Source organism: Bradyrhizobium sp. 40 (genome assembly GCF_023100925.1).
Classification (GTDB): domain Bacteria; phylum Pseudomonadota; class Alphaproteobacteria; order Rhizobiales; family Xanthobacteraceae; genus Bradyrhizobium.
Genome location: NZ_CP064688.1, coordinates 4,119,892 through 4,175,622 on the forward strand (window position 1 = coordinate 4,119,892; position 55,731 = coordinate 4,175,622).

57 protein-coding genes and 2 pseudogenes (2 of these 59 cut by a window edge) are annotated in these 55,731 nt (G+C 64.2%); 28 read left to right on the top strand and 31 right to left on the bottom strand.

Going from position 1 to position 55,731, the window contains the following annotated elements; all coding sequences use genetic code 11:
- Positions 1-166, bottom strand: partial view of a GrlR family regulatory protein gene (locus IVB40_RS20095; protein WP_247816092.1) — the beginning only. 539 nt of this gene lie to the left of the window's left edge; only the first 166 of its 705 coding nucleotides appear in the window; the start codon lies at positions 164-166; its stop codon lies off the left edge, out of view.
- 338 nt (positions 167-504) lie between these two features.
- Between IVB40_RS20095 and IVB40_RS20100 the strand changes: the two genes are divergently transcribed.
- Entirely contained in the window at positions 505-954 is a 450-nt protein-coding gene (locus IVB40_RS20100) for a hypothetical protein (RefSeq protein WP_247816093.1), read from the top strand.
- A gap of 105 nt (positions 955-1,059) precedes the next feature.
- On the opposite strand, the gene IVB40_RS20105 is transcribed toward IVB40_RS20100, so the two are convergent.
- From IVB40_RS20105 to IVB40_RS20120, 4 genes are all read right to left on the bottom strand, one after another.
- Positions 1,060-1,881 carry a tetratricopeptide repeat protein gene (locus IVB40_RS20105; RefSeq protein WP_027569734.1) on the bottom strand — a complete coding sequence of 274 codons (822 nt, stop codon included), beginning with the start codon at positions 1,879-1,881 and terminating at the stop codon, positions 1,060-1,062.
- Positions 1,882-1,913: 32 nt separating this feature from the next.
- Positions 1,914-2,597, bottom strand: a complete 684-nt coding sequence (locus IVB40_RS20110; protein ID WP_247816094.1) for a substrate-binding domain-containing protein — start codon at positions 2,595-2,597, stop codon at positions 1,914-1,916.
- An 18-nt stretch (positions 2,598-2,615) separates the two neighbouring features.
- Positions 2,616-3,317, bottom strand: coding sequence for a GrlR family regulatory protein (locus tag IVB40_RS20115; protein WP_027569732.1), 702 nt, complete (start codon positions 3,315-3,317; stop codon positions 2,616-2,618).
- A 194-nt stretch (positions 3,318-3,511) separates the two neighbouring features.
- Complete coding sequence (locus tag IVB40_RS20120; RefSeq protein WP_007591833.1) at positions 3,512-4,546, bottom strand: glutamine synthetase beta-grasp domain-containing protein; 1,035 nt, start codon at positions 4,544-4,546, stop codon at positions 3,512-3,514.
- Positions 4,547-5,083: 537 nt separating this feature from the next.
- On the opposite strand from IVB40_RS20120, the gene IVB40_RS20125 reads away from it, so the two are divergent.
- From IVB40_RS20125 to IVB40_RS20155, 7 genes and pseudogenes are all read left to right on the top strand, one after another.
- Positions 5,084-5,287, top strand: coding sequence for a DUF2735 domain-containing protein (locus IVB40_RS20125; RefSeq protein WP_007591835.1), 204 nt, complete (start codon positions 5,084-5,086; stop codon positions 5,285-5,287).
- A 167-nt stretch (positions 5,288-5,454) separates the two neighbouring features.
- A complete protein-coding gene (locus tag IVB40_RS20130; protein ID WP_247816095.1) occupies positions 5,455-6,198 on the top strand; it encodes a tyrosine-protein phosphatase in 744 nt (247 codons plus the stop codon).
- A gap of 40 nt (positions 6,199-6,238) precedes the next feature.
- Positions 6,239-6,919, top strand: a complete 681-nt coding sequence (locus IVB40_RS20135) for an SDR family oxidoreductase (RefSeq protein WP_247819565.1) — start codon at positions 6,239-6,241, stop codon at positions 6,917-6,919.
- Between the two features lie 53 nt (positions 6,920-6,972).
- Positions 6,973-7,170, top strand: a complete 198-nt coding sequence (locus IVB40_RS20140; RefSeq protein WP_027569729.1) for a hypothetical protein — start codon at positions 6,973-6,975, stop codon at positions 7,168-7,170.
- A pseudogene (locus IVB40_RS20145) lies at positions 7,167-7,415 on the top strand (hypothetical protein); the annotation flags it as partial. The gene IVB40_RS20140 and the pseudogene IVB40_RS20145, both read left to right, overlap by 4 nt.
- A gap of 196 nt (positions 7,416-7,611) precedes the next feature.
- Complete coding sequence (locus IVB40_RS20150; RefSeq protein WP_247816096.1) at positions 7,612-8,364, top strand: DUF2161 family putative PD-(D/E)XK-type phosphodiesterase; 753 nt, start codon at positions 7,612-7,614, stop codon at positions 8,362-8,364.
- Positions 8,365-8,391: 27 nt separating this feature from the next.
- On the top strand, positions 8,392-8,697 hold the full coding sequence (locus tag IVB40_RS20155; RefSeq protein ID WP_007591844.1) for a hypothetical protein: 306 nt from the start codon (positions 8,392-8,394) through the stop codon (positions 8,695-8,697).
- 73 nt (positions 8,698-8,770) lie between these two features.
- On the opposite strand, the gene IVB40_RS20160 is transcribed toward IVB40_RS20155, so the two are convergent.
- The 7 genes from IVB40_RS20160 to IVB40_RS20190 form a co-directional block, all read right to left on the bottom strand.
- Entirely contained in the window at positions 8,771-9,400 is a 630-nt protein-coding gene (locus tag IVB40_RS20160; protein WP_247816097.1) for a GNAT family N-acetyltransferase, read from the bottom strand.
- Positions 9,401-9,550: 150 nt separating this feature from the next.
- Positions 9,551-9,952, bottom strand: coding sequence for a PaaI family thioesterase (locus IVB40_RS20165; protein ID WP_027569725.1), 402 nt, complete (start codon positions 9,950-9,952; stop codon positions 9,551-9,553).
- Positions 9,953-10,073: 121 nt separating this feature from the next.
- Positions 10,074-11,276, bottom strand: a complete 1,203-nt coding sequence (gene kynU / locus IVB40_RS20170) for a kynureninase (protein ID WP_247816098.1) — start codon at positions 11,274-11,276, stop codon at positions 10,074-10,076.
- Positions 11,277-11,284: 8 nt separating this feature from the next.
- Complete coding sequence (gene kynA, locus IVB40_RS20175; RefSeq protein ID WP_247816099.1) at positions 11,285-12,124, bottom strand: tryptophan 2,3-dioxygenase; 840 nt, start codon at positions 12,122-12,124, stop codon at positions 11,285-11,287.
- A gap of 33 nt (positions 12,125-12,157) precedes the next feature.
- Positions 12,158-12,967, bottom strand: a complete 810-nt coding sequence (locus IVB40_RS20180; protein ID WP_247816100.1) for an alpha/beta hydrolase — start codon at positions 12,965-12,967, stop codon at positions 12,158-12,160.
- Positions 12,968-13,221: 254 nt separating this feature from the next.
- Positions 13,222-14,499 (bottom strand): ArgE/DapE family deacylase, encoded by a 1,278-nt coding sequence (locus tag IVB40_RS20185; protein ID WP_247816101.1) that lies wholly within the window; start codon positions 14,497-14,499, stop codon positions 13,222-13,224.
- A gap of 54 nt (positions 14,500-14,553) precedes the next feature.
- On the bottom strand, positions 14,554-15,279 hold the full coding sequence (locus tag IVB40_RS20190; protein ID WP_247816102.1) for a pyridoxamine 5'-phosphate oxidase family protein: 726 nt from the start codon (positions 15,277-15,279) through the stop codon (positions 14,554-14,556).
- A gap of 74 nt (positions 15,280-15,353) precedes the next feature.
- Between IVB40_RS20190 and IVB40_RS20195 the strand changes: the two genes are divergently transcribed.
- Entirely contained in the window at positions 15,354-16,826 is a 1,473-nt protein-coding gene (locus IVB40_RS20195; protein WP_247816103.1) for a PLP-dependent aminotransferase family protein, read from the top strand.
- 67 nt (positions 16,827-16,893) lie between these two features.
- Positions 16,894-17,142 carry a DUF6719 family protein gene (locus IVB40_RS20200; protein ID WP_027517580.1) on the top strand — a complete coding sequence of 83 codons (249 nt, stop codon included), beginning with the start codon at positions 16,894-16,896 and terminating at the stop codon, positions 17,140-17,142.
- 3 nt (positions 17,143-17,145) lie between these two features.
- Here the strand turns inward: IVB40_RS20200 and IVB40_RS20205 are convergent, their stop codons facing one another.
- A complete protein-coding gene (locus IVB40_RS20205) occupies positions 17,146-17,508 on the bottom strand; it encodes a hypothetical protein (RefSeq protein WP_027569717.1) in 363 nt (120 codons plus the stop codon).
- A gap of 35 nt (positions 17,509-17,543) precedes the next feature.
- Entirely contained in the window at positions 17,544-17,708 is a 165-nt protein-coding gene (locus IVB40_RS20210; RefSeq protein ID WP_247816104.1) for a hypothetical protein, read from the bottom strand.
- 416 nt (positions 17,709-18,124) lie between these two features.
- On the opposite strand from IVB40_RS20210, the gene IVB40_RS20215 reads away from it, so the two are divergent.
- Positions 18,125-18,319, top strand: a complete 195-nt coding sequence (locus IVB40_RS20215) for a hypothetical protein (protein WP_247816105.1) — start codon at positions 18,125-18,127, stop codon at positions 18,317-18,319.
- Positions 18,320-18,365: 46 nt separating this feature from the next.
- Here the strand turns inward: IVB40_RS20215 and IVB40_RS20220 are convergent, their stop codons facing one another.
- Positions 18,366-18,914, bottom strand: a complete 549-nt coding sequence (locus tag IVB40_RS20220) for a CreA family protein (RefSeq protein WP_247360644.1) — start codon at positions 18,912-18,914, stop codon at positions 18,366-18,368.
- A gap of 208 nt (positions 18,915-19,122) precedes the next feature.
- On the opposite strand from IVB40_RS20220, the gene IVB40_RS20225 reads away from it, so the two are divergent.
- The 4 genes from IVB40_RS20225 (at position 19,123) to IVB40_RS20240 (ending at position 23,124) form a co-directional block, all read left to right on the top strand.
- On the top strand, positions 19,123-20,709 hold the full coding sequence (locus IVB40_RS20225) for a L,D-transpeptidase family protein (RefSeq protein ID WP_247819566.1): 1,587 nt from the start codon (positions 19,123-19,125) through the stop codon (positions 20,707-20,709).
- A 92-nt stretch (positions 20,710-20,801) separates the two neighbouring features.
- The gene (locus IVB40_RS20230) at positions 20,802-21,371 is read left to right on the top strand and encodes a glutathione peroxidase (RefSeq protein WP_247286354.1); all 570 of its coding nucleotides are present in this window, start codon (positions 20,802-20,804) and stop codon (positions 21,369-21,371) included.
- 168 nt (positions 21,372-21,539) lie between these two features.
- Positions 21,540-22,565: a polysaccharide deacetylase family protein gene (locus tag IVB40_RS20235; protein WP_027569712.1), complete on the top strand. Its 1,026-nt coding sequence runs from the start codon at positions 21,540-21,542 to the stop codon at positions 22,563-22,565.
- Positions 22,566-22,572: 7 nt separating this feature from the next.
- The gene (locus IVB40_RS20240) at positions 22,573-23,124 is read left to right on the top strand and encodes a dihydrofolate reductase (protein WP_247816106.1); all 552 of its coding nucleotides are present in this window, start codon (positions 22,573-22,575) and stop codon (positions 23,122-23,124) included.
- Positions 23,125-23,135: 11 nt separating this feature from the next.
- On the opposite strand, the gene IVB40_RS20245 is transcribed toward IVB40_RS20240, so the two are convergent.
- Together IVB40_RS20245 and IVB40_RS20250 are read right to left on the bottom strand one after the other, a co-directional pair.
- Positions 23,136-23,588 carry a DoxX family membrane protein gene (locus IVB40_RS20245; protein WP_027569710.1) on the bottom strand — a complete coding sequence of 151 codons (453 nt, stop codon included), beginning with the start codon at positions 23,586-23,588 and terminating at the stop codon, positions 23,136-23,138.
- Positions 23,589-23,891: 303 nt separating this feature from the next.
- Positions 23,892-26,201 carry an NADP-dependent malic enzyme gene (locus tag IVB40_RS20250; protein ID WP_027569709.1) on the bottom strand — a complete coding sequence of 770 codons (2,310 nt, stop codon included), beginning with the start codon at positions 26,199-26,201 and terminating at the stop codon, positions 23,892-23,894.
- Positions 26,202-26,446: 245 nt separating this feature from the next.
- Here IVB40_RS20250 and IVB40_RS20255 point away from each other — a divergent pair.
- Positions 26,447-28,412 (top strand): annotated as a pseudogene (locus tag IVB40_RS20255) (hypothetical protein).
- A gap of 143 nt (positions 28,413-28,555) precedes the next feature.
- Here IVB40_RS20255 and aspS read toward each other — a convergent pair.
- The gene (gene aspS / locus IVB40_RS20260; RefSeq protein WP_247816107.1) at positions 28,556-30,328 is read right to left on the bottom strand and encodes an aspartate--tRNA ligase; all 1,773 of its coding nucleotides are present in this window, start codon (positions 30,326-30,328) and stop codon (positions 28,556-28,558) included.
- Between the two features lie 194 nt (positions 30,329-30,522).
- On the opposite strand from aspS, the gene IVB40_RS20265 reads away from it, so the two are divergent.
- On the top strand, positions 30,523-31,998 hold the full coding sequence (locus IVB40_RS20265; RefSeq protein WP_247816108.1) for a protein adenylyltransferase SelO: 1,476 nt from the start codon (positions 30,523-30,525) through the stop codon (positions 31,996-31,998).
- Between the two features lie 86 nt (positions 31,999-32,084).
- On the opposite strand, the gene IVB40_RS20270 is transcribed toward IVB40_RS20265, so the two are convergent.
- The gene (locus tag IVB40_RS20270) at positions 32,085-33,074 is read right to left on the bottom strand and encodes a zinc-dependent alcohol dehydrogenase family protein (protein ID WP_247816109.1); all 990 of its coding nucleotides are present in this window, start codon (positions 33,072-33,074) and stop codon (positions 32,085-32,087) included.
- Between the two features lie 103 nt (positions 33,075-33,177).
- Here IVB40_RS20270 and IVB40_RS20275 point away from each other — a divergent pair, with 103 nt between their 5' ends.
- Both IVB40_RS20275 and rnd read left to right on the top strand, forming a co-directional pair.
- The gene (locus IVB40_RS20275; protein WP_247816110.1) at positions 33,178-34,077 is read left to right on the top strand and encodes a LysR family transcriptional regulator; all 900 of its coding nucleotides are present in this window, start codon (positions 33,178-33,180) and stop codon (positions 34,075-34,077) included.
- Between the two features lie 373 nt (positions 34,078-34,450).
- The gene (gene rnd, locus IVB40_RS20280; protein WP_007591909.1) at positions 34,451-35,602 is read left to right on the top strand and encodes a ribonuclease D; all 1,152 of its coding nucleotides are present in this window, start codon (positions 34,451-34,453) and stop codon (positions 35,600-35,602) included.
- A gap of 174 nt (positions 35,603-35,776) precedes the next feature.
- Here rnd and IVB40_RS20285 read toward each other — a convergent pair whose 3' ends face one another.
- From IVB40_RS20285 to IVB40_RS20305, 5 genes are all read right to left on the bottom strand, one after another.
- The gene (locus tag IVB40_RS20285; protein WP_247816111.1) at positions 35,777-37,159 is read right to left on the bottom strand and encodes an aspartate aminotransferase family protein; all 1,383 of its coding nucleotides are present in this window, start codon (positions 37,157-37,159) and stop codon (positions 35,777-35,779) included.
- A gap of 158 nt (positions 37,160-37,317) precedes the next feature.
- Positions 37,318-37,488, bottom strand: coding sequence for a hypothetical protein (locus tag IVB40_RS20290; protein ID WP_007609402.1), 171 nt, complete (start codon positions 37,486-37,488; stop codon positions 37,318-37,320).
- Between the two features lie 30 nt (positions 37,489-37,518).
- Positions 37,519-38,082: an isochorismatase family protein gene (locus tag IVB40_RS20295; RefSeq protein ID WP_247816112.1), complete on the bottom strand. Its 564-nt coding sequence runs from the start codon at positions 38,080-38,082 to the stop codon at positions 37,519-37,521.
- 25 nt (positions 38,083-38,107) lie between these two features.
- On the bottom strand, positions 38,108-38,728 hold the full coding sequence (locus IVB40_RS20300; RefSeq protein WP_007591919.1) for a GNAT family N-acetyltransferase: 621 nt from the start codon (positions 38,726-38,728) through the stop codon (positions 38,108-38,110).
- Positions 38,715-39,332 carry a hypothetical protein gene (locus IVB40_RS20305; protein ID WP_247286369.1) on the bottom strand — a complete coding sequence of 206 codons (618 nt, stop codon included), beginning with the start codon at positions 39,330-39,332 and terminating at the stop codon, positions 38,715-38,717. The genes IVB40_RS20300 and IVB40_RS20305 overlap by 14 nt, the downstream gene beginning before the upstream one ends.
- A 71-nt stretch (positions 39,333-39,403) precedes the next feature.
- Between IVB40_RS20305 and IVB40_RS20310 the strand changes: the two genes are divergently transcribed.
- Complete coding sequence (locus IVB40_RS20310; RefSeq protein WP_247434155.1) at positions 39,404-40,444, top strand: LysR family transcriptional regulator; 1,041 nt, start codon at positions 39,404-39,406, stop codon at positions 40,442-40,444.
- A 79-nt stretch (positions 40,445-40,523) separates the two neighbouring features.
- Here IVB40_RS20310 and IVB40_RS20315 read toward each other — a convergent pair whose 3' ends face one another.
- Positions 40,524-41,663 (bottom strand): autotransporter outer membrane beta-barrel domain-containing protein, encoded by a 1,140-nt coding sequence (locus IVB40_RS20315; RefSeq protein WP_247816113.1) that lies wholly within the window; start codon positions 41,661-41,663, stop codon positions 40,524-40,526.
- 379 nt (positions 41,664-42,042) lie between these two features.
- On the opposite strand from IVB40_RS20315, the gene IVB40_RS20320 reads away from it, so the two are divergent.
- Positions 42,043-42,249 (top strand): cold-shock protein, encoded by a 207-nt coding sequence (locus IVB40_RS20320; protein ID WP_007591938.1) that lies wholly within the window; start codon positions 42,043-42,045, stop codon positions 42,247-42,249.
- A 96-nt stretch (positions 42,250-42,345) separates the two neighbouring features.
- Here IVB40_RS20320 and purN read toward each other — a convergent pair whose 3' ends face one another.
- Positions 42,346-42,999 (bottom strand): phosphoribosylglycinamide formyltransferase, encoded by a 654-nt coding sequence (gene purN, locus IVB40_RS20325; RefSeq protein ID WP_247816114.1) that lies wholly within the window; start codon positions 42,997-42,999, stop codon positions 42,346-42,348.
- A complete protein-coding gene (purM, locus tag IVB40_RS20330; RefSeq protein WP_247816115.1) occupies positions 42,999-44,072 on the bottom strand; it encodes a phosphoribosylformylglycinamidine cyclo-ligase in 1,074 nt (357 codons plus the stop codon). The genes purN and purM overlap by 1 nt, the downstream gene beginning before the upstream one ends.
- A 155-nt stretch (positions 44,073-44,227) precedes the next feature.
- On the opposite strand from purM, the gene IVB40_RS20335 reads away from it, so the two are divergent.
- The 4 genes from IVB40_RS20335 to ppx all read left to right on the top strand — a co-directional run bounded on the left by IVB40_RS20335 (position 44,228) and on the right by ppx (position 49,380).
- Positions 44,228-44,770, top strand: coding sequence for a CDP-alcohol phosphatidyltransferase family protein (locus tag IVB40_RS20335; protein ID WP_027569696.1), 543 nt, complete (start codon positions 44,228-44,230; stop codon positions 44,768-44,770).
- Between the two features lie 93 nt (positions 44,771-44,863).
- The gene (locus tag IVB40_RS20340) at positions 44,864-45,541 is read left to right on the top strand and encodes a DnaA/Hda family protein (protein ID WP_247286374.1); all 678 of its coding nucleotides are present in this window, start codon (positions 44,864-44,866) and stop codon (positions 45,539-45,541) included.
- Positions 45,542-45,669: 128 nt separating this feature from the next.
- Positions 45,670-47,862, top strand: a complete 2,193-nt coding sequence (locus tag IVB40_RS20345) for an RNA degradosome polyphosphate kinase (RefSeq protein WP_247819567.1) — start codon at positions 45,670-45,672, stop codon at positions 47,860-47,862.
- 15 nt (positions 47,863-47,877) lie between these two features.
- The gene (gene ppx / locus IVB40_RS20350; protein WP_247816116.1) at positions 47,878-49,380 is read left to right on the top strand and encodes an exopolyphosphatase; all 1,503 of its coding nucleotides are present in this window, start codon (positions 47,878-47,880) and stop codon (positions 49,378-49,380) included.
- Between the two features lie 58 nt (positions 49,381-49,438).
- On the opposite strand, the gene IVB40_RS20355 is transcribed toward ppx, so the two are convergent.
- Together IVB40_RS20355 and ndk are read right to left on the bottom strand one after the other, a co-directional pair.
- Positions 49,439-50,299, bottom strand: a complete 861-nt coding sequence (locus tag IVB40_RS20355) for a TerC family protein (RefSeq protein WP_027569692.1) — start codon at positions 50,297-50,299, stop codon at positions 49,439-49,441.
- Positions 50,300-50,343: 44 nt separating this feature from the next.
- Complete coding sequence (gene ndk / locus IVB40_RS20360; protein WP_007591953.1) at positions 50,344-50,766, bottom strand: nucleoside-diphosphate kinase; 423 nt, start codon at positions 50,764-50,766, stop codon at positions 50,344-50,346.
- 310 nt (positions 50,767-51,076) lie between these two features.
- Between ndk and IVB40_RS20365 the strand changes: the two genes are divergently transcribed.
- From IVB40_RS20365 to IVB40_RS20375, 3 genes are all read left to right on the top strand, one after another.
- Positions 51,077-51,328 carry a sulfur globule protein precursor gene (locus tag IVB40_RS20365; RefSeq protein ID WP_247360624.1) on the top strand — a complete coding sequence of 84 codons (252 nt, stop codon included), beginning with the start codon at positions 51,077-51,079 and terminating at the stop codon, positions 51,326-51,328.
- 217 nt (positions 51,329-51,545) lie between these two features.
- Positions 51,546-51,719 carry a hypothetical protein gene (locus IVB40_RS20370; RefSeq protein ID WP_247434138.1) on the top strand — a complete coding sequence of 58 codons (174 nt, stop codon included), beginning with the start codon at positions 51,546-51,548 and terminating at the stop codon, positions 51,717-51,719.
- Positions 51,720-51,790: 71 nt separating this feature from the next.
- Positions 51,791-53,653 (top strand): ABC-F family ATP-binding cassette domain-containing protein, encoded by a 1,863-nt coding sequence (locus tag IVB40_RS20375; RefSeq protein ID WP_247816117.1) that lies wholly within the window; start codon positions 51,791-51,793, stop codon positions 53,651-53,653.
- Between the two features lie 160 nt (positions 53,654-53,813).
- Here IVB40_RS20375 and IVB40_RS20380 read toward each other — a convergent pair whose 3' ends face one another.
- Complete coding sequence (locus tag IVB40_RS20380) at positions 53,814-54,779, bottom strand: tripartite tricarboxylate transporter substrate-binding protein (protein ID WP_247286385.1); 966 nt, start codon at positions 54,777-54,779, stop codon at positions 53,814-53,816.
- 167 nt (positions 54,780-54,946) lie between these two features.
- Positions 54,947-55,731, bottom strand: partial view of an HlyD family type I secretion periplasmic adaptor subunit gene (locus IVB40_RS20385; RefSeq protein ID WP_247816118.1) — the 3' portion only. It continues 670 nt past the right edge of the window; the window shows 785 of its 1,455 coding nt (coding positions 671-1,455); the start codon falls outside the window, past its right edge; the stop codon is at positions 54,947-54,949.

Here is a 55,731-nt window from a genome sequence, read left to right on the forward strand (position 1 = left end):
GTTCGGTGATGACTTCGGCGATGATCTCGCCGTCGCGCTCGAAATAGCTTCCGAGATGCGCGAAGGCCGAATTGCCGCCCAGCAGCTTGCCGTCATGCATGCACATGATGCTGCGGCCGAAGGCATCGTTGACCCCGTATTCAACCTTGTAGAGTCCGTCCAGCAACGCAATTGACCCGGAATATCAGAAGGAAAGCACGCGCTACCTAGCACCGCCATCGCACCAAGACCATCGGGCTTTTTCGCGCAGGGGCATTCGCGAAGCCACACCCTGCCATGATGCCATCATGCGCCTGTTTTGCCCGACGGCGCAATAGATTTCGGCAATTCCGCAGGAGGCGATTTCACACCATCTGCGGGCCTGTGATTTCAAACACTTGGCTACTGTGCATGGGGTTGTTTTTCGAGTTTTTTGTTTGGCCGGTCGCGAGCCGCCCTTACGCACTCCCCCAAGCCGGCTTCGAACCCGCCGGTTGAGGCGCGCGACAAACCGGCATGGATCACATGGAGCCATCAGCCGAGGCGCAGATCGCAACCTTCATCGCAAGCGCGGCGAAGCAGCCGCTGCTCGATGCCGCGTTCGAGCTTTGGCGCCGACGCACCCAGCTGGATTCGGTCGAGGGGCGCCCGACCGCCGAAGAGGTCCGCGTCAACCGCACTCTCACGCCGGAGCAGATCAGCGCGAAATACCGCTGGGATCGCGACCACGCCCATGAAGGACCGATGTTCGATTATCTGAAGCGCGCTCATCCGCGTGCCGATGACGACGCGATCAGGCAGGCCATCATCACCGCCGTCAGGTTCGAGGACGCGACCTTCACGTATTTCAGCTGGGATGGCGATTTCTGGGACTGCGTCGTCCGCGCGGTGGCGAAGGCCTCCGCGCACTATCCCGATTTCCTCGAGACGACCTATCGCGACGCCCGCAACAACGTCGCCTACTACTACAAATGAGCTACAGCATGATCCGGACCCGCAGGGCCGCGTTGGCGCAAAGTGCACAGCGGTTTTCCGAAGAGATCATGCTCCCAAATAAATCCAAAGCGCGTTCAACGCGCTTTAGAAGCACAGCGTGGTGACGAGCTTGCCCTGCTTGTCCTTGATCGCATAGGGACAGCGCAGCCGCTCCAGCGCCTGCTTGGCATCCGCATCGCCGAGCGCTGCGGCGCGCTCGTAATAGGATTTCGCGGCGTCCTTGTCCTTTGGCCCGCCGCGGCCTTCTTGTGCGAAGGCACCCATCCGCTCCAGCGCGCCGGGATGGTTTTGCGCGGCCGCCTTCTCGAACAGCGCGCGCGCCGCGGCGTCGTCCTTCGCCCCGCCGGTACCTTCGGAGAGCATCACGCCGAGCTGGTACTGTGCCTCGGCATTGGTCTCGGCGGCCCTGCCGAGCAATGCGCGCGCCTGTGCGGGATCGGCCGGCGCGGCACCGCCGGTACCACTGAGCGCGGCGAGATTGCTGATGCCGCGGGGATTGCCGGCCTGCGCCGCCTTCTCGAACAATTTGCGCGCCTGCGCTTCATCCCTGGCGACGCCGGAGCCGGTACCGTAGGCCACACCGAGCTCGACCATCGCCGCACTCGATCCCTTGTCGGCGGCCTTGCGCCAGGCTGCCATCGCTTCCGCCGTCTGCCGGTTGGCCGCATAGGCGCGGCCGAGCGCGAACATCGCGCGTCGCGATGACGGCGCGGCCTGCTTGCAGAACTTGATGGCGGTCGCAACGTCGGAGGCCGCAATCTCCGTCACGCCCCTCATGTCGGCCGGCTTGTCGGGATCGCTGGGGTCGGCGGCGACCCGGTCGCACAGGACGAGATCGGCCGATTGCGCATGCGCCGACAACGGCGCCGCAAGCGTGAGGAGGATGGCAACGAGGAAAGTCCGCATGGACGCCAGGTTGCGTCGTGGCCCCGGCAAATTCAAGGCTCCAGCCCCGATTGGCGCAGCACGGGAATGACCTCGGGCGATGCCAGATAGCGCAGCAGCCGGTCAGCGGCTTCGGCATGTTTGGCGTTGGCCATCCGGCCGGCGGAGAACACGGCCGGCGTTTGCAGATCGTGCGGGACCGGGCCGACCACCTCGATGCCTTCGACCTGCTTCAGCTCGCTGATCTGCTGCACGGCGAGGTCAGCTTCGCCGGTCACGAGCCGCTCTGCGGTAAAGCCCTGCTCGACGATGGTGGCCTTGGCATTGATCTGGGCCGCGATCCCCATCCGGACGACCAGCTGGGCGAAGTACACGCCGCTCGCGCCCAGCCGCGAATAGGCCACGGACCGCGCCGCCAGCAGCGTGTCGCGCAGCGCGCATGCGGTGGCGATGTCGGGATGTGCTTGCCCTGCCCGCACCGCGATGCCGACGAAGGAGCGCGCGAGATCGGCTGCGTTCCCTGAGACGACGCGGCCCTCGCCGATCATCTCGTCGAGCCCTTCGCGGGTGAGGATCACGAGATCGGCGGCCTCGCCGTCCCGCAACCGTTTGAGCAGCGCCAGGGTCGGCGCAAAGTCGGCGTCGATGCGGACGCCGGTCGCGGCCTCGTGCGCGGAGGACAGGCTGCGCATCGCGCCCATCAGGCCGAGCGTCGAAAGCATGCGAATTGTTTCCATCAGCGATTCCCGTGGCGATCAGGCGCGGTGCATCAGCTTGAGCGCGGCGGTCAGGCGCAGGCTGCGCTTGCCGGCGAGCGCCGTTGCCTCCAGGACCGCCTCCTCGGCATCATAAGTGCCGGAGAAGCCGATGCCGACCTCGTGGCCGCCGAAGATCGGGTCGTCCTTGGCCGGCGTGTGCTCCTGATTGAGGATCTGGCCCTTCCAGCGCCCGTTGGCGGCGGTGTAGCTGCCGAGATAGTAGAATGATGCGTCGCCGCCGAGGATGCGACCCTTGTTGAGCAGCATCACGCCGGTGAGACCGCCGTCGACGCCGTCGAGCATGCGCAGATGCACCGAGTAAAGCCCGTCGGCGATGCCGGCCTCGCCGACGCCGCCGGCGATCGGCATCTCGTCTTCGGTGATCGGCGTCATCAACGACTGAAAGGGTACGCCGGGCAGTTCCTTGAGCTCGCCCTTGAAGCGATAGAGATCGCCGTCGGCCCAGCCCTTGGCCAGCAGGGTCGCATCGTCCGTGCCCGCCATGGCGCGATAGGTCGGATCGGGGTTGTGGCGGACGGTGTTGATCACGATGTCGACGCCGGCTTCGGTCTTGGCGTAGGTGCCGATATGGGCGAAGGCCGAATTGCCGCCGAGCATCTTGCCGTTGCCAGCATGCATCACGCTCCGGCCGACCCCGTCGCCGAGCTGAAATCTCACCTTGTAGAAGCCTTCAAACACCAGCCGTCCCCGGCCCTGCACGCATCCAGGCGCACTCTATCCCGCTTTCGGCGGCGATGGACAAATTTCCCGCCATGACGTCCGAGGGGTCTCCGCAACGGCTGTCATCAGAATGAAAAATCCGCCGAAGCCTTTCGGCTTCGGCGGATCGAAGTCCAACCCGGGCCAGCCCCCCAGCCCGGGCCGGGAGGATCTTAGGCGGCGGCCTTCTTGTCGGCCGGCACGGAGGCGATCGTCTTCAGGATCTGCGAAGCGATCTGGTATGGGTCGCCCTGCGAATTCGGACGACGGTCTTCCAGATAGCCCTTGTAACCGTTGTTGACGAAGGAGTGCGGCACGCGGATGGAAGCACCGCGATCGGCAATGCCGTAGCTGAACTTGTTCCAGGGCGCGGTCTCGTGCTTGCCGGTCAGACGCTTGTCGTTGTCCGGGCCGTAGACGGCGATGTGGTCCATCAGGTTCTTGTCGAAGGCCGCCATCAGCGCCTCGAAGTACTCCTTGCCGCCGACCGTACGCATATACTCGGTCGAGAAGTTGGCGTGCATGCCGGAGCCGTTCCAGTCGGTGTCGCCGAGCGGCTTGCAGTGGAACTCGATGTCGATGCCGTACTTCTCGGTCAGGCGCAGCATCAGGTAGCGGGCCATCCACATTTCGTCAGCGGCCTTCTTGGAGCCTTTGCCGAAGATCTGGAATTCCCACTGGCCCTTCGCGACTTCCGCGTTGATGCCTTCATGGTTGATGCCGGCAGCCAGGCAGAGGTCGAGATGCTCTTCGACGATCTTGCGGGCGACGTCGCCGACGTTCGAGAAGCCAACGCCGGTGTAGTACGGACCCTGCGGGGCCGGATAGCCGGAGGCCGGGAAGCCGAGCGGACGGCCGTCCTTGTAGAAGAAGTATTCCTGCTCGAAACCGAACCAGGCGCCGGAATCGTCGAGAATGGTGGCGCGCTTGTTGGTCGAGTGCGGCGTCTTGCCGTCGGGCATCATGACTTCGCACATCACGAGCACGCCGTTGGTGCGGGCGCCATCCGGGAACACCGCGACCGGCTTCAGCACGCAATCGGAGCTGTGGCCTTCAGCCTGCTGGGTGGAGGAGCCGTCGAAGCCCCAGAGCGGAAGCTGCTCGAGCGTCGGGAACGACGCGAATTCCTTGATCTGAGTTTTGCCGCGCAAGTTCGGAGTCGGCGTATATCCGTCGAGCCAGATGTACTCGAGCTTATACTTGGTCATTGAGCCTCTCTGTAGATGATGCGAAAGGTGGGGGCCGCAGGCCCCCGCACGATTGTTTACCCGGCCAACATCGGCCGACCCTTTCCAAGCATTTAACGTGCCAAAAGGCCGCAGCGCGGGAGGTTTTCCACCGCGGCCGGCCCCCTCTCCCTCCCGGCGGATCGGCCAGTGCGCCGTGCGTCATAGCGGCGCACCTTTGCGTGAAGCTGCACCGCAAAAATCCCGCGGAAATCGCCCGATTCTGGAGCAGGCAGGCCCGGGTCTAGGTTGCCGGCTAAACGCGCATCAACGTCCGGCAATATTCGCCAAGTCTGCGCCCGTCGCCCGCAACCTTCGCAACGGCCCACGCGTTAGCCACCCGAGCGCTGCCTTAGAGGAAGCAGAATGCAGTCTGCCTACAAAATAGGCCAAGGCTGATTTCCTTTTCAGCACTTTGCATTTCGGAATGCACGGCCGATATGGGGATTCCAGTAACCACAAGCCAACGAGTCGGGCGCACCATGGAGGCCCAGCGCTGCGATCTCGGGAGATACCGCAATGATGAACAATGGACTGAGTCACGGATCTGCACAGATCTACCAATTCCCTGTCGGGGGCCGCTCGGCTCTCGGGGGGCGCCGCAACGGTGAGACCCGCCTTCCCGCCAACCACGCCTCGCTCCCCGTGAACGAGACGATTTGCAGCGGCAGCTGGTACCATCAGGAAGCAGTCGATGAAGCCAAGCCGAAATGGGATCGCTGATGCCTGCGTTCGGTTCAATACCGCCGCGGTCTCTCAATGCCCGGCGTCAGTCGAAAAAGGGTCGAAACAACGGTGTTTCGGCCCTTTTTGATTCCGGACTTGATTGCGGGATCATATGGTCGCACAGGCGGTCACCGACCGCTTCAGATGCGTGACAAGACACCTCCATGAAAGACTCCCCTACCCGCCATCTCGCCCTGCAAGGCGCCAGCAATTTTCGCGACCTCGGCGGCTATCCGACCGCAGATGGCCGCACCACGCGCTGGCGGCACATCTTCCGCTCCAACCATCTCGGCCAGCTCACTGCCGCCGATGTCGAGATCGTCCGCGCGCTGGGCGTGCGCAGCGCCTTCGATTTTCGCGGCGTCGAGGAGCGCGCGGCGGGTGTCTGCGTGGTCAGCGAGATCGCCGTGCACTCACTGCCGATCGAGCCGACGGTCGTGGCCGCGCTGCGCGCCGAGCTCGCCAGGGGCAGGCTGACCGCGCCGGTCGCGCTCGAACTCATGCGCGAATCCTATCGCAACTACGTCCGCCACAACACGGCCAGTTTCCGCAACCTGTTCGGTCATCTCCTGGAGGACCGCGCGCCACTGGTCATTCATTGCACCGCCGGCAAGGACCGCACCGGCTTTGCCAGCGCGCTGATCCTGCATGCGCTCGGCGTCGCCGACGAAATCATTGCCGAGGACTACCTGTTGACCAACCGGCACTACAAGCGCGACGCATCAAATGTCTCCGATCTTCCCGCCGATGTTCTCGACGCGATCGGCACCGTCGAGGCCTCGTATCTTGCCGCTGCTTTCGAGGCCGTCGGTAGCGAGTATGGCGATCTCGAAACCTACTTGCGCGACGGTCTCAAGCTCGGCACAGCGGAACGGACTGCACTGAAGGCGCGCTATCTGCAATCGTAAGCGGGCATAAATCTTAAGCGGCCGTGCCGGGAGAACAATGATGCAAGGCAAGGTTCTGATCGTGACCGGAGCACTCGGCGCACTTGGAAAAGTCGTAGCCGAGACCGCGCAGTCGCGCGGCGCGCGCGTGGCCGGAATCGACCATGCGCCATCGCAAATCTCCGCGACGCCTGAGCGCATCGAGATCGGCGGCGTCGATCTGTCCGAGGCGGCACAAGCAAAGACGGCGGTCGAGGCGGCGGCAAGACACTTTGGCAAGGTCGACGTGTTGGTCAACATCGCCGGTGGCTTCGCCTTCGAGACCGTGGGCGACGGCGACGTCAAGACGTGGCAGCACATGCATGCGCTCAACCTGCTGACGGCGCTCAACGCCTCACACGCGGCGCTGCCCCATCTGGCCGCGTCCACAGCCGGCCGCATCGTCAATATCGGCGCCATGGGAGCGCTTCAGGCCGGCTCCGGCATGGGGCCCTATGCGGCTTCGAAAGCCGGCGTCCACCGGCTCACCGAGGCGCTGGCGAGCGAGTGGAAAGGCAAGGTGACCGTGAACGCGGTGCTGCCCTCGATCATCGACACCGAGGCGAACCGCGCCGACATGCCGAAAGCCGACTTCGCCAAATGGGTGACACCGCAGGAGCTCACCGAAGTCATCCTGTTCCTCGCCAGCGATGCCGCCAGCGGCGTCACCGGCGCGCTGATCCCGGTCGGCGGGCGGGTGTAGGTTCAACTGCCGCCCACCTTTTCTAGACCTTCCTGCATTGCTATATTCGAACCATGACAACGGAAGATATCGAGCAAGCGGTCGAGCGACTTACGCCTGACGAATTGGCCCGGTTTCGTGCATGGTTCGAGCAGTTCGACGCTGAACGCTTCGATCAGGTCCTGGAGCAGGATATCAAGGCGGGTAAGCTCGATCAATTTGCCGAGGAAGCGCTGAGCGATTATCGCGCCGCCCAAACGCGCGACTTGTGAAGCACACAGCTTCCACGAGATTCTGGAAGGCTTATGAGGCATTGCCCGTCAATGTTCGGCGGCTCGCCGATGCCAATTTCAAGCTGCTGAAGAACGACCCAACGCATCCCTCGCTTCAATTCAAACGGGTCGGACGATTTTGGTCCGCCAGAGTCGGCCTACGTTATCGCGCCCTGGCTATCAAGTCTGATGGAGCCTGCGTCTGGTTCTGGATCGGCTCGCACGCAGACTACGACCGTCTCATAGGCGAAAGGCGTCAATCCGGCACCCAAGAGCCGGAGATTGCCTTTGAAACGGATGCTCTGCTCGCCGGTGAGTGCGATTTTCTCGCCAACAGCCGGATCATCTGTTCCCGATCAAATGGCGCAGAGCCCCAAGCCCGTTCCGGGCTAAACTGCCGCAACTGATTCTCCGATCGGACGTGACACCCGGAAGCTTTCTTTGGAAACCACGCTCTACCTGCCTGTCAAACGCTTCCTCGAAGAGCTCGGCTTCACGGTCAAGGGCGAGATCGGCGGCTGCGATCTCGTGGGCCTCAGCGCCGGCGATCCGCCGGTAGTCGTGATCGGCGAGCTCAAGCTGAGCTTCAATCTCGAACTAATCCTTCAGGCGGTCGATCGTGCACCGGCCGGCGACGAGGTCTGGATTGCCGCGAAGATGTCGGTGCGCGGCAAGGGTCGTGAGACCGACGCGCGCTATCGCAATCTCTGTCGCCGCCTCGGCTTCGGCATGCTCGGGGTGACCGACCGCGGTCAGGTCGAGGTGCTGGTGAAGCCGCCGACGGCAGCGCCACGCCGCGAGCCGAAGGTCCGTTCGCGCCTCGTCGCAGAGCATCAGCGCCGCCAGGGCGATCCGGTGCTGGGTGGCAGCACGCGCGCGCCGATCATGACGGCCTATCGGCAGCAGGCGCTGGCCTGCGCCTCGGAGCTTGCGGTAGGCCCGCGGAGGGTGAGCGAATTGCGCCAACGCTGTCCCGATGCCGGCAAGATCATGCTTAACAATGTGTATGGCTGGTTCGAACGCACCGAGCGGGGGATCTACGGGCTGACGGAAGCTGGCCACGCGGCGCTGAAGCGCTGGCCACAACAGCGGGTCCAGTTGTTGCCGGTGAAGCGTCACCACCTGACGCCCGACCGGTGCATAGCTGAGATGCCGCACCGATTTCATATTGCAATGCAACATAGACAGCACTAGGTATCCCGGCATCGAAACGAGGCCGTTATGAACGCAGACTGGAATACGAAATATGGCACGCGGCGCGTGCGCCACGATCCGCCGACCCTGGACGAGGCGATCTTCGCCGCCGTCGGCATCACCGATGATCAGGAGCAGCAGGCCGAGATCGCCGCAGCCCTGATGGGCATGCCGCTCGATGTCGTCCAGGCCGAGGTCAAGAAACAGGTTCGCACCAACAGCCGCATCACCTCGACGCGCGTGATCGCCGGCGAACAGGGCGCGCAGCGCTCCGTGGTGGTCGAACGCCGTGTCGTGCGCCGCTTCGGCAACGACAAGCGCACCGGCACTTGAGCTCGCTATTCTGAATACAAAAGCGGACCGGTTTTGCCGGTCCGCTTTTTTGATTCCAGTCGGCTTTTTCAGGTCAGGCGGCGCGATTGCCATAGATGCTGGAAATGATCTTCCAGCAGGTCGAGTTGAAGCTGATAAGAGCGCGGCCGGCCGCGAATGGCGAGGCCGCGAGATCAGCGAGCTCGTCCTCAGGCGCCTTGGCGAGATCGATCGTACCCGTCGATTCGCCATGACGGAATTGCAGATGCGCCCCGAACTTCCTGGCGAGCGCGCGCATCGCGTGATTCTCGGCGCCGGTGGTAATACGCAGGCGCTTGTAGCCTTTCCAGCGCGCTTCCGCGATCAAACGGCTGAACAGCACGGTGCCGACGTTCTGGCGCCGCGCCGAGGCTTCCACGCTGAAGGCGACCTCGGGTAGCGAATCGCCCTCGGGCGGATGCAGCTCGGCCGCACCGCGGACCACGCCATCTATGATATAGGCGACGATCACGGTGCCGTCCTCGGCACAGCGGGCGGCGTAACGCTCGATAAAACTGTCGTCGAGAAAACCGTTGAAGCGGTCGTGCCGGCTTTCGGCATCGAGCCTCAGCAGGTGATCGCGCAAGAGCGGCAATTCTTCCTGCTGGCTCAACGTGCGCACGTAGCCCTGAACGGACTTCGGGCGGCTGGTTACTTCAAGTCCAAAATCTGCTGCGAGTGACAAGTCAAAACTCCTCTTGGTGTCCCTCGAGGAGGCGTTCGAATCCCTAGGCCTCCAATATTGTGCATCGCAACAAATTTTTCAAGATGGGAACCTGCCAATGTTTCGGGCATGGGAGGCGACTAATTCGTTAACAAAATCAAGCCCCCGTATTCATACGAGGACTAACTGGGTCTGCGTCACCACGGCGACCAGCTTGCCGTCCTCGGTCTCCAGCCGGGTGGTCCAGACCTGGGTTCGCCGGCCTCTGTGGACTGGGGTGGCGGTCGCGATCACCGTGGTTCCCTCCTTGGCCCCGCCGATAAAGTTGGTCTTGCTCTCAAGCGTGGTCGTGCCCTTGGCGTCCTCCGGCAGATTGATCACGGTGGCCGCCGCGCCGACGGAATCGGCCAACGCCATCACCGCGCCGCCGTGGATGGTGTGATGGAGCGTGCAGAGATCGGGCCTGACCGTCATCCGCGCCACCACGCGATCTTTTCCGGCCTCGACGAACTCGACGCCCTTGAGTTCGGCAAACGGCATCTTCATCGCTTTAAGTTTCTCGAGCGGCGTCATCGGATCTCCTCCCAAGTCATTCTGCTCACAGGGTGAATTGCTCCGCGCGGCAAAGCAATGACGTCCGAGGTCGTCATTGCTTCGCTGCGCTCGCAAGGACGGGGGAGACAGCCTTCGTACCTCACGTCACCGCATTCACCACCTGATACTCCGGCCGCCGCCAAATCTCGCCCGCGATCACCTCCTCGATGAACTCGGCCGCACGAACGATCTCGCTCTCGCCGGTATACAGCGGCGTGATGCCAAACCTCATAATGTCAGGCGCACGGAAATCGCCGATGACGCCACGGGCGATGAGGGCCTGCATTGCGGCGTAGCCGCCGTCGAAAGCGAAGGAGACCTGAGAGCCGCGGCGCTCATGCGTGCGCGGTGTAACAAGCTTCAAGGAGGGACAGCGGCGTTCGACCTCGGCAATCAGGACATCGCCGAGCGCCAGCGAACGCGCGCGGACTTCCCCGATATCGACGCGGTCCCAGATGTCGAGCGAAGCCTCCAGCGCCGCCATTGCCAGCACCGGCGGCGTGCCGACGCGCATGCGCTCGACGCCGCACGCGGCCGCATAGGCAAGCTCGAACGCGAACGGCTTTGCGTGCCCCATCCACCCCGACAAAGCGGCGCGCACGCTGTCGGCGTGGCGCGGCGCGACGTAGAGGAAGGCTGGTGCGCCGGGGCCGGCGTTGATGTATTTGTAGGTGCATCCGGCGGCGAAATCAGCGCCGGTGCCTGCAAGGTCAACCGGCAGCGCCCCGGCCGAATGCGCGAGGTCCCAGACCGTGACGATGCCGAGCGCATGCGCTCTTGCAGTCAGCTTCGCCATGTCATGGCGCCGTCCGGTGCGGTAATCGACCTCGGTGATGTAGAGCACCGCGATCTCCTCCGACAACGACGCCTCGATCTCCTCCGGCGCGACCAGGCGCAATTGATGGCCACGGCCGAGCGTCGCGATCAGGCCTTCTGCCATGTAGAGATCAGTCGGGAAATTGCCGGTGTCCGACAGGACGACCTTGCGCGATGCGTTCATATCGAGCGCGGCGGCGAGCGCCTGATAGATCTTGAGCGACAGCGTATCTCCGACCATGACGGAGCCAGCTTCCGCACCGATCAGACGCGCGATGCGATCGCCGACATGACGCGGCTGGGCGTACCAGCCCGCCGTGTTCCAGGCTCGGATCAGCTCGTCGCCCCATTCGGCGGTGATGACGCGGCTGACGCGCTCGGCAACGCCAAGCGGCAACGCGCCGAGCGAATTGCCGTCGAGATAGATCACACCATCCGGCATATGGAACAGCGCTTTGGTGTCGTCGTAAACGCGAAGCTTGGTCATGAAAATCTCTACAGGATCGTGCGCACGCGCCAGAGTTCGGGAAACAGCTCGACCTCCAGCATGCGCTTGAGATAGCTGACGCCGCCGGTGCCGCCGGTACCGCGCTTGAAGCCGATGACGCGCTCGACCGTCGTCACATGGTTGAAGCGCCAGCGCCGGAAATAATCCTCGAAATCGACCAGCTTCTCGGCCAGTTCGTAGAGCATCCAGTGCGTTTCCGGCGCCTCGTAGACGATACGCCAGGCCTGCAGCACAGCTTCATTGAAGCTATGAGTTTCGCGAACATCGCGCGCCAGCACGGCCGCGGGCATCTCGAGGCCGTTGCGGTCGGCGAGCCGCAGCACCTCGTCATAGAGGCTTGGCGTCGCGAGCTCGGCTTCGAGCAGCTGCGTGGTTTCCAGATCGTGCGCGTGCGGTTTGAGCATGGCATGGTTGCGGTTGCCGAGCAGGAATTCGATCAACCGGTATTGCCGCGACTGGAAGCCCGAGGACTGGCCAAGCTGCGAACGGAAGCGCGTATACTCGCTGGGCGTCATGGTGCGCAGCACGTCCCAGGCGCCGTTGAGCTGCTCGAAGATACGCGACATCCGTGCCAGCATCTTCATCGCAGGCTGCACTTCATCCTTCGCGATCGAACGACGTGCGGCGCTGAGCTCGTGGATGGCGAGCCGCATCCAGAGTTCGGTGGTCTGATGCTGGATGATGAACAGCATCTCGTCATGCGCTTCCGACAGCGGATGCTGCGCACCGAGGATCGCGTCCAGCGCCAGATAGTTGCCGTAGGACATGCGCCGGGCGAAATCGGTCTCGGCGCCTTCGCTTGCGGGATCGTATTCGCTGGACGTCATGGCATGCCCTTTCGATCGATCTTTAAGGCCTCGTCAGTCGAGGCCGATCAGGCGCGCGGTGATTGGCGACGACGGCTCCTTGAGGGCGTCGATCACGGTGAAATGGTTCAGCCCGGGATCGACGACAAGACGCGTCGGCACGTCGAATCCAGTCCAGACATTGGCCACCAGATCGGACTGGCGGATGAATTCGGGCCGCTCGTTGCCACCGACCCAGGCGGTCACGGGTGAAGGCCCGCGCGGCAGATGCAGCGCCGCGCTTTCCAGCGTCGCCTCCTCCATCGTCATGCGCAGGGTGTCGTTCATCCTGGTCTTGAGCAGCGGACGCAGATCATGCAGGCCGCTGATGGACAGCGTCCCGGCGATGCGGTTGAAGACGGCGGGCTCCAGCCGGCTGTCGTCGCACAGCATGCGCGTAACGAGATGCCCGCCCGCGGAATGGCCGGCGAGCCGGATCGGTCCCGCGACGAGCGCGGCCGCCTTGGCGATCGCTACGGTGATTTCCGCCGTAATGTCGGAGATGCGCGCGGCCGGCGTCAGCGTGTAGCTTGGCAGTGCCACCGTCCAGCCGTGATGCCGCGCGCCTTCGGCGAGATCAGTCCACGCCGATTTGTCGAAGCGCATCCAATAGCCGCCGTGGACGAAGACGACGAGGCCCTTGCTGTCGCCGTCGGGCAAGATCAGGTCGAGGCGCTGGCGCTCGCCGGGGCCATAGGCGATGTCGGAGCGAAATTCCTTCAGTCCGGCGCGATAGGCCGCCGCGCGCTCCGCCCACAGCGCCGGTATCTTGTCCGAGCCCGGGATATGGGCCGAATTGGCGTAAGCGTCATCCCAATCGCGCATCGTGACTTCCTCGACGGACTCAAGCCCTTGTGGACCCGGCGCCAGTCTGCCACCGGCGCGGGCGGCATCCTAGTCTTTAGTTTAAGCTTAAAGGATTTTGGAACGCCGGTGGATTGGGCAGCTCCCGTCATTGCGAGGGCAGCGACTTGTCCGCCGAAGCTTTAGCGAAGGCGGAAGCAATCCAGTCTGCCTCCGCGGTGGCAGTCCGGATTGCTTCGTCGCAATGGCTCCTCGCAATGACGGCTGGAAGGCCCCTACCCCTTCTCCACCCCGCACCAATCCGCGATGAACAGCGCCATGGCCTTGGTCGTCTTCTTCAGCGATTGCAGATCGACATATTCATTGAAGCCGTGCATCTCGCCGCCACTCGCGCCGAAGCACAGGCTCGGGATACCGTGATTGAGGCCGTAGAAGCGCGTGTCGGTGAGCGCGGTGAAGACGAGGTCTTCGATTTGGCCGCCATAGACGGCGCTGAAGGCCTTGCCGAACGCGGCTTCCGGCGCGGCGGCGTCGGTCAGCTCATAGCCTTCCGACAAGAAGCCCGACCATTCGACCTCCGGGGGATTATTGGCGAGGAAACGATGGTTGCGCGCGGCAGCCGCAACGCAAGCCATGATCTCCTTCTGGTGATCGGCGATCGACCAGCCCGGCAACACGGCAATCCGGCAATCGACGTCGCACCAGGCCGGCACGCTGGAGGCCCAGTCGCCGCCCTTGATGATGCCGGGGTTGAAATTGATGGGATGGTTCAGCGTCTTGAAGTGACGATCGGCTTTCGCGCGCTCGTTCCACTCGATCTCGAGTTTTTGCAGCGCCTGGATCAAATGATAGGCCGCCATGATTGCGTTCGCGCCGGAGCCGGCGAAGGCGACGTGTGTCGGATGGCCCTTCACGCGCAGGCGAAACCAGATCACGCCGACCTGCGAGCGCACCATCTTGCCGCCGGTCGGCTCAGGAATGAAGCAGGCATCCGCGCGATAGCCACGTTGAAGCGTCGAGAGCGCGCCGACCCCGGTGCTCTCCTCCTCTATCACGGACTGGAAGTGAATCCGCGCCGTCGGCCTGAGGCCCGCGGCCTTGATCGCATCGAGCGCGGAGAGCGCTGCGATGGTGCCCGACTTCATGTCGCAGGCACCGCGTCCGAACATCTTGCCGTCCTTGATGACGGGCGAGAACGGCGGGGTGTCCCACAGTTCCAGCGGGCCGGCCGGTACGACGTCGCAATGGCCCTGGAGGATCAGCGATTTGCCCGCCTCGGTTTTGGGCCGGTACGTGCCGACCACAGTGCGCGCCTTCGAAAAATCATGCTCGATGGGCCCGAAGCCGCGCAGATCCTTGAGGTCATTGACATCGATGTGCCAGTCGTCGACCTCGTAGCCGCGCGCGCGCAGGAGGTCGCCGATCATGTCCTGACACGGCCCCTCCGCCCCGCGGGTCGAGGGGATCGCGACGAAATCGCGTGTGGTCGCGAGCTGGGCTTCGAAGCCGGCATCAACGGCGTCAAGAATCCTCTGCTGCGTTTCGGCATTCATCAGGCAACTCCAATCGGGCATTAAGATCATCGATGGAGCGCAAGCTAGCCGATTTCAGCCGTTCGGGTACTCTGCAAAATAGGCATCCCGCAATGCATCTTCGAGCAGCCGGCCCTCCGAATAGCCATTCAGTGTCGCCGGTCGGCGCACGCCCTCGAGCAGCCGCGGGCAAGGTTCCGGCGCACCGAGCACGGTGCGCACCGGGATGCGCTCGGCATAGATCGGCAATTCATAGTCCTCGTCATCGTCGGCGACACCCTTGGCCCGGATTTTCGCGGAGGCTTCCTCGATCTCCATCGCGATAAAGGAGGTCGCCTTGATCTCCTGCGTGTTGCTCGCCCGCAGGCTCGCGGTGCGGTCCGGGAAGAAGCGGTCGACCATGGCGATCACCGCGCGCTCCTTCTCCTCGGGATCGGTGACGAGATAGGCGGTGCCGAATGCCATCACCGCGCGGTAGTCAGCCGAGTGATTGAATCCGCAGCGCGCCAGCACCAGGCTGTCGAGATGGGCGACCGTCAGGCACACACGCTCGCCCCGGGTCTGGTTGCGCAGCATGCGGCTGGCGCTCGAGCCGTGCCAGTACAGCTTCGTCCCTTCACGCCAGAAGAAGGTCGGCGTGCAATAGGGTTGGCCGTCGATCGCGTAGGAGACGTGGCAGAGCATCGAGGAATCCAGGATGCGATGAACGGTGTCGTGATCGTAGAAGCCGCGGTCGTGACGGCGCTTCACCTGGTTGCGCGCGGATGTCGGATAGGAATTTTGGTTCTCGGTCTGGCTCACGGCCGCTCCTGTCGGATTGAAACACTTCCAGCGCAGTTGTAGCCACGGATTTGGTCTGCGATAGTGCCAATTCCATGCGAAAAATTTCGACCAATTCTGTCCCCTCGCCGGCCAAAGCCGAGCTGCCGCTCGACCTCGCAGGCCCGCACATCACGGCTGGCGCCTCGTCGGCGCACCGGCTGTATCAGGCGCTGTGCGAGATGATCGTCGGCGGTCTGGTGAAACCCGGCGAGCCGCTGCCGCCGTCGCGCACGCTGGCCAAACAGACTGGCTTTCGGCGCAATGCCGTCGTCACCGCCTATGAGCGGCTGATTGCCGACGGCTTTGCCGACGCAACAGTCGGCTCCGGCACCTTCGTCGCCGCGCGCATCCCCGCGCGCGCGGCCGAGCCGAAGCGGCCGAAGATCAGCGTCGAAACGCCCGGGCAAGGCGCGTTTTCGCTCGGCTGCACCCATATCGACGCGCGCGCCGTGCAGCGTTTCCGGGCCTTTGTCGGCCGTCGCATGCGCTCCTTCGGCGCGGAGCATCTGCACTATGGCGATCCCCGTGGCAGCCGCGAGCTGCGTGCGGCGATCGCCGATCATCTGTTGTCGGCGCGGGGCCTGCGCTGCGATCCCGATCAGATCATGCTGACGTCGGGCACGCTGCACGCGCTGCGCATCGTGCTGAGCGCGATCCTGAAGCCCAACGACCAGGTCTGGTGCGAAGACCCCGGCTACCCCGCTGCGCGGAAAACCATCGCGCATTGCGGCTATCGTGCCGTGTCCGTTCCCGTCGACGCGCACGGCATGCGTGTCGCCAAAGGCCGCGCAGCGGCGCCGTCCGCGCGCGCAGCCTATGTGACCCCGTCGCACCAGTTTCCGCTGGGTGTGCAGATGTCGATGCCGCGACGGCTCGAGCTGCTGGACTGGGCCAGGCAGGGCGGCGCCTTCGTGCTGGAAGACGATTACGACAGCGAGTTCCGCTATGACGGCGCGCCGCTGATGTCGCTGGCCGGCATCGATCACCTCCAGCGTGTGATCTACATGGGCACGTTCGCCAAGACGTTGTTTCCGGGCCTGCGCATCGGCTATTGCGCCCTGCCCGAGCGCTTGATTGCTGATGTCACCGCCGCGCGGGCCGCGCTCGACCGCTTTCCCGGCACGCTGACGGAGGGCGCGGTGGCCGACATGCTCAATTCCGGCGCGTTCGCGGCGAACCTGAAGCGCGTGCGCAAGCTCTACCGCGAGGCGCGCGACGCGCTGGCCGGGACGCTCGAAGCCGCATCTGACGGCGTGCTGTCGGTGCCGGTCCCATCACAGGGTCTGCATCTTGTCGCCCGGTTCGATCCCTCAGTCGATCTGGCTGTGGCAGCAGACGCCAAGCAGGCCGCCGGCGCCGAAGGCTGGCTGTTGGCCGACACCTATTCACGCGCGCGTCCTCTTCCCGGTTTCGTGCTGGGATTTTCCGGCCACGCGGTTCCGAAGCTCGTCGCATCCGCCGAGCGGCTCGCGCGGGAATCGCGAGCGGCCTTGCGTGCGAGACGCAAGCCGGCCCGGCGGGCATGACGAACGCTCACTATGAGAATCGGCTGCCGCTCCCTACATTGCGGCATCGATGCCGGGAGCTCACACCATGCTGCTACGCCGCGCGACTTGCCTCTCGCTCCTGATCTTCATCGCACTCGCCGCAACCGCGCGCGCAGGCACGGTCGGACGCGAGCAGGACATCGTCGATCTCAAGCTCGGCCAGCGCGTGCAAGTGGACGACGGAACCTGCCCCGCCGGACAGGTCAAGGAAGTGCGCGGCGCCAAGATGACCGACAAGGGCGTCGCACGGACGAGCACCTGCGTGTCGCGGTTTGGTCCGAAATCAAAGCGATGAGCGCTACTTCGCCGGATCGAACATACATTGCAGGGTCGGCTTGGCGATCTTGGTGAAGGTCGGGCCGATTTCGGTCTGCTTTGCGGCCGGCACCCAGTCGGTCTCGATCGTCGGCACCCCGGTCTCGCTGATGCCGCGCAGCAGGGCCTCGCGGAGATCGCGATCCTCGACGACGGCGGCAGCATGATCGTGCAGGCAGCCGCAGACCTCTTCCGGATGCTCCCATCGCCCGAGCATGCGCGGCGCGCATTGCCTCACGAACTCGGTACGGGGATCGGGTAATCTGGAGGGAGAGCGCACCTGCGCCTGAACGGCACTGATCGTCAGAAGGAATATGAACGCCGCAGCGAAGGTACGAACAATCATGATGGCCTTTATCGGCTGATTTTTCTTGTTGGCGATCAGAAGCGCGCCGCAACCACGATCGGCTGCGGCGCCGGGGTCATGATCGGCGAGCCGCTGTACTGGAAAGTACCGATACCTGGGACATTGCCGTCCGGCGAGCCCGCGAACGAGGAGCCGGCGAGCATGAAAGCGAAAGCAAGGATGAGGCTGAGCGTGCGCATGGACTTGTCTCCGAATTCTCTGGCCGGCGTGCGCCGTCGTCGTTGTGAGGTTGATAACCATGGGCGGTTTCGCGCGTGATGCGCCAAAGCCGGAAAATGGTTTCATCTCCGTGAGAATTGTTTCGTCCCGTTCGGAGCGACGACATATTCGACGGAAAATCTCAATCTTTTCAGATGGGTCGTGCGGCCGCCCAATGTGGCTTGGCAGGTTCCGTGCGCGCTCGGCTGCGCGCCGGAACGCTGGCGCTGTCATGATCCCGCCTCACACCCTTCACATGCGTTTTACGTTTTTCTGCTGAAGAGAAGCCGAACGAAGGCTGGGCCCCGTCGAACCGGGGGCGCTTCGACGGCGACCCAAGCTATCGAGACCGAGACGCCCGGAATCACCGAGCGCGTTCATGTGAGGAACGGCCATCATGACGGCGCAGAATCGCGCAACGACGCGCGATGCGGACCAACGAACGGACCGCCGGGAACAACGGTCTGTTCGCAGCAGCGCCAATTCGCCTGGCGAAATGGCGCTGCAATCGAGCCGTGGGTTTGAGGCCACACCGCAATCATTCGTGCGGCTGACCGGCTCGCATCTTGCAAAACCGCGCCAGCCGCGCTGACATCACCGAGTGAACGCAAACGCGTCACTGAGTGAACGCAAGGGCGTCACTGAGTGAAGAACTCTCCGCACTTCTGGACGTTTGCGTCCGCCGGTCCCCACGGCATGACCGGCACGGTCGAGGTCGAGTTCTTCGGCGAGCCCTCGATCAGCCTGTCCGAATAGACCATGTAGACCAGCACGTTGCGCTTGGCGTCACAGCCGCGCACGATCTGCATCTTCTTGAAGAACAGCGAGCGGCGCTGGCGGAACATGTCGTCGCCCTGCTCCATCTTGTTCTTGAACTTGATCGGGCCGACCTGACGGCAGGCGAGCGAAATGTCCGAGACCTCCTCGGCAAGGCCCAGCCAGCCCTTGAAGCCGCCCTTCTCCGGCACCGTGAAATGACAGGCCACGCCCTCGACTTCAGGATCGTCGAGACCATAGGTCGCAAGCTTGTCGTTCGGGCTCATCCATTTGAACACGGTCGAGCGGCGGAAGATCAGATCCGGCTCGTCCGCGGCGGATGCGGACGCCGCAGGCACGGTCAACGCCAGGAGAAATAAAGCGAGGCCTTTCAAGCGGATGCTGGAAAGACCGGGGAAACGAGATGACATGAAGTTCTCCAGTAACAAGTCCCAGCAATGTAGGTATGAGGCGACCGATCAGGAAGACGATCGGCAGGCCGATACGGCCGCCGTTTACCGCTCCGTGAGGCTTTTTTGCTACGCTTTGGACAAAAGTAGCTGATCGCAGAACCGCCGCGCTGGTGAACGCGTATCCCCTCTGAGAGACTAACATCTGATTTGGATTATGGATTCGATGATGAACAGCGTGAACGGGTCTGGTTTTTCTGCCAAGCCGGCGCGATTTTGGCAGGTCGCCATTTTGACGGCGGCGGGTGCGATCGGCACGGCGAGCCAGGCGGACGCAGCGTTTTATTACTGGACGGATTATTCCGACGGGTCCTACGGGCGCCAGGAGCGCCATCCCGAAGTCCCGCGCCAGAAGCCGCAGAAGCGTGGTGCGGCCGGCAAGAAAGACCTCGTTGCCGAAAAAGAAGCCGGCACGAAACCGCAAGGCCCCCTCGTCATCGTCGTTTCGATCGATCGGCAGAAGGTCACGGTCTACGACACCAAGGGCGTGTTCGCGGAATCCCCGGTGTCGACGGGCATGAAGGGCCATTCGACGCCGATGGGTGTGTTCAGCGTCATCCAGAAGCACAAATTCCACCATTCCAACATCTATAGCGGCGCGCCGATGCCGTACATGCAGCGGATCACGTGGTCGGGCGTTGCCATGCATGCCGGTGTGCTGCCGGGCTATCCGGCCTCGCACGGCTGCATCCGCATGCCGATGGCGTTCGCTGTGAAGATGTGGAACTGGACCAGGATGGGCGCGCGCGTGATCGTTTCGCCCGGGCAGATGTCACCGCAGAACTTCTCACATCCGCTGCTTGCCTCGGTGCGCGTTCCGCCGCAACCCGCGGCCAGCCTGGAGCCGCAGACCAATGCCGCCGAGAAGGCCGACAAGGGCGCGGCCAATACCGGGGCCACCGAAGCAAAGCCGGTTGAAACGAAGACTGCCAGCGCGGACGGCGTGCTCGAGCTGCGCTCGTCGGTCGGCCACACCGTGTTGTCGGACGTGACCACCGGATATGCCCCGGTCCGCGAGGAGGACTCGGCCGACCAGACCGAGATCACCGCAAAGCCCGAGACCAAGACCGCTGAGGCGGCGGACGCGGCCAAGCCCCAGGCCGGAGATGCCGCGCAGCCCGCGAACACTGAAGCGAAGCCTGTCGAGGCCGCGGAGACGCCGAAGTCCGAAACCGCCGAACCCGCGAAGACGCCCGATGCACCGGCCGTGGCTCCAGCGCAGGCGGCCACGCCCGACGTCAAGAAGGACGAAACCCGCGTTGCCGATCCGGCGCCCGTGGCGAAACCTGAAGCGCCCAAGCGCGCGGGCCAGATCGCGGTCTTCATCAGCCGCAAGGATTCCAAGCTCTACGTGCGGCAGAACTTTGCGCCGCTGTTCGAGGTGCCTGTCACGATCGCCGCGAGCGATCGACCGCTCGGCACGCATGTCTTTACCGTCGAAGTCGACAAGGCCGATTCCAATGCACTGCATTGGTCGGTGGTGTCCTTGCCGGTGTCCGTCCGCTCTGCCGCGCGCGAGGATGATCGCCGCATGACAGGCCACCAGCGTGGCGCAGCCGTGATTCCCGTCGCTGCCAAGCCTGTGGTCACGCCGGACAGCCCGGCCGAAGCCCTCGACCGCATCTCGGTCTCGGCCGACACGATCACGAAGATCAACGAAATGCTGACGTCAGGCGGCTCGATCATCGTCTCCGACCAGGGCATCAACCAGGGCGAGACTGGCGAAGGCACCGATTTCATCGTCCGCCTGTACTAGCGGGCTTTATCGCGGCAGATAACGCGGTGTTGACGAGGCCGCTCGCAGCGGCGGGGTAACATGTGCCTCGTATCATTTCGGGGGACGCCGTCATGATGAACCGCAGGACGATGCTCATCGCCGCCTTTGCAGGCACGCTGGCGCCGGTGACGCGTGCACTGGCGGATGGCGGCATGAGCCGAATCTCCGCCTACGCCTTCTCTTTCCCGGCATTGTCAGGCGGCGACATCCGCCTTGCGGCCTTCACCGGCAAACCGCTGCTGGTGGTCAACACCGCTTCGCTCTGCGGTTACACGCCGCAATACGCTGGCCTGCAAGACATCTGGGGCGAGTTTCGCCAACGCGGCCTCACCGTCATTGGCGTGCCCTCCAACGACTTCGGCGGACAGGAGCCCGGCGGCACCAGCGAGATCTCGGAGACCGCCCACCACCAATACGGCGTTACCTTCCCGATCGCGGCCAAGGCTGTCGTGGTCGGTGCCAAAGCGCATCCGTTCTACAAATGGGCGGCAGAGGCGCGCCCCAAGGATGTTCCACGCTGGAACTTCCACAAATATCTGATCGGCCGGGACGGCTATATCGCCGACGTCTTTGCATCCACGGTCGAGCCGGCCGACACGCGGATCAAGACGGCGATCGCCAAGGCGCTGGCCGACACTTGACGGCGCATGTCCCGCAACCCGGTTGGGCACAATTGCGGTGGGGCGCCAAACAGCCGTTGCAATGGCGAGGGCCCACCATCTAGGCTAGGATCTCGTTAGGGGCAGGATGGTTTTGCCGGAGGCGAAAAGCCGCGGCGGAACAACGGGATCAATCTCGAGGACAACACCATGCGTGTGGCGGCAGGACTGATTTTGGCAAGCGCGATGTCTCTGGCGATGACGAGCGCGGCATGGTCGCAGACCCCGGCTGCAAAGCCCGCTGCCGCGACGCAAGCCCCACCGGCGGCAACACCGGCTGCGGCTGCGCCCGCTGCGGCTCCGGCACCCGCTCCTGCAGCAGCCGCCGCGCCGGCGGGCTTCGTCAATCCTCCCGCGCCTAAACAGGCGCCGCAGCCCGCGCGCGCGGCTTGCAACACGCCGGGCGCCTTGGGCGTCGCCCGCACCGTCGAGATCGACACCACGGGCGGTCCCGGCTTCGGCTTCGAGCATTTCAAGGAGCTCGATTTCCTGCGCGACAAGGAGGTCGTGCTGACCTTCGACGACGGCCCCTGGCCCAAGAACACGCCTGCGGTGCTGAAGGCGCTCGCCGACGAGTGCACCACCGGCATCTTCTTCTCGATCGGCAAGCACGCGACGTACGAGCCGGAGATCCTCAAGCAGGTCTACGCGGCCGGCCACACCGTGGGCACCCACACCTGGTCGCACGCCAATCTCAACAACAAGAAGCTCACGGAAGCGCAGCGCAAGGAAGAGATCGAGAAGGGTCTTTCCGCGGTGAAATGGGCGCTCGGCGGCATTTCGCCCTCACCGTTCTTCCGCTTCCCGGCGCTCCAGCATCCGCCGGAGATGGTCACCTATCTCGGCAACCGCAACACGGCGATCTTCTCCTGCGACATCGACTCCTTCGACTTCAAGGCCTCGAAGCCCGAGAAGGTGGTCGAGACCGTCATGAAGAAGCTGGACAGCAAGGGCAAGGGCATCATCCTGATGCACGACTTCCAGAAGCACACCGCGGAGGCCCTGCCCGAATTGCTCAAGCGCCTGAAGGCCGGCGGCTACAAGGTGGTGGCGATGCGCGCCAAGTTCCCGGCCTCTACGCTGCCGGAATACGACCAGGAGCTGCTCAAGGACGTCAAGCTGCCGACGGTGAGCACCCGGCCGGTCAACAGCGTCGTGACGACGGTTTCCGAATAGCCGCGCCTTGTCCTTTCGCATCGAAGGCTACGTCATCGTCTCCGCGGACGGCATGCTCGCCGACGCGGCGCATGTCATGCCCGACAGCCTGAAGTTCGAAGGCGACAAGCTGTTCTTCGAGCAGGCGCTCGATCGCGCTGCGCTGATCGTGCACGGCCGTCATTCGCACGAGCAGCAGCCGAATTCACCCAAGCGCAAGCGCCTGATCCTGACCCGCAAGATAAAGGAGCTGACCGTCGATCCCGAAATGCCGAACGCGACCTTGTGGAATCCGGATCACGCCAGCTTCGAAGACGCCTGTGCGTTCGCCGATGTCGCCTCCGGCACCGTCGCAATCATCGGCGGCCCCGTCGTGTTCGACATGTTCATGAACCGCTACGACACGTTCTGGCTGTCGGAAGCCCCGCATCTGCGGCTGCCCGGCGGCGAAGGCTGTTTTGTGGAAGTACCGGCGCGGACGCCTCAGCAGGTGCTGGCCTCACACGGGATGAAACCGGGCGCGCCGTATCTGCTCGACGCCGCGCACGGGGTGACCGTCACGCCGTGGCGCAGGACGTAGCGGTTTAACTTTTATACGTCCCCGTAGGCCGCCTCCGCCGGACGCGTGGCGCGGCCGTAGCCCATGATCATGAACAGCGCGCCGATGATCGACAGGTTCTTGAGCGCGTCCACCAGCATCTTGCCGTTGTCAGGCGGCACCTGGTTCCAGAAGTCGTAGAACAGGAAGGTCGCGACCGCGACATAGATGATCATCAGCATCGCGAAGAACCGCGCGCCGAAATTCAGCGCGATCATCACCCCAGCGATGATCTCGAGGACACCGACCGCGATCGCCAGCAGTTGCGGCGTCGTCATGGCCGTCGCCGTCTCGACCTGCTTGGCGTAAGGCGCGATCATGTCGGGCACCACGACCTTGGCGGCGATGAAATCAACGGTCGCCTGCATGGCAAACAGTCTTGCCGCGCCCGTGTAGATGAACAGCACGGCGAACAGAATCCGCCCGAAAGTCACGAACGCTGGCATGATCGGCCTCTTTGCTCAGGCTTTTTGAAACCGGAATTTTCGCGAAAGCACTGAAGGATTATGGAGAGTCATTCGCCGGTTTACAAACGGGGAAATGGCGAAAGTCGTTTTGAAAGCATTGAATTGCCGACGCGCGGCAGGTGCGCTCCCTCGCCCCGCTTGCGGGGAGAGGGTTGGGGTGAGGGGGAGCCTCGGCCGGGACGGTGAAAGTTGGACTCGCGGAGAGTCCCCCCTCGCCCGAATTCGAGCTGCGCGCGAATTCGACCTCTCCCCACAAGCGGGGCGAGGTGAAGAGCCCCGCCCCTACGTAAACAACGTCGGCTGCTGCCGCGACGCGCGCTCCTGCGCTTCCACCACAGCCACTGCGGTCATGTTGAGGATGCCTCGCGCCGTCACGGACGGGGTGAGGATGTGGGCTGGACGCGCCGGCCCGATCAGGATCGGACCGACGGGCAGCGCGTCCGCCAGCGACTTGATCATCTGATAGGCGACGTTGGCGGTGTCGAGGCTTGGCATGATCATGATGTTGGCCTCGCCCTCGAGGTTGGAGTGCGGCAGCACCATTTTGCGCGCCGCGGCCGAGAGCGCGGTGTCGCCCTGCATCTCACCGTCAGCCTCGAGCTCCGGATGCTTCTCCTTCAGGAGCTGGGTCGCCCGGCGCATCTTGCGCGAGGATTCCGTGTCGTAACTGCCGAAATCCGAATGCGAGACGAAGGCGATCTTCGGCTTGATGTTGAAGCGTTGGACGTGGACCGCCGCGAGCGAGGCGATCTCGGCGAGCTCTTCGGCGCTCGGATTGGGCCGCACCTGGGTGTCGGCGATGAAGAAGGCGCCCTTGCTGGTGATCAGCAGCGCCAGCGCCGCATAGTCGCTGATCCCCGGTGTGAACCCGACGATCTCGCGGACATGGCGCAGATGGCTCATGTAGCGGCCCTCGACGCCGCAAAGCATGGCGTCCGCCTCTCCGCGCACCACTGCGAGCGCCGCGATGACGGTGTTGTTGGTGCGCACCACCGTGCGCGCCGCATCGGGCGTCACGCCGCGGCGGCCGGCGACCTCGACATAGGACTGCACGTAGGAGCGGTAGCGCGGATCGTCCTCGGGATTGACGAGATCGAAGTCCCTGCCGGCCTTGATCGACAGGCCGAAGCGCTCGATGCGGGCCTCGACCACCGACGGACGTCCGACCAGGATCGGCGTCGCCAGCTTCTCCTCCAGCACCACCTGGGTGGCGCGCAGCACGCGCTCGTCCTCGCCTTCGGCGTAGATCACGCGCACCGGTTGGGTCTTGGCCTTCGCGAACATCGGCTTCATGACGAGGCCGGAGCGGAAAGCGAAGCGCTCGAGCAGCGCGGTGTACTCGTCGAAATTGGTGATGGGCCGGGTCGCGACGCCGGAATCCATCGCAGCCTTGGCGACCGCCGGCGAGATTCGCAAAATCAACCGCGGATCAAACGGAGACGGGATCAGCGAGCCCGGGCCAAACCCTTGCGTCTCGCCGGTATCAAAGCCTTGCGCGACCGCGTCGGACGGCGCCTCGCGCGCGAGCTGCGCGATGGCCTCGACGGCGGCGAGCTTCATCTCCTCGTTGATGGCGCTGGCGCCGACGTCGAGCGCGCCACGGAAGATGAAGGGGAAGCAGAGGACGTTGTTGACCTGGTTCGGAAAGTCGGAGCGGCCGGTGCAGATCATGGCGTCGGGGCGCACCTTGCGCGCCTCCTCCGGCATGATCTCCGGCGTCGGATTCGCGAGCGCCATGATGAGCGGCTTGTCGCCCATCGCCTTGGCCATCTCGGGCTTGAGCACGCCCGGTGCGGACAGGCCGATGAAGATGTCGGCGCCGCCGATGACGTCGGCGAGCGTGCGCTTGTCGGTCTTCTGCGCATAGACCGCCTTCCAGCGGTCCATCGTGGTGTTGCGGCCCTCATGCACTAGGCCGTCGATGTCGCAGACCCAGATGTTCTTGCGCTGCGCCCCCATAGACACCAGCAGGTTCAGGGTCGCGATCGCCGCGGCCCCTGCCCCCGATGCTACGATCTTCACGTCGGAGAGCTTCTTGCCGTTGAGTCGCAGGGCGTTGGTGACGGCGGCGGCAACGATGATCGCGGTGCCGTGCTGGTCGTCGTGGAAGACCGGGATCTTCATGCGCTCCTTGAGCTGCGCCTCGATCTCGAAGCATTCCGGTCCGCGGATGTCCTCGAGATTGATGCCGCCGAAGGTCGGCTCGAGCGCGGCCACGGTCTCGACCACGCGCTCGATGGTGTCGGCCGCGATTTCGATGTCGAACACGTCGATGCCGGCGAATTTCTTGAACAGGACCGCCTTGCCCTCCATCACCGGCTTCGAGGCCAGCGGACCGATATTGCCGAGGCCGAGCACGGCGGTGCCGTTCGAAACCACGGCGACCAGATTGGAGCGGATCGTCAGCGTCGCCGCTTCCGCCGGGTTCTTGGCGATCTCCAGGCAGGCGGCGGCGACGCCGGGCGAATAGGCCAGCGCGAGGTCGCGCTGGTTGGCGAGCGGCTTGCTCGCCTGAATCTCGAGCTTCCCGGGGCGCGGCAGACGGTGATAGGCCAGCGCCGCCTGGTGGAGATCATCGGAATAAGACGACATGCGGTGTCTCGCCTCGCGTTACCGGCCTCAAACTACGTTGTCCTGACCGGCCCGCCTTCGGGTGGTATTTCCGGGTCATGGAAACGGGATGAAGCACGCCGGGCGCCCCGGTGGCAACATCCGATTGCGGCTCCATCAACAGGGCGCCCGGTCAAATATCTGATAGCGCTCACTTTCCCTGGACCCCGCATTGCTTTGCGAATATGGCAAGTTGCGTCCTGCAACGCGAGCAACTGGAGCTGAGAATGAAGCGAATCCTGATCGGCCTGATCGTCGTGGCCGTGGTGGTCGCGGGCGGATGGTTCGGCTTCAATCTCTACGTCCAGCATCGCACCACCGCCGAGGTGGAGGCCGCGTTCGAGCAAATCCGCAAGCAAGGCGGCAAGGCCAGCTACGGCAAGATCGCCTTCGATCTGCCCACGCGCACCCTCACGATCGAGGACATCGCAGTTACGCCCGGCAAGGCACCGCAGGCGCAGATCAGGATCGCCGCTATCAAGGGCACGGGCGTTCGCCAGATCGACGAGACAAGGTTCTCGGCCGACGATATCAACATCACCGGGCTCGAGGTTACGCTGGACCAGATCGGCGCTGCCAAGCTTAAGGTCGCGTACAAGATCCCGCAATTGGTCATGCGCGACTATGCCGGTCCTGTTCACGCGGATCAGGTGCCGGCGGACGGCTCGCTGGTCGACCTGTACCGCTACGTGCTCGGCCAATATGCGAGTGTCGCTGCATCGTCGCTCACGGCCCCGACCCTCACGATCAGCTTCGATTCCGGCGCCGCCGGCAGCGGCGAGGTCATCTATTCCGGACTGGCGATCCAGAACCTGAAGCACGGCAAGATCGACGCGATGAAGTCGGACCGCGCCGTGATCTCGGTCGACGTGAAGCAGCCCGGCAAGCCGGACAAGCTGACGGGCGAATTGTCGAACATCATCGTCAACGATTTCGATTCAAGCGCGATCCTCGCCGCGCTCGATCCGCAGACGGCCAGCGACGACAGCTATCGCCGGGTCTACCGGCAGGTCTCGACAGGTCCCTATGCGCTCAAATCGGCACAGGGGATGCGAGTGGATATCGACGGCTTCACCATGGAAGACATCGCCGTGCAGCCGTCGAAATTCCGGCTGGGCCGAGATATTTGCCGCGCTGCCGCGGGATCAATCGACCCCGCCGACGCCGGCACAGGCACGCGAGCTGCTGGAGAAGCTCGCCGGAGTCTATGAGGGTCTTCGCATCGGTAAGGCCGAAATCGGCAAGATGTCGGTCGGCACGCCGCAAGGAACGGCCACGGTTAATGCCATCCGATATCGCGACGGCGAGTTCGCGGTCGAAGGCGTCGACACGCCGTCTCCGCAGGGACAGTTCAAGATGGAGCGCTTCGCGCTGAAATCCTTCAGCACGGCGAATTTGATGCGCTGGGCAGCAAGCCTCGCCACTCCCGGGCGGGCGCCCTCGCCGGATCAGATGCTCGGGCTGTTCGGCGTGCTCGCAGGCGCAGAGATCAAGGGCGTGACGGCGCCGTTCAAGACCACCAAGAAGCTGGTCATGATCGACACACTGAGCCTGGACTGGGGGCAGCTGGTCGGCTCAATCCCGACCAAGGCGCATGTGATTGCCAAATTTGTCACGCCCACCGATCCATCCGACCCGAAGCAGCTTCCATTGATTGCCAGCGGGATCGACAAGCTCGCGGTCGACCTCGATCTCGGCGCTGCCTGGACCGAACAGTCCAACAGCTTCGTTCTGACGCCGGCGACGCTCGACATCGGCGGGATCGCAAGCGCGCAATTGCGTATTGCGCTCGGCAACGTGCCGCGTGAGGTGTTTTCGACCGATCCCGCTCAGCTCATGGGCCAGGCGGCACGCATCGAGGCGGGCACACTCGAATTCTCATTGCGCGATAGCGGTGTCGTCGATCTCGTCGCGGCGCAGTTCGCGCGCATGCAGAATGTAAGCCGCGATACCGCACGCCAGGCGCTCGTCGAGAGCATCACGGCTAAACGCGAGCAAGTTGCTTCCGCCAATCCGGATGCGAACGCGGCCGTGGACGCGATCGCCCGCTTCGTCGAGACGCCGGGCCAGACGCTTTCCATCAAGCTGTCCCCGCGCGCCAAGGCACCGCTGATGCAATTGATGCAGCTCTTGCAAACCGACCCACCGAGCGCGCTTGCCCAGTTCAGGATCGAGGCGTCGACGGGGCTGTAGGGAACGACGCTGCGCGCGGGGACGGCAATTGGACCGGCGAAAATCCCTCCCCGTCATTGCGAGCGAAGCGAAGCAAGCCAGAGTCCCGCCGCGGAAAGATTCTGGATTGCTTCGCTACTCGCAATGACGCCGTGGAGACAGCCTCACTTCTGCGGCAGATTCACCTTCACATGCAGCTCGCGGAGCTGCTTGGGGCTGGGCTCCGACGGCGCGCCCATCAGGAGGTCCATGGCCTGCTGGTTCATCGGGAACAGCGAGATCTCGCGCAGATTGTTGGTGCCGCACAAGAGCATGACGATGCGGTCGACGCCGGCGGCCATGCCGCCATGCGGCGGGGCGCCGTACTGGAAGGCACGGTACATGCCGCCGAAGCGATCGACGACTTCCTGTTCGCCATAGCCGGCGATCTCGAAGGCCTTCACCATCGCTTCCGGCACGTGGTTGCGGATACCGCCCGAGGCGATCTCGTAGCCGTTGCAGGTAATGTCGTACTGGAATGCCTTGATGGTCAGCGGATCCTGGCCCTTCAAGGCATCGAGACCGCCCTGTGGCATCGAGAATGGGTTGTGCGAGAAGTCGACCTTCTTGTCTTCCTCATTGTACTCGTACATCGGGAAGTCGACGATCCAGGCCAGCTCGAACCGCTCCTTGTCGGTGAGGTTCAACTCCTCTCCGACCTTGTTGCGGGCCAATCCTGAAAACTTCCAGAACTTGTCGGGATCGCCGGCGACGAAGAACGCGGCATCGCCTTCCTTCACGCCGATCTGGGCGCGGATCGCGGCGGTGCGCTCAGCACCGATGTTGTTGGCAAGCGGACCGGCACCTTCGCCGCCCTCGCGCCACATGATGTAGCCGAGGCCGGGCTGGCCCTCGCCCTGCGCCCATGAATTCATGCGGTCGCAGAAGGCGCGAGAGCCGCCGCCCGGCGCCGGGATCGCCCACACCTGGTTCTTGGGGTCCTCCAACATCCGCGCGAACACCTTGAAGCCGGAGCCGCGGAAGTGTTCGGACACATCCTGCATCTCGATCGGGTTGCGCAGGTCCGGCTTGTCGGAGCCGTATTTGCGCAAGGCTTCCGCGAACGGAATCCGGCGCCAGCCCTTGGTCACCGGCTTGCCCTTGGCAAACTCCTCGAACACGCCAGTGATGACGGGCTCCATCGCGGCGAAGACGTCTTCCTGCGTGACAAAGCTCATCTCGACGTCGAGCTGGTAGAACTCGCCCGGCAGACGATCCGCGCGCGGGTCCTCGTCGCGGAAGCAGGGCGCGATCTGGAAGTAGCGGTCGAAGCCCGACATCATCAACAGCTGCTTGTACTGCTGCGGCGCCTGCGGCAGCGCGTAGAACTTGCCGGGATGGATGCGCGAGGGCACCAGGAAGTCGCGCGCGCCTTCCGGCGAGGACGCGGTCAGGATCGGCGTGTTGAACTCGAAGAAGCCCTGCCCCTCCATGCGCCGACGCATCGACTTGATGATTTCGACGCGCGTCATGATGTTCTGGTGCAGCTTCTCGCGACGCAGGTCGAGGAAGCGGTACTTGAGCCTAATGTCCTCGGGATATTCCTGGTCGCCGAACACCGGCAGCGGCAGGTCGCCGGCCGGGCCCAGTACCTCGATCTCGGTGACATAGATCTCGATCTTGCCGGTCGGCAAATCGTCATTGTCGGTGCCTTCGGGGCGGCGACGGACCTTGCCGTCCATCTTGACCACGAATTCCGAGCGCAGCTTCTCGGCCTGCGAGAACGCCGGCGAGTCCGGATCGACCACGCACTGGGTCAGGCCGTAATGGTCGCGCAGGTCGATGAACAGCACGCCGCCATGGTCGCGAACGCGATGGACCCAGCCTGAAAGGCGGACCGTCTCGCCGATGTTGCTCTCGCGGAGCGCGCCGCATGTATGTGACCGGTAGCGATGCATGGTCGTCCCAAAATGATGTCTGAGGATCGAATCGGACGGCCTGAAACGACCGGTCCGAAGTTGCGGCAGGGTTTACCCGACGAGGCCCCAAGCGGCAACCAAGGGAACGCCCTGTTTTCGGCTGGAAGTGTCCCTTTTTGCCCAATCCAGGCTCAAGCCTTTGCCATCCGGCGTTCCACGCCTATCTTGAGGCCATGACAGTCCATTTCCCGTTCCAGAACTCCTATTCGGCGCTGCCGGACAGCTTTTTCGCCCGTGTCGCACCGACGCCGGTGGCGGCGCCCCGGCTCATCAAGCTGAACAGGCCGCTGGCGGTCCAGCTCGGGCTCGATCCAGATGTGCTGGAGACCCCTGAGGGCGCCGAAATCCTGGCGGGCAAGACGGTTCCCGCCGGTGCCGATCCGATCGCCATGGCCTATGCCGGCCACCAGTTCGGGCAATTCGTACCGCAGCTGGGCGACGGAAGGGCGGTGCTGCTCGGCGAGGTCATCGACAAGGACGGCATCCGCCGCGACATCCAGCTCAAGGGCTCGGGTCCCACTCCGTTCTCCCGCCGCGGCGACGGCCGTGCCGCGCTCGGGCCGGTGCTGCGCGAATACATCGTCAGCGAAGCGATGTTCGCGCTCGGCATTCCGACCACGCGCTCACTCGCTGCCGTCGTCACCGGCGAGCACGTCATCCGCGAGACCGCGCTGCCAGGCGCGGTGCTGACCCGCGTCGCCTCGAGCCACATCCGCGTCGGGACCTTCCAGTTCTTCGCCGTTCGCCGCGACACCGATGCCATTCGCCGGCTCGCCGACCATGTCATCGCGAGGCACTATCCGGAGCTGCTCGGCGCCGAGCGGCCCTATCACGCGCTGCTCGGTGGCGTCGTCGCGCGCCAGGCCGATCTCGTCGCACGCTGGCTGCTGGTCGGTTTCATCCATGGCGTGATGAACACCGACAACAGCTCGATCTCGGGCGAGACCATCGATTATGGCCCCTGCGCTTTCATGGATGCCTACAATCCGGCGCAGGTGTTTTCCTCGATCGACGAGATGGGCCGCTACGCCTATGCGAACCAGCCGCGCATCGCGCTGTGGAATCTGACCCGGCTGGCCGAATGCCTGCTGCCGCTGTTCTCCGACGATCAGGAAAAGGCGGTCGCCGATGCCCAGGACATTCTCGGCGCCTTCTCCGAGACGTTCAGCGACGCCTATCAGGCGGGTCTACGCAAGAAGGTCGGCCTGTTCACGGAGCGCGACGGCGACGATGCACTGATCCAGGACCTGCTCGACGCCATGGCCAAGAACCAGGCCGACTTCACCCTCACCTTCCGCAAACTCGGTGACGCCGCTGGCGATCCTGCTGCCGACGATGCACGCGCGCAATTCATGGACCCCGCGGCGTTCGACGAGTGGGCCAGGCGCTGGCACGAGCGCACGGCGCTGGAGCCGCAGAGCGCAGCCGAACGGCAAGCAGCCATGCACGCCGTCAACCCGATCTTCATCCCGCGCAACCACCGCATCGAGGCCGTGATCCAGGCCGCGGTCAACGATGACAACTACGCGCCTTTCGAGGAATTGGTGAAGGTGCTGGCAAAGCCGTTCGATGACCAGCCGGACTACGCCGCCTACGCCGATCCCCCGCTGCCGGACCAGCGGGTGCTGCAGACGTTCTGCGGGACGTGAGGCAGGCTCGGTGCGCAGGGTGGAGGAGCCGAAGGCGTAATCCGTGATGCGGGTGCGGAAATCGTTTGTCCAGGACGATCGTTCGCTCAGATCGACACCACGATTTTGCCGACCTGCATGTTTGACTCCAGAAAACGGTGCGCCTCGACGATCTCGTCAAAGCGAAACGTTTTGGCGATGATCGGACGCAAGGCACCACCCGAAAGCCCATCGAGGATGAACGCCTTCGCCTTCGCAAGCCGCGAGGGGTCGCGGATGATCTCGTGCACGAGATAGCCGCGCAGCGTCAGGCTCTTGGTCAGGACGTTGACCAGCGGAAATGGCGTCGGCTCGGGGCTCAGGCCGCCATATTCGATGAGAACGCCACCCGGCGACATCGCGGCGGTGAGCGGCTCAAATATCGGGCCGCCGACCGCGTCGAACACCACACGAACGCCGTTTGAGCCGACAATGCCCTCCAGGCGCGACCGGATGTTTTCTTCGACCGAGGCGATGACGTCGGCGGCGCCAGCATCGCGTAAGGCTTGCCGCTTGATCGAAGTTCGCGTCACTGCAATCGGTATCGCACCAATCCGGTTCGCGATCTGAATCGCTGCAAGCCCGACACTGCTCGACGCTGCTGTAATAACCACTGCCTCCCCTCGCTTTAGCCCAGCAATATCGACCAGAGCGCCGAACGCCGTCAGATATTGCATCCATGTCGCGGCCGCCGCGTCGAAGCCGAGCTCGGGCGGGTGCTTCACGACGAACTCCGCGGGAAACGTGACGAGCTCGCCATAGGCCGGCCATCGCACCATCGACACGGGTGGCACGATGCTGACGACCTCGCCCGGCGAGAAGCCGCTCACGCCTTCGCCGATCGCCTCGACGATGCCGGCGGCCTCGAGACCAAGGCCGGACGGAAAGGTCGCAGTCTCGATATAGGTCCCCGCTCGCAAGAGCGCTTCCGCGCGATTGAGCCCGAGGGCCTTGACCCTGATCTGCACCTCGCACCTTCCTGGCGGCGCGACGTCAACGGTCTCGATGCGCAGCACCTCGGGGCCACCATGTCTGTGGAAGCGAACGACGCGCGCCATGAACACACTCCAAAACGATTGAATTGAATGGAGCTATGCCAACCGCAGGGCAGCGGATAAAGCGTTGAAACGGCCGAACACTCGAAACAAGGAGTTTGCAATCATGGACCGCCTGACCAGCATGACCGTCTTCGTCAAAGCGGTTGATGTAGGCTCGTTCGCCGCTGCAGCCGATGCGCTCGAAATGTCGGGGCCAATGGTCGGCAAGCACGTTCGTTTTCTCGAGGAGCGCCTCGGCGTCCGCCTCCTCAACCGCACCACACGGCGCCAGAGCCTGACCGAGACAGGCCGAGCCTATTACGAGCGCTGCCGCACTGTGCTCGCCGAAGCCGAGGCCGCCGACGCCGTCGCTTCCGACGAATTGTCCGAGCCGCGTGGCCGGCTTCGCGTGACCATGCCCGCCCTGCTGGGCCGGCACTGCATCGCCCCCTTGCTGATGAAGCTCGCGCGACGATATCCTCATCTGGAGCTCGATCTCTCGTTCGGCGACCCGATCGCTGACATCATCGAGGCCCGCTATGATCTTGCGATCCGGACCGGCGATCTAAACGATCAATCCGGCCTGATGACGCGGCGCATCGCAAGCCAGCGCATGGTGGTGTGCGGTTCGCGCTCCTATCTGCGCGCCAACGGCAAGCCGAAATCGCTCGACGATCTCGCCGCACACCAAGCGATCATCTATCGCCGCTCCGGACGCGTCCGGCCGTGGCTGTTTCCCCGCGAAGGCCAGCCTCCGAGCGAAATCATGCCAGCGGGAAGGCTCAGGCTCGACGATCTCGACGCGATTGCGGACGCCGCTACACAGGGGATGGGACTGGCCTGGCTGCCATACTGGCTGGTCCGCGAACGCCTACGCGCCGGTACGCTCATCAATCTGTTGAGCGGTCAGCCGGGATTTCTCTACGACTGCCACGCGCTCTGGCCCCGCTCGCCCCGGATGCCGCCGAAAGTTCGCGCCGCCGTGGACGCCTTGGCGGCCGTCCTGCCGAAGCTCATGACGTGACGCCGGATGCCGCGGCGCTGCATCACATGGCGCCCCCGTTAACCCCGCGTCCACCATCCGGCCCAGCCCGCCGCCGGTAACCACGAGAATTAACAGACCCTCAATTCCCCCCGGACAAGTTTAGCAATGTTGCTGGGGGATATTGCCGTGGATCTGTTGGTTTTCGAGTTCCTGGGGCTGGCGCTGGTCGCCATGTGCGTGGTCGTGGTGGCGCTGCCCTGCGCGCGCAAACCCTCCCGGCGGGTCCGCTACGAATAGGATTTTCGTCGGAAAATGCGATTCCGGCCCAAATGCAAGGCTCGAATTCGCTTCGAGCCCCTTGACATCACAGCGCTTTCGGCAGAACGGCTGATGGACTTGTCATGGGCCGTTCATGGATTTGATTACCACCACCGCTGACCTTGCGGCTGCCTGCAGCCGGCTGGCCAAGCACCCCGTCATTACCGTCGATACCGAGTTCCTGCGCGAGACCACCTATTACCCGCTGCTGTGCGTGGTGCAGATGGCCAGCGCCGAGGAAGCGATCGTCATAGACACCCTGGCCGCGGGCATCGACCTCAAGCCGTTCTTCGAGCTGATGGCCAATGAGGCCGTGCTGAAGGTGTTCCACGCCGCCCGGCAGGACATCGAGATCATCTGGCATCAGGCGGGCATCATCCCGCACCCCGTGTTCGACACCCAGGTCGCGGCCATGGTGCTCGGCTACGGCGACAGCATCGCCTACGACGCGCTGGTCGAGAAGGTCACCGGGCACCGCCCGGACAAGACTCATCGCTTCACCGACTGGTCGCGCCGGCCGCTGACTAAGGAACAGATGCACTACGCCGTGTCCGACGTCACGCATCTGCGCGACGTGTTCGCAGCGCTCGATGCCGACCTCAAGAAGCGCCGGCGCAGCGAATGGGTCTCGATCGAGATGGAGGTCCTGACCTCGCCCAAGACCTACGACTTCCACCCCGAGCGCGCTTGGGAACGGCTCAAGACGCGGGTGCGCAAGCCCAAGGACCTCGCAGTCCTGATGGAGGTCGCCGCCTGGCGCGAGCAGGAGGCGCAGAGCCGCGACGTGCCGCGCGGCCGCGTGCTGCGCGACGAGGCCGTCAGCGACATCGCAACCCACGCGCCGAATACGATCGAGAAGCTCGCAAACCTGCGCTCGGTGCCGAAGGGTTTTGAGAAATCCAAATGGGGCGCCGACATCGTCGCCGCCGTCGAGCGCGGGCTGGCGCGGGATCACGCCACGCTGCCGAAGCTGGAAAAGCCGCGCAACAACAACAATGGCGCCGCGATCGTCGAGCTGTTGAAGGTGCTGCTGCGCATGACCGCGGAGCGCCATGCGGTCGCGAGCAAGGTGATTGCGACCGTCGACGATCTCGAGGAGATCGCGGCCGACGACGAGGCCGACGTGCCGGCGCTACGCGGCTGGCGCCGCGAGCTGTTCGGCGAGGCCGCACTGAAACTGAAGCGCGGTGAGCTGGCGCTGGCGGTGGAGAAAGGCCGCGTGATCGGGGTTCAGCGAGCGGAATAGGCCGCCATCCCTCCACAACGTCGTCCCCATTACTCCAGGCAAGAGTTTGGCGAAGACTCGTCGTTCGGGACTACTACCACCCGTCTCGCTAGATCACGCGGTATGGGTCCTGGCTTTCGCCAGGACGACACCGAGAGTGGGGTGAGCCGCTCCGCTCGCGTTAAAACGCTTCCCTTACGCCGGCGTCAGCTTCGCCACTTCCGGCTTCATGTCTTCCAGCACACCTGAAATCGCCGCAACCAGCTCGTCGATCTGGGCCTTGGTGACGATCAGCGGCGGGCAGATGGCGATGGCGTCGAGCATGTTGCGCGAGATCACGCCGCGCTCCTGCAGCATGCGGCTGGCCATGCCGCCGACGACGCCCGGCGTTGCGGCAGCCGTCTTGCGCGCCTTGTCCAGCACCAGTTCGATCGCAGCGATCATGCCGACACCGCGGACCTCGCCGACCAGCGGATGGCTGGTGAGTTCACGCAGCTTGCCTTGCATGTAGCCACCGAGTTCGGCGGCATGCGCAACGAGGCCCCGCTCCTCGATGATTTTCAAATTCTCCAGCGCAATCGCCGACCCGACCGGATGGCCGCCGGCGGTGAAGCCGTGGCCGAGCACGCCGATCTTGTTGCTCTCATCCGCGATCGGCTCGAACATACGATCGTTCATCATGATGGCTGACAGCGGGAAATAGCTCGAGGTGATCTGCTTGGAGACCACGATCGCGTCGGGCTTGATGCCGTAGGTTTCGCAGCCGAACATCTTGCCGGTGCGGCCGAAGCCGCAGATGACCTCGTCGGCGACCAACAGGATGTCGTACTTGTTCAAAACCTTCTGGATCTTGTCCCAATAGGTCGCCGGCGGCACGATGACGCCGCCCGCGCCCATCACCGGCTCGCCGAAGAACGCCGCGATCGTGTCCGGGCCTTCCTTCTGGATCAGCGCATCGAGCTCCTCGGCCCGCCGCGTCGCGAAGGCTTCCTCGCTCTCCCCGGGCGCGCCGTCCTTGTAGAAATGCGGCGAGCCGGTGTGCAGGATGTTCGGGAGCGGCAAGTCGAAAGAGCGGTGGTTGTTCGGCAGCCCGGTGAGGCTGGCGGACGCAATCGTGACGCCGTGATAGGCGCGCATCCGGCTGATCACCTTCTTGCGCTGTGGCTGGCCGAGCGCATTGGAGCGATAGGCAATCAACTTCAGAACGGTGTCGTTGGCCTCCGAGCCGGAGTTGGTGAAGAAGACCTTGCTCATCGGCACCGGCGACAGCGCTACCAGCTTCTCGGCGAGATCAATCGAGGGCCCGTGCGATTTGGCGGAGAAGGTGTGATAGAATGGCAGCGCCTGCATCTGCTTGTGCGCGGCTTCGACCAGCCGCTTCTCGTTGAAGCCGAGCCCGACGCTCCACAGGCCTGCCATCGCCTCGAAATAGCGCTTGCCCGACGCGTCGAACACGTAAGGGCCCTCGCCGCGTTCGATCACCAGGGGACCGGCCTGCTGATGGGCGCGCGCGTTGGTGTAGGGATGGAGCTGATAGGCCACATCCCGGGCCTCTTGCGAATTGGGCAACATGGACATTTGCAGGCATCCTTGAAAGCGTCACGTCGCCGGCGCGGCCAGCGTCATCACTCGATGATCCAGCTCCTTGGCTATTGCCACCGCGCAAAACTTGCAACGTCAATTCGTCGGCAGCAAGCGCTCAGCAGCGTTGCACAAAGCCGCACATCGGGCAGCTGTCACGCCGCGCCGTCGTCATTTCCATCGCTGTCGGCGGCAGCGGCCTCCCGCACCTCCACCAGCGCCATCGAGAGCAGATACACCGTCGTGGGCAGACCGAGACGGCGCGCCGCCTCGGCGGCACGCGACAGGTCGCTTGCCAGCTCCTCGAGCTGATCTCCCCGTGACAATGTCCCACTCCATCCGTCGATCGCGGCCGCCTACACCGCAACGGCGCCGCTGGTTCTGATCAGTTCGGCGCTGGACTGGATTGTAGCAAAATTCCCGATCACATTCACTACCGCATGCTTGTAGGCGGCAGCATCGCCTGTCCCCGGCTGCCGGCAGGCCACCGCGTCAGCCACCACCTGGAAGTGATGACTGCGGTGAAACCCGTCAATAGCGGTAGCCAGGACAGTTTCGTCCAGGGAAAAGCCCGCGAGCACACAACGGACATTGCGGATATTGGACATGTAGTCCACAAAACGCGCCGAACTGTAGGCCGACGGCAGCGGATGCTCGAACGTCATTTCTCCCGGCCGCGGCTTCGCCTCCGCGATCCAATCGGTCAGCTTGGATGCCGGATTGAACCAGGCCGCCTGCGCGATGCGCTTCAGATGCATCACCGGCCAGAGATTGTCGCGCCAGAACGTCAACAGTTCCACGCAGCGCGCTGTCGCGGCGTCGCCATCGAGGATGACGTGGCGACGTCCGGGGGTCAGATATTCGACCTGGAGATCCGCGCAGACCAGGATCGGCGGATCGTCGGTGATGGAAACCAGCATGTTTATGCGCGCAGCTGCACCAGTTTCAACGGCCAGCGAGCGCGACGTCCCGCAGCGGCGACGTCACGGCCCGTCCCGCCGAGGCGTCGAGCACGCCCGGCCGGTCCCAGTCGCCCTCGGGTCGGATGATCACGTACGGATCGCTGTCCAGCGTAATGGCATCCGGGCCCGGTTCGATCTCCAGCAGCATTTCCGTGTAGGAGAAGTCGGAGAAAGTGATCTTGCGATTGTGGCCGAGCGGCTTGGCGCCGAAATGGGCCCAGAAATCGACCAGCCGATCCTGCGCCTGGCCGTAGATCTTGCGAAAGCCCTTGCGCTTCACATAGTCGACGCTCGCCTGCACCAGCTTGAACGAGACCCGCGAGCGCCGATATTGGTGCCGCACCGCAAGCCGTTCCACCTTGGCGAAATCGCCGAAGAACCGCACCCGCAGACAGCCCGCAGGCTCGTTGCCGACATAGCCGATGAAATGCGCGGCGACCATGTCGTTGCCGTCGAACTCCTCGTCGAACGGGCAATCCTGCTCGGCGAGATAGACGGCCGAGCGGATCGAGGTGACCAGCATGAGATCGCTGAGATCGCGTGCGAGGCGAATGGTGATCGCGCGGGAATCGGGCTTCGCGAGAGGAATCCTAGTACCGTGCATCTGCAAAACTCCTTGCTTGAATGATCGCGCCCGGCATGCGCATCGGCTGCCGATGCCAGGGCCGCTCGTAGCACCAGAGGTCGGGTTGGAAGCTTGGAACAGGCTCGAATCCTGTCGCCTTCATGATGTCGCGTCCGGCCACGGTTGACGGCTGCGCATAGCAATCCGCGTTGCGAAACCTTAGCTGCCTCAGATGAGCCGCGGCCTTGCCGAGACCGGCGACGCCGCGCCCCGTCGCCGCAATCGCCCAGATGTAGATGGCGGAAACGTCTTCCTTCGCGGACGCGAGATGGCGCGTCTCCGGCGCGGTGAGGCAGATCTCGTCGAGCAACAGCGCATCATGCCCGCGATCGTTGAGAAACAGGAAGGCCATGCCGCCGACGAGGTTGCCCTTTCGGCTGAAAGTCAGGATGCTCTCGGGATCGAAGGCGAAATATTTTGCAAGCTCCGCCGCCCCGATCCGAACGCCCGGCACCAGCCGGTGCGCCAACTGCGAAAGCGCGGCGATTTCGGAAAATTGGGCGCGACGGACGTCGACATCCGGACTGAGCGGCAGCGCGTCGAAATCATGCCTTGCGGCAAACGAGCCCCTTTCCATACCCATGTCACCCCTCTATCGTTCACGGCTTTCGTGCCCCGCTATGACCAAGAGCTTAGCGGCTGGGGATCTGGCGTATGCAGCAGTTATTGCACCGGGGTGCTGCGATGATGCAGCACCGTGAAGAAGCCCTGGATATGTCCTGGGACGATTTGAAACTGTTTTTAGCTTGCGCAAAATATAAAAGTTTCCGCAACGCCGCCGAGGAGCTCGGGCTCACCTCCACCACCCTGATGCGCAGGATCGACCGGCTCGAAGAGAGCATCGACTGCAAGCTGTTCCTGCGCGACCAGAGCGGGCTCACGCTCAGCGACGAAGGCAGCGCGATGATCGCCGACGTCGCGCATATGGAGCGTCATGCCTTCAACGTGTTCCGGCGTGCTTCGCGATCGTCGAACGACATGTCAGGCACCGTGCGCGTCGCGGTGACGGAAGGCCCCGGCAATTTCTGGATCCTGCCGCGACTGATCGACTTCCAGAAGACCTATCGCAAGATCACCGTCGACCTGCGCTGCGCGATGGAACAGGCCGACGTCGCGCGGCTCGAATCCGATATCGCGATCCAGCTCGAGCCGCCGACCAATCCCGATCTGATCGTCGCCAAGCTCGGCCGGCTGCACATCTATCCCTTCGTCTCCAAGGAGTACGAAAACCTCTACGGCGTGCCCGCGACCCTGGCCGAGCTGAAGAACCATCGCATCATCAAGCAGAGCGCCCCGCAGGTCGACGACGGCGCCTACGCCCGCGTGCTCGGACTGAAGTCGCTCGAGGGCATCGTTGGGATCAAGACCAATTCCTCGGTCGGCGTGCTCTATGCGGTGGAGCGCGGCGCCGGCATCGGGTTCCTGCCGACGGTCTCGATCGCGCTCGGCGCTCCGCTCGTTGCCGTCGATCTCGGCGTCAGCCACCACGCCGATCTCTGGCTCACCTATCACAAGGAGTTCCGCGCCTCCGAGCGCCACAAGATCGTGGTCGATTGGCTGAAGAAGATCTTCGATTCCAAGATCCATCCCTGTTTCCGCGACGAGTTCATCCATCCGAACGCGCTGGCGCCAATGATGACGGCCGCGCGCGAGGGCTTTGGATTGACGGGTTATGTCGCGGCGATGCCGACTTAAAGCTTGAACATGATCTCTTCGGAAAACCGCTTCGCAGTTTTCCAGATCCGGCTCTGGGCGGACGTGGGCAGGCTTCGCCTCACCACCGATATTCGAAGCCGACCGTGCCCTGATGCGACGTCAGCTCGCTGCGGAACTTGCCGTCGTAGTTGACGTAGAGCCGCGCCGTGTTGGTCAGACTGATCGAGGCCGAGGCGCCGGCATCCATGCCGTAGCGGCTCTCGCCGATCCCGGGCACGACGATGCTCTGGGTCCCGAGGCTGACCTGCACCGATCCCAGGTTCTGATGGAAATTGTCGACGAACTTGCCGTAGGCGGACAGGTCCAGGATCTTCTGGTCGAAGATGAAGTAGCGTCCGACCTCGGCTCCGATCATGACGCGCGCGCGAGAGAGCGCCGTCGAGCCGACATTGAGGGGATCGAGGCCGCCAACCTCCTGGAACGCGACGCTGGTGGCGCGGACATATTCCAGTGCACCCTTCGGCACGATGCGCATCTGGTCCTTGGTCCAGTAATAGCTGATCTCGGTCAACGCGCCGTCGACTGCGGCGCGATAACCCGCGGTCGCAAGGCCGAGGCCGGTATCCCGGCTGGAGCGGACCTTGCCGAAACCGTGCACCAGCGCGAAAGCCCAGGTCCAGGGGCCCTTGTCGACGGAGCCACTGAAGCCGAGTTGAGTCAGGTCCAGCGTCGCGGACTGGAGCGCGAGCGGAACGTCGATGTCGGTGTGGCTCTGGTCGACGGAGAAGCCGAGATTGACGCCCGGTGCGAGCCGCGCGCCAAAGCCCGCGACACCGCCGAAGGTCTTCCGCTTGTCGCCGACAAAGTCTCCTTGCGCATCGGTCCGGACCGAGATGCCGTAGCCCTCGAACCAGGTGCGGTAGCGCGGATCTTCCGCGCCGGCCGATGCGCCGCCGCCGCCGGGATTGGTTCGGAACGCCCGGTTGACGCCGCCAGATGCCTGGTTGCCGAGCCGCTCCAGGAAGTTCGACCCGAGATTGAGCGCGCTGTTGCCGGCCGATTGGTCGTAATTGGTGGAGGTGGCCGACGGCGTGGGAGGCGGTGGCGGTGGCAGCGGCGGGGCGACCTGAGCGAGAACGGGAGCAGCCGTCGTCACCAAGCCAAGCACGATGGCACTCGCGACCTTGGCCGCCGTCCGACGAACCCGGTCTCCGCCAATCACCCGCCGCGTCCCGGAAAGCTGCAATGTGCAGCGCATGACGATGAATCCCAAAGCAAAATGGCGGCGCGCAAAAATGCAACACGCGCCACACTGCACGTGACGATTTGTGCTGAACTGCCCCCGAGGGTCAATCGGTCCAGACCTCATCGCCAAGGCGATTGCCCTCGATTGTGGTTCCCCGGCCACAGGTCGTAAATTGCAGATGACGGCACCCGGCCCGGACTTGAAATTCGCGCGCGGCTTGCTAACGGGCGATTTTCATGTTGCAATATCGGACACAATCGGAATTGGCCGCTCGACTGTGCGTTTCGCGACATTGAGACTCAAGACTCGAACAGACTACCGGAAGCCCGTTTGTGGCGTGGCACGCGAAAAGCGGCCGCGTCGTTTTTGTATCTAGCGGAGGAGACTGAGGATGCCGCAAAAGGGCACCGTCAAATGGTTCAACCCGACCAAGGGATATGGGTTCATCAAGCCGAACGGCAGTGACAAGGACGTCTTCGTCCACATCTCCGCCGTCGAGCGCGCCGGACTCTCCACCCTCAATGAAAACCAGGTGGTTGAATACGACCTCGTGGAGAACCGCGGCAAGGCATCCGCGGAGAACCTCAAGGTCTCCTGACTTCTCTCGCGGTCTGCGCAAGAGATCATGACGTTGCCCCCGGCTCTGCCGGGGGTTTTTGTTTTGGGGATGAGAAGTATTTCGTGCGACGGCGCTTCACCGCACCAACGGCGCAACCAGAAAATTCTCCGACGGCCCGCTGCCCGCGGTCTTGCACACGTCGCCCTCGATCCGGACCTTGCCGGTCGCGAGCAGGCTCAGCGCTGCGGGATAGATGCGGTGCTCGACTTCGAGGATACGCTCCGACAGCGTGTCCGCCGTGTCGTGATCGCTCACGGGCACCGCACCCTGCATCACGATTGGGCCGGCATCGGTCTCGGGGATGACGAAGTGCACCGTTGCGCCGGACAGCTTGACGCCGGCGCGCAAGGCCTGGCCATGCGGGTCCAAGCCTGGGAATGACGGCAGCAGCGAGGGATGGATGTTGAGCATCCGCCCGTACCAGGCTTTTGTGAATTCAGCCGTGAACAGCCGCATGAAACCGCCGAGACAGATCAGCTCGATGCCGTGCTGATCGAGCGCTGCTTGCAGCACCTTCTCGAAGCCGGCGCGGTCCTTGCCGAACGGCTTGCTTTCGATCACCAGCGTGTTCACGCCGCTCGCTTTGGCCCGTTCGAGCCCGAGCGCGTCGGCCTTGTTCGAGATGACGAGCGAAATCTCCGCCGGGAAATCCGCAGCAGCAGCGGCCCTGATCAGCGCGGACATGTTGGAGCCGCGACCGGAGATCAGGATGGCGACGCGGCGTTTCATCAAAGCGCCAGATCGAGGTGGCCGTTATAGATGACGCGGTGCTCGCCCTCAGCCGGGATCACGGTACCGAGCTGTGCGACGGTCTCACCGGCGTCAGTGAAGACCTCCACGACCTCGTCGACCTTGTCCGGCTCGACGATCGCGATCATGCCGATCCCGCAATTGAAGGTCCGCAGCATTTCGAGCTCGGCGATGCCGGCTTGGGCTGCCAGCCATTTGAACACCGGCAGCACCGGCAGGCGCGCCAGATCGATACCGACACCGAGAAGGTTCGGCAGCACGCGCGGAATGTTGTCGGTGAAGCCGCCGCCGGTGATGTGGGCAAGCCCCTTCACCGCGCCGGTCTCGCGGATCGCGCGCAGGCAGGATTTGACATAGAGCCGCGTCGGCGTCAGCAGCGCGCCGCCGAGCGTCATGACAGGCGCAAACGGCGCCTGCGCCCCGAAGCCGACGCCGGATTGTTCCACGATCTTCCGGACCAGCGAGAAACCGTTGGAGTGCACCCCCGACGAGGCCAGCCCGATCACGGCATCGCCGGCGGCGATGTCCTTGCGCGGCAAGAGCGTGCCCCGCTCCGCGGCGCCGACCGCAAAGCCGCCGAGGTCGTAGTCGCCGTCCTTGTAGAGGCCGGGCATCTCGGCCGTCTCGCCGCCGATCAGGGCGCAGCCGGATTCGCGGCAGCCTTCGGCGACACCGGCGACGATCGACGCGGTCGCCTCCGGATCGAGCTTGCCGCAGGCAAAATAGTCGAGGAAGAACAGCGGCTCGGCGCCCTGCACCACGAGGTCGTTGACGCTCATGGCGACGAGATCGATGCCGATCCCCCCATGCAGGCCGGTCTCGATCGCGATCTTGACCTTGGTGCCGACGCCATCGGTGGCTGCCACCAGGATGGGATCCTTGAAACCGGCCGCCTTGAGATCGAACAGGCCGCCGAATCCACCGATTTCGGCGTCGGCGCCGGGCCGTGCGGTGGCGCGCACCATGGGCTTGATCAGGTCGACCAGGCGGTTGCCCGCGTCGATATCGACGCCTGAATCGGCGTAAGTGAGGCCGTTTTTGCGGTCGGTCATGCCCGATTTCCAGTGGGTTTGCGGCTGGTTACGTCGAATTCCGGGGACGCGCAATGGCTCGCATGGCGCGCCTCCGTATACTATGTAGAGATATCAACCGGTTCAGCCTCCAAAGGGCCGAATTCGAGGTCAGGCCGGGTGCCGGGAAGCGCCGTGTGAGTATACCGAACATCATTACTTTGGGCCGCATCATGCTGGTCCCGATCATCGTCTGGGCCATCGTGTCGAGCCAAATGGAGGTGGCGTTCGCCGTCTTCCTGATCGCCGGGATCAGCGACGCGGTCGACGGCTTCCTTGCCAAGCGCTTCAACATGACGAGCGAGCTCGGCGCCTTGCTCGACCCGCTCGCCGACAAGGCGCTGCTGGTCTCGATCTACATGGCCTTGGGCATCTGGGGCGCGATTCCGCGCTGGATCGTCATCCTAGTGGTCTCGCGCGACATCATGATCGTCGCCGCCGTGATCATATCGTGGCTGTTCGACCGCCCTGTGGAGATGAAGCCCTCGAAGGTATCCAAGCTAAACACTGTGGCCCAGGTGGCGTTCGCAGCGCTGGTATTGGCCGCCCTCGCCTTCGGCTTCAAAGCCGGTCCTTATGATATAATCTTGATGGGCCTCGTTACGGTCTTCACGCTCTCCTCCGTGTCGCTCTATCTCGTTGAGTGGTTGCGGCACATGAGCACGATCGAGGCCAAGTGAGTTGGGAAGCGGCCCCGCAAAAGGCCAACTCCCGCTCGATGAAGTCGCATCTCGTCAAACGAAGCCGGCACGCCGGCACGGAGCAAAGCAAACGTGCCAGGCCGCGTTCATCCCCGACAATTGGCGTTTTCGCTTCCGCATGCGGAGAGCCTGAGCCGGGACAATTTCCTCGAAGGCCCCGTTAATGCCGCCGGTCTTGCCCTCATCGACGCCTGGCCGGAATGGCCGAACCGGATCATGTGGCTGGCCGGCCCGGAAGGAAGCGGCAAGAGCCATCTCGCCGCGATTTGGGCCGAGGCTTCAGGCGCCCGCTCGACCACGGCCAATGGGCTGACCGCCGAAGCCGTCCCGGCCGCGCTCGCCACCGGCGCGCTGGTGGTCGAGGACCCCAAGGCCAGGGAATTCGACGAGCGCGCCCTGTTCCATCTGATGAATCTGGCGCGCGAGGACGGCGCCTACGTCCTCTTCACCGGACGCGAGGCGCCCGCTTCTCTCGAGATCGAGCTTGCCGACCTGCGCTCGCGGCTCCGCGCCGTCCCTGTTATCTCGCTGCTGCCGCCTGACGACCAGCTCTTCCGCGGCCTGATCGTCAAATTCTGCGCCGACCGCCAGCTCGCGGTGGACGAGAGCGTGGTCGGCTACCTCGCCACTCGCCTGGAGCGGTCCTCGGCCGCCGCCCGACGGGCTGTCGATCTGCTGGACACCGAGGCCCTGCGCCTTGGCCGTCCCGTCACCCGGGCCTTGGCAGCCGAGCTGCTCCGGGATGTCTGACCAAGGCGGCTTGACGCGGCCGGGCGGCGGAACATCAATGTCATCGAAACGTCATCGCTCTAACACATGCTCCCGCGGGTTTTGCGCGTAAGTCGCAAATTGGGGCGAACTGGATGGATCGACTTCTGATGGACTCTGCGCAAGCTGTTGAAGTTAAAGAAAAAGCCCCGGAAGCCGAAGGCCCGCCGGCGATCGCATCGAGCCCCGAGCGGTTCATCAATCGCGAGCTCTCCTGGCTGCACTTCAACCGCCGCGTCCTGGAGGAATCGGTCAATCCCAGCCACCCCATGCTGGAGCGGGTGCGATTCCTGTCGATTTCAGCGAATAACCTCGACGAGTTCTTCATGGTCCGCGTCGCCGGCATCAAGGCCCAGGTGCGCGAGGGCATTGCCGAGCGCAGCCCCGACGGTCTGACCCCGTCCGAGCAGCTCGCGCTCATCAACCGGACCGTCTCGCAGCTTGCGTCCGACCAGCAGGCGATCTGGCGCGACCTGCGCGGCACGCTTGCCGACGAGGGCATCGTGCTGGTCGATGGCAAGGAGGTCACCAAGGCGGAACGAACCTGGATCGAGGACTACTTCCTCAGCAACGTGTTCCCGCTGCTGACGCCGCTCGCGATCGACCCGGCCCACCCGTTCCCGTTCATTCCGAGCCTCGGCTTCACCATCGCGCTCCAGCTCACGCGCGCCGCCGACGGCAAGCAGATGAACGCGTTGATCCGCATGCCTGGCAAGATCGACCGCTTCATCCGCCTGCCGGCCGAGGGCAAGGTCGTCCGGCTGATCTCCCTGGAGCAGGCCACCGCTCTGTTCATCAACCGCCTGTTCCCCGGCTACAATCTGCACGGCCAGGGCGCATTCCGCGTCCTCCGCGACTCCGAACTCGAAATCGAGGAAGAGGCCGAGGATCTCGTCCGCCTGTTCGAGACGGCGCTCAAGCGCCGTCGCCGCGGGTCCGTGATCCGACTCGAGATCGACGCCAAGATGCCGGAACAGCTGCGCAGCTTCGTGCAGCACGCGCTGTCGACCGCCGACGACGAGGTGTTCCTGGTCGACGGCGTGCTCGCCATGAACGAGCTCTCGCAGCTCACCCGCCTCGACCGGCCCGACCTGGAATTCACCCCTTATGTGCCGCGCCATCCCGAGCGCGTGCGCGAGCAAGGCGGCGACATCTTCGCTGCGATCCGACAGAAGGACCTCGTCGTCCATCACCCCTACGAATCCTTCGACGTCGTGGTGCAGTTTCTCCAGCAGGCCACGCGCGACCCCGACGTCGTCGCCATCAAGCAGACGCTCTACCGCACCTCCAGCAACTCGCCGATCGTGCGTGCGCTCGTGGAAGCCGCCGAAGCCGGCAAATCCGTCACCGCGCTGATCGAGCTGAAGGCCCGCTTCGACGAGGAGGCCAACATCCGCTGGGCGCGCGACCTCGAACGCGCCGGCGTGCAGGTCGTCTACGGCTTCCTCGAACTGAAGACGCACGCGAAACTCTCGATGGTGGTGCGCCGCGAGGGCGGCAGCCTAACGACCTACGTCCACACCGGCACAGGCAATTACCACCCGGTGACCGCGCGCATCTACACCGACCTCTCCTACTTCACCTCGGAGCCGACCATCGGCCGCGACGCCGCGCGCGTGTTCAACTTCATCACCGGCTACGCCGCGCCGAGCGATCTGGAAAAGATGGCGGTCTCGCCGCTGACCTTGCGCAAGCGCATCATCGAGCACATCCAGGGCGAGACCGCGCATGCGCGGCACGGCCGGCCTGGTGCGATCTGGATGAAAATGAACGCGCTGGTCGACCCCGACATCATCGACGCGCTCTACGAGGCCTCACAGGCCGGCGTGCAGGTCGAACTCGTGGTGCGCGGTATCTGCTGCCTGCGACCCGGCATTCCCGGACTGTCGGAGAACATTCGCGTCAAGTCGATCATCGGGCGATTCCTCGAACACGGCCGAATCTACTGCTTCGGCATGGGCCAGGGCCTGCCGAGCGCGAAAGCGGCTGTGTATATCTCCTCGGCGGACATAATGCCGCGCAACCTCGACCGCCGCGTCGAGGTGCTGTGTCCGCTGCAAAATCCCACGGTGCATCAGCAGGTTCTCGAACAGATCATGGTCGCGAATCTCAAGGACAATGAACAGAGCTGGCAATTGTTGCCGGACGGGTCCTCAACGCGTATGAAGACCGCGAAGGGCGAGGAGCCTTTCAACGTCCACAACTACTTTATGACAAATCCGAGTCTGTCTGGCCGTGGTAAGTCGCTCAAGGAATCCTCGCCGCGCCGCCTCACGCGCCGTAATGAACGTCATCAATCCTGATCCGGGATCGTCGACGTGAAGCGGCCGCGCAAGCGCGGCTCGAGCGTCGCCGTCATCGACATCGGCTCCAACTCGGTCCGTCTCGTCGTCTACGAGGGACTGACGCGGAGCCTGATTCCGATCTTCAACGAGAAGACGCTGTGCGGGCTCGGCCGCGAGGTGCAGAGCACCGGCTTGCTTGCGCCCGACGCCGTCGACAAGGCGCTGACCTCGCTCAAGCGCTTCCGTGCGCTGTGCCGGGTGATGCAGGTCGGACGGGTGTTTGCGATTGCGACCGCCGCCTGCCGCGACGCCTCCAACGGCGCCGACTTCATCGCGAAAGCCGAGCGCATCTGCGCGGTGAAGATCGAGATCCTGTCGGGCCCGCGCGAGGCGCGGCTGTCGGCGCTCGGCGTGATCTCCGGCATTCACCATCCCGACGGCATCGTAGGCGACCTCGGCGGCGGCTCGCTCGAACTGATCGACGTGCGCAAAAACACCGTGCGCAGCGGCGTGACGCTGCCACTCGGCGGCCTCGCACTGCAGGACCTCGCGCATAAATCCCTGAAACGCGCCGACCGCATCGTGCGCGAAGCGCTCGACGGGGTGCCACAGCTCAAGGCAGGGAGCGGCCGCAGCTTCTACGCCGTCGGCGGCACCTGGCGCGCGCTTGCGCGCATCCACATCATCCAGAGCGGCTATCCGCTCCAGGTGATGCACGGCTATTCGATTTCGGCGGCCGAGGCGCTCGATTTTTCGCGTCGTCTTCGCCGGCTTGCGGCCGCCGGCATGCTCGCCGACATCGAGATCGTCGCCGATGCCCGGCGCCCGCTCCTCACCTATGCCGCACTGGTGCTCGAGCACATCATCCGGGTGGCGAAGCCGAAGACCATCGTGTTCTCGACCTTCGGCGTGCGCGAGGGCCTGCTGCACGAGAAGCTGCCGGAGTCCGAACGCAACAAGGACGGGCTGATCTGCGCGGCCGAGGAGCTGAACCAGCTGCTGTCGCGTTCGGCCAAGCACGCGCGCGAGTTGATCGCCTGGACCGACCGCCTCGCCCGCGTGGTGAAGCTGCGCGAGACCGAGGAGGACCGCCGCCTGCGCCACGCCGCGTGCCTGCTGTCCGACATCGGCTGGCGCGTGCATCCCGACCATCGCGGCGAGCAGACGCTGAGCCTCGTCGTCAACGGCAATTTCGGCGCGATCACCCACACCGAGCGCGCCTTCGTCGGCCTGTCCGTGTTCTATCGCTATGCGGGGCTCAGCGAGGAGAACCAGCCGCCGGTCGCCATGCAGGAGCTTCTGACGCCGGCGCAGCTCGAACGCGCCCGCCTGCTGGGCGCGGCCTTCCGCGTCGCGCATCTGATCTCGGCGGCGCGTCCGGGCGTCTTGCCTGCGACCCATTTCCGCAGCGTGGGCCGTAAGCTGTTGCTGGTGTTCGAGCACCGCCTCGGCGATCTCGTCGCGGACCGCGTCGGCAGCCGCTTCCGCGCGCTCGCCCGGCTGATCAACCGCGCCGGCTCGATCGTGCGGCGCTAGCGCATGATCCGGAAAAACGTGAAACGTTTTCCGGAAAGATCATGCTCGAAAGATAAGCCTATTCCGCCGAGGCCTTGGCGTGGCGTTCGGATGACTCCAGCGCGGCTGCGCTCATGCTGCGGCGGCGCCAGATGGAGCCGACGACCAGCACGACGACGACGCCGAGAGCTGCGCAGAGATATTCGCCGCCTCCGCCGCCATGGGCGAATTGCGGCGGGATGCGCAAGGCGCCGAGCATGTTGTCCAGCGAGGCGCCGAACGGACCGTCGAACAGCGTGTGCAGCCTCGGCGCGATGCCGGGATCGGTCGCGATCACCTCGCCCGCGATCCAGCCGAGCAGCGCCGCGCCGGCCCACACCAGAACCGGGAGCTTTGCGAGCAGCGCCATGATCAGCGCCGCACCGGCGACGATCAAGGGCACGCTGATGGCAAGGCCGAGCACCAGCAGGGGCGCACTGCCATTGGCGGCCGCGGCCACCGCAATGACGTTGTCCAGGCTCATGACGATGTCGGCGACGACGACGATCTGCACGGCCTGCCACAGATGCGAAGCCGACTCGACGCCGTCCTCGTCCTCCTGTTCCGGCACCAGCAGCTTTGCCGCAATCACGATCAGCGCAAGACCGCCGACCAGCTTGAGGTACGGCAGCTCCATCAGGCTCGCGACGATCCCCGTGAAGATGATCCGCAGCAGCACCGCCGCGCCGGCACCGAGAATCATGCCCCACAGCCGATGCCGCGGCTTGAGGCCGCGGCAGGCGAGCGCGATCACCAGCGCATTGTCGCCGGACAAGAGGATGTTGATCCAGATGATCTTGCCGACCGCGACCCAGAAGGTCGGTTCGGCCATCTCAACGCGGAACTGGGTGAAGAATGCCCCGATCGTAGCGGGATCGAAGATCTGCCAGAGCCAGTTCACACTACATCCTTTCGCCGCGTCTCGTTACCTTATCGGCCGACGGATCAGCCGACGATCTCGTTGCCCGAGAAGAACTGCGCGATCTCGATCGCGGCGGTTTCCGGCGCATCCGAACCGTGCGCGGAGTTCTCGCCGATCGACTTTGCGTAGAGCTTGCGGATGGTGCCGTCAGCCGCCTTGGACGGATCGGTCGCCCCCATCACGTCGCGATACTTGGAGACGGCACCCTCGCCTTCCAGCACCTGGACCACCACGGGGCCCGAGGTCATGAAGTCCACGAGCTCACCGAAGAAGGGGCGCGCCTTATGGACCGCATAGAAGGTCTCGGCCTGTTCCTTGGTCATGCGGATGCGCTTCTGCGCGACGATGCGCAGGCCCGCCTTCTCGATCACGGCGTTAACCGCACCGGTAAGGTTACGCGCGGTGGCGTCGGGCTTGATGATCGAGAAGGTGCGTTCGATGGCCATGATCTTGTCCTTGAAGAGAAAACGGTGGTTCGGAGTTGCCGGGCTTATATCGGCGCGTTCGCCATACGGCAAGCGACCGCCAAAACCGACTCGCGGGTGCTTCGCCGCAGGCCAAGCGCCCGAATTCCAACATGGATTACGACGATTTCACCCAAATGAACCCAATCTGAAGCCCTCGTCAGGGTTTGGTTCAGCCTCGCTCGGATAACCTCAGGTCCATCGAAACCAAAGCCTCTGCCCGAGGCGGACCGTTTCGGCGGCCTTTCCATCGACGCGATAGCCCCGCGCCGGCAGTTTTGAGGAGATCACCATGTTGAGGAAGCTTTCGCTCGCCGCGGTCGCCGTGGTCGCGCTTGGTGCCGCGCTGGCGCCGACCTCCGCGTCCGCTCATTGGCATGGCGGCTGGGGTCATGGCGGCGGCGGTGGCTGGCATCACGGCTGGGGCGGACCGCGGTTCTATGCCGGCGGCCCCGTCTCCTATGGCTATGGCGGCTGCTATGTGCGCCGGCTGGTCCCGACCCCCTGGGGACCCCGCTGGCGGATGATCAACCGCTGCTACTGAGCCCGACAGCACCTTTCCAAAGCTACCTGAGCCCCAAGGTACCTTCCAAGCGAAACCCCGGCGTCCCCCAGCGCCGGGGTTTTGTATTCGGAGGGGGCCATTGCGCGGCTTCACACAATTTTTGCTAGAATGCCGCGCAATCGCCGCGAGTGGCGAAACCATTTGGGGGCCAAGGACTTGGTACCGTGTCGCTTCTTTGAGAACACGGAACCCTGCGATGGTTAGCCTTTTCGCCGACGACAGCGAGCAAATCGACCGGCGCACCAGCCGCTCGATCCGCGATGCGGTGGGCGAACGGCTCCAGCAGAGTCTGCGCCCCGAAGCCAGGCTCCCGACGCACCTCGAGCAACTCCTCAATGAGCTGAAGCAGCGCGACCGCGACTCGCACTGAGTTGACGAGCACTGGCCCGTGGACACGGAAAAACGGGTTGCGTTTGATCGCGGGTGCGGTGACAAGGCCGCATGCTTGCCATCACCGACCTCTCCATCCGCCTCGCCGGACGCCTTCTGATTGACCAGAGTTCCGTGCAGATCACGCCAGGATCCCGCGTCGGCATGGTCGGTCGCAACGGCACCGGCAAATCGACCCTGTTCAAGGTGATCCGCGGCGAGCTCGCCGCCGAGCACGGCACGGTGACCCTGCCGCCCCGCTGGCGCGTCGGCAGCCTCGCGCAGGAAGCGCCGAACGGCCCCGAGAGCCTGATTTCGGTCGTGCTCAAGGCCGACCTCGAACGCGACGCGCTGCTCACCGAGGCCGAGAGCGCGACTGACCCGCACCGGATCGCCGAGATCCAGACCCGGCTGGTCGACATCGACGCGCATTCGGCACCGAGCCGTGCCGCCGCCATCCTTTCCGGCCTCGGCTTCTCCGCCACCGACCAGCTCCGCCCCTGCGCCGAATTCTCCGGCGGCTGGCGCATGCGCGTTGCGCTCGCCGCAACGTTGTTCGCGGCTCCCGACCTGTTGCTGCTCGACGAGCCCACCAACTATCTCGACCTCGAAGGCACGCTGTGGCTGGAGGATCATCTCGCACATTATCCGCGCACCGTGATCGTGATCAGCCATGACCGCGACCTGCTGGAAAGCTCGGTCGACCAGATCCTGCATCTGGAACGCGGTAAGCTCACGCTTTACAAAGGCACCTACTCCTCCTTCGAGGAGCAGCGCGCCATGCGCGAGATGCTGGATGCCAAAGCGGTCAAGCGCCAGGAAGCCGAACGCGCGCGCCTGCAGGCCTTCGTCGACCGCTTCAAGGCCAAGGCCTCCAAAGCCCGGCAGGCGCAGTCACGCGTGAAAATGCTGGAGCGGCTGAAGCCGATCACGGCGCTGGTCACCCAGGACGTACGCGAGATCAGCTTTCCCGCGCCGGAGAAAATCCTGTCGCCGCCGATCATCGCCGCCGACAACGTCGTGGTCGGCTACGATCCGAATACGCCCGTGCTGAACCGCGTCACCTTGCGCGTCGACAATGACGACCGCATTGCGCTGCTCGGCTCCAACGGCAACGGCAAGTCGACCCTTGTGAAACTGCTCGCCGGCCGCCTCGCGCCATTCTCGGGCAAGGTGACGCGCGCGGACAAGCTGTCGATCGCCTATTTCGCGCAGCACCAGCTCGACGAACTGAACGAGGATGCCTCGACCTACGACCACGTCCGCAAGCTGATGGGCGAGGCGCCCGAAGCGAAAGTACGCGCCCGCGCCGGCGCCATCGGCTTTTCCGGCAAGGCGGCCGACACCAAGGTTGGAAAATTGTCGGGCGGCGAGAAGGCGCGCCTCCTGCTGGGACTTGCGACCTTTTTCGGCCCCAACATGATCATCCTGGACGAGCCGACCAACCATCTCGACATCGACAGCCGCGCAGCGCTCGCCGAAGCCATCAACGAATTCCCCGGCGCCGTCATCATGGTTTCGCACGATCGCTATCTGATCGAGTCCTGCGCTGATCAACTCTGGATCGTCGCCGACCGCACCGTGACCAATTACGACGGCGACCTCGACGAATATCGCCGCCTGGTGCTGTCCGCGCGCAATGGCGAGCCCGCCCCGCGCGAGCGCAGCGCCGCGAGCGAGAAGCCGCAGCGTCCGAGATCGGACAATCGCGGCTCGCTGAAGAAACGTATCGCGGAAGCCGAAACCGAGATCGCCCGCGTCAGCGCGATCATCAGCAAGATCGACACTGCGCTGGCCCTGCCCGACATCTTTACCCGCGACCCCAAGCAGGCCGCGCAACTGTCGAAAGCACGCGCCAATGCGGCCGACGCGCTGGTGCGCGCCGAGGAGCAGTGGCTCGAGGCGAGCACGCAGTTCGACGAGGCGGCGGGTTGAAGCCTCCACGACCGGGCCGACATCAAAATCGCAAAAACAACCCCATGCACAGTACCGGTATTTTGCTACCCGGTGATTAGCTGTTGAATGGGCTGGTCTTTACCGTGGTGGCTTAAACCCGCTCACGCAGCGATGTCGGCACGAATTGAGCAGAAACGGCTCAGTCCGCGAATTGGCCGGCTGCCTTGATCATCGGAGCCCACCGGTCGACTTCACTCGCGAGCATCGCGGCCAGCGCTTCCGGCGTCGCCTTCTCCTGCGGGACCGGCTCCGTGTTGATGTCGTTGAACCGGGCGATCAGCGTGGAATCCCTAAGGGCGGACTGGAGCGCCGCGGTCAGCTTCTGAACGACCGCCGGCGGTGTGCCCTTGGGGGCATAGATGCCGTGCCAGACACCAAGTTCGAAGCCTTTGAGGCCGGCCTCGTCGGCCGTCGGCAGATCGGGCAGGCTCTTCAGCCGCTCCCTGGTGGTGATCGCATAGGCCTTGACCTGCTTCGACATGATCGGGCCGGTCGTGTTCGTGGCCTGGTCGCAGGTGAGATCGATCTGCCTGCCGAGAAGATCGTTCATGATGGGGCCGTTGCCCTTGTAGGGCACCGCGGTCAGCTGCTTCTGGATCGCCGTCATGAACAGCATGCCGCAGAGATGCGACGCCGCGCCGAGTCCGGCATTGGCATAGGTCAATTTGTCGCCCTGCTGTTGGGCGTAGGCGACCAATTCCTTCAGCGTGTCGGCCGGAAAATCCGGACGCGCGATGATGGTCATCGGCGCATTGGTCACAAGCCCGATCGGCGCAAAGGCCGTCTTCGTGTCATAGCTGAGGTTGCGGTACAGTGTGGCGGCGGTCGAGAGGCCGACATGATGGATCAGCAGCGTGTATCCGTCGGGCTGGGCTCGCGAGGCGCGGGTCGTGGCGATGGTGCCACCGGCGCCGGGCGCGTTCTCGACGACGACCTGTTGGCCAAGCGATTTCGCCATGCCTGCCGCGGTCAGGCGAGCAATGGTGTCCGTAGGTCCGCCGGCGGCGAACGGCACCAACATGGTGACGGGCCTGATCGGATAGTCCTGGGCGAGCGCCGCGCCAAACGGCAGAACCAGAGCCGATACGAGGGCAATGAGCCGCATGCTTTCCTCCAAATTTTTTGCTTGCTCCTATGTACGCATTCCGGGCTGCGCGGCCACACCAAAATGACTTCATCGCGAGTGGCGCGCCCGCGGCATGGTGTAGCTGCCGAAGGCCTGATCGGCCCCCTCAGCACGCCTCGCGAAGCTTCGTCGGCAACAGGCGGGAACTAGCGCTCCCGCATGATCTCGTGCCGGTAGCGCTGCAGGGGCGACAGGAGATAGCTCAGGATGCTGCGCGAACCGGTCCTGATCTCGACGGTCACTGCCATCCCCGGGGACAGATTGACGAGGCGATCGTCCACCTGCATCTGGCTGCGATCGAGCGAGATGCGGGCGCTGTAGCTCAACTCCTGCCCGCTGGGCTCGCTGCTGTCGCGTTGCGTCCCAAGCGCACGGTCGCTCCCGCGCTCCTGGGGCCGGTCGCGGATGATGGCGTCCTGCGAGACGCTCACGACCTGGCCCGCGAGAAGGCCGTAGCGGGTGAAATTGAAAGTATCGATCTTGATGGCGGCGCCCTGCCCGGCCTCGACAAATCCGATATCGCGGTTGGAGATCATCGCCTCGATCTCGAGCTGCGTATCGGTCGGCACGATTACCAGCAGCGACTGCGCGGGCGTGACCACGCCGCCGACAGTGTGGACCGCGAGCTGCTGCACGACGCCGTCGACCGGCGACGTCAGTTGCTGAAGCCTCGTCCTCTGCTGCGCCTTGATCAGATCGCGTGCGACGCCATTGGCTTTCTGTTCGCTCTTGGCAAGCTCGTCGGAGAGACTTTTCCTGTACTCCGCCAAGGCCTGGATGCGGGTCTCCCGGATCGCGGCGACGGCCGCCTCGGCCTCCTTCAAGCGGCTGCTCTGGACGCGAAGCTCCTCCTGCTGCTCGATCTGGAGCTGGAGGGTCTCATAGTAGGTCAGCTTCGAGCCGATCTCCTTCTCCATCAGCGTCTTGCGGA

Coding starts and splice junctions, on each gene's coding strand:
- IVB40_RS20100 (WP_247816093.1), top strand. CDS start 505: ATGGAGCCATCAGCCGAGGCGCAGATCGCAACCTTCATCGCAAGCGCG.
- IVB40_RS20105 (WP_027569734.1), bottom strand. CDS start 1,881: ATGCGGACTTTCCTCGTTGCCATCCTCCTCACGCTTGCGGCGCCGTTG.
- IVB40_RS20110 (WP_247816094.1), bottom strand. CDS start 2,597: ATGGAAACAATTCGCATGCTTTCGACGCTCGGCCTGATGGGCGCGATG.
- IVB40_RS20120 (WP_007591833.1), bottom strand. CDS start 4,546: ATGACCAAGTATAAGCTCGAGTACATCTGGCTCGACGGATATACGCCG.
- IVB40_RS20125 (WP_007591835.1), top strand. CDS start 5,084: ATGATGAACAATGGACTGAGTCACGGATCTGCACAGATCTACCAATTC.
- IVB40_RS20130 (WP_247816095.1), top strand. CDS start 5,455: ATGAAAGACTCCCCTACCCGCCATCTCGCCCTGCAAGGCGCCAGCAAT.
- IVB40_RS20135 (WP_247819565.1), top strand. CDS start 6,239: ATGCAAGGCAAGGTTCTGATCGTGACCGGAGCACTCGGCGCACTTGGA.
- IVB40_RS20140 (WP_027569729.1), top strand. CDS start 6,973: ATGACAACGGAAGATATCGAGCAAGCGGTCGAGCGACTTACGCCTGAC.
- IVB40_RS20155 (WP_007591844.1), top strand. CDS start 8,392: ATGAACGCAGACTGGAATACGAAATATGGCACGCGGCGCGTGCGCCAC.
- IVB40_RS20165 (WP_027569725.1), bottom strand. CDS start 9,952: ATGACGCCGCTCGAGAAACTTAAAGCGATGAAGATGCCGTTTGCCGAA.
- kynU (WP_247816098.1), bottom strand. CDS start 11,276: ATGACCAAGCTTCGCGTTTACGACGACACCAAAGCGCTGTTCCATATG.
- kynA (WP_247816099.1), bottom strand. CDS start 12,124: ATGACGTCCAGCGAATACGATCCCGCAAGCGAAGGCGCCGAGACCGAT.
- IVB40_RS20180 (WP_247816100.1), bottom strand. CDS start 12,967: ATGCGCGATTGGGATGACGCTTACGCCAATTCGGCCCATATCCCGGGC.
- IVB40_RS20185 (WP_247816101.1), bottom strand. CDS start 14,499: ATGAATGCCGAAACGCAGCAGAGGATTCTTGACGCCGTTGATGCCGGC.
- IVB40_RS20195 (WP_247816103.1), top strand. CDS start 15,354: ATGCGAAAAATTTCGACCAATTCTGTCCCCTCGCCGGCCAAAGCCGAG.
- IVB40_RS20200 (WP_027517580.1), top strand. CDS start 16,894: ATGCTGCTACGCCGCGCGACTTGCCTCTCGCTCCTGATCTTCATCGCA.
- IVB40_RS20205 (WP_027569717.1), bottom strand. CDS start 17,508: ATGATTGTTCGTACCTTCGCTGCGGCGTTCATATTCCTTCTGACGATC.
- IVB40_RS20210 (WP_247816104.1), bottom strand. CDS start 17,708: ATGCGCACGCTCAGCCTCATCCTTGCTTTCGCTTTCATGCTCGCCGGC.
- IVB40_RS20215 (WP_247816105.1), top strand. CDS start 18,125: ATGACGGCGCAGAATCGCGCAACGACGCGCGATGCGGACCAACGAACG.
- IVB40_RS20220 (WP_247360644.1), bottom strand. CDS start 18,914: ATGTCATCTCGTTTCCCCGGTCTTTCCAGCATCCGCTTGAAAGGCCTC.
- IVB40_RS20225 (WP_247819566.1), top strand. CDS start 19,123: ATGAACAGCGTGAACGGGTCTGGTTTTTCTGCCAAGCCGGCGCGATTT.
- IVB40_RS20230 (WP_247286354.1), top strand. CDS start 20,802: ATGATGAACCGCAGGACGATGCTCATCGCCGCCTTTGCAGGCACGCTG.
- IVB40_RS20235 (WP_027569712.1), top strand. CDS start 21,540: ATGCGTGTGGCGGCAGGACTGATTTTGGCAAGCGCGATGTCTCTGGCG.
- IVB40_RS20245 (WP_027569710.1), bottom strand. CDS start 23,588: ATGCCAGCGTTCGTGACTTTCGGGCGGATTCTGTTCGCCGTGCTGTTC.
- IVB40_RS20250 (WP_027569709.1), bottom strand. CDS start 26,201: ATGTCGTCTTATTCCGATGATCTCCACCAGGCGGCGCTGGCCTATCAC.
- aspS (WP_247816107.1), bottom strand. CDS start 30,328: ATGCATCGCTACCGGTCACATACATGCGGCGCGCTCCGCGAGAGCAAC.
- IVB40_RS20265 (WP_247816108.1), top strand. CDS start 30,523: ATGACAGTCCATTTCCCGTTCCAGAACTCCTATTCGGCGCTGCCGGAC.
- IVB40_RS20270 (WP_247816109.1), bottom strand. CDS start 33,074: ATGGCGCGCGTCGTTCGCTTCCACAGACATGGTGGCCCCGAGGTGCTG.
- IVB40_RS20275 (WP_247816110.1), top strand. CDS start 33,178: ATGGACCGCCTGACCAGCATGACCGTCTTCGTCAAAGCGGTTGATGTA.
- rnd (WP_007591909.1), top strand. CDS start 34,451: ATGGATTTGATTACCACCACCGCTGACCTTGCGGCTGCCTGCAGCCGG.
- IVB40_RS20285 (WP_247816111.1), bottom strand. CDS start 37,159: ATGTCCATGTTGCCCAATTCGCAAGAGGCCCGGGATGTGGCCTATCAG.
- IVB40_RS20295 (WP_247816112.1), bottom strand. CDS start 38,082: ATGCTGGTTTCCATCACCGACGATCCGCCGATCCTGGTCTGCGCGGAT.
- IVB40_RS20300 (WP_007591919.1), bottom strand. CDS start 38,728: ATGCACGGTACTAGGATTCCTCTCGCGAAGCCCGATTCCCGCGCGATC.
- IVB40_RS20305 (WP_247286369.1), bottom strand. CDS start 39,332: ATGGGTATGGAAAGGGGCTCGTTTGCCGCAAGGCATGATTTCGACGCG.
- IVB40_RS20310 (WP_247434155.1), top strand. CDS start 39,404: ATGCAGCAGTTATTGCACCGGGGTGCTGCGATGATGCAGCACCGTGAA.
- IVB40_RS20315 (WP_247816113.1), bottom strand. CDS start 41,663: ATGCGCTGCACATTGCAGCTTTCCGGGACGCGGCGGGTGATTGGCGGA.
- IVB40_RS20320 (WP_007591938.1), top strand. CDS start 42,043: ATGCCGCAAAAGGGCACCGTCAAATGGTTCAACCCGACCAAGGGATAT.
- purN (WP_247816114.1), bottom strand. CDS start 42,999: ATGAAACGCCGCGTCGCCATCCTGATCTCCGGTCGCGGCTCCAACATG.
- purM (WP_247816115.1), bottom strand. CDS start 44,072: ATGACCGACCGCAAAAACGGCCTCACTTACGCCGATTCAGGCGTCGAT.
- IVB40_RS20345 (WP_247819567.1), top strand. CDS start 45,670: ATGGACTCTGCGCAAGCTGTTGAAGTTAAAGAAAAAGCCCCGGAAGCC.
- ndk (WP_007591953.1), bottom strand. CDS start 50,766: ATGGCCATCGAACGCACCTTCTCGATCATCAAGCCCGACGCCACCGCG.
- IVB40_RS20365 (WP_247360624.1), top strand. CDS start 51,077: ATGTTGAGGAAGCTTTCGCTCGCCGCGGTCGCCGTGGTCGCGCTTGGT.
- IVB40_RS20370 (WP_247434138.1), top strand. CDS start 51,546: ATGGTTAGCCTTTTCGCCGACGACAGCGAGCAAATCGACCGGCGCACC.
- IVB40_RS20375 (WP_247816117.1), top strand. CDS start 51,791: ATGCTTGCCATCACCGACCTCTCCATCCGCCTCGCCGGACGCCTTCTG.
- IVB40_RS20380 (WP_247286385.1), bottom strand. CDS start 54,779: ATGCGGCTCATTGCCCTCGTATCGGCTCTGGTTCTGCCGTTTGGCGCG.